The organism is Parabacteroides sp. PH5-46, assembly GCF_029892785.1.
Classification (GTDB): Bacteria; Bacteroidota; Bacteroidia; order Bacteroidales; family Tannerellaceae; genus DFXE01.
Genome location: NZ_JARXXA010000001.1, coordinates 173014 through 230684, shown reverse-complemented (window position 1 = coordinate 230684; position 57671 = coordinate 173014). Strand labels below are relative to the sequence as shown.

48 protein-coding genes, 2 tRNA genes and 1 pseudogene (2 of these 51 only partly in view) are annotated in these 57671 nt (G+C 41.2%); 23 read left to right on the top strand and 28 right to left on the bottom strand.

Features of this window, described 5'->3' with window-relative positions:
• The 4 genes in view from fmt to M2470_RS00960 are tightly spaced (at most 13 nt apart) and all read right to left on the bottom strand, a layout consistent with a single transcriptional unit that may run on beyond the window.
• Window positions 1-542, bottom strand: the 5' portion of a protein-coding gene (gene fmt / locus M2470_RS00975; RefSeq protein WP_280743175.1) for a methionyl-tRNA formyltransferase. Its footprint begins 439 nt before the window's first position; 542 of the gene's 981 nt are visible here — the first part of the coding sequence; its start codon is at window positions 540-542; its stop codon lies off the left edge, out of view.
• 13 nt (window positions 543-555) lie between these two features.
• Window positions 556-2343: a chloride channel protein gene (locus M2470_RS00970; RefSeq protein WP_280743176.1), complete on the bottom strand. Its 1788-nt coding sequence runs from the start codon at window positions 2341-2343 to the stop codon at window positions 556-558.
• 1 nt (window position 2344) lies between these two features.
• A complete protein-coding gene (locus M2470_RS00965; RefSeq protein ID WP_280743177.1) occupies window positions 2345-3745 on the bottom strand; it encodes a sugar transferase in 1401 nt (466 codons plus the stop codon).
• A gap of 5 nt (window positions 3746-3750) precedes the next feature.
• The gene (locus M2470_RS00960) at window positions 3751-4311 is read right to left on the bottom strand and encodes an L-threonylcarbamoyladenylate synthase (protein WP_280743178.1); all 561 of its coding nucleotides are present in this window, start codon (window positions 4309-4311) and stop codon (window positions 3751-3753) included.
• Between the two features lie 212 nt (window positions 4312-4523).
• On the opposite strand from M2470_RS00960, the gene recJ reads away from it, so the two are divergent.
• Together recJ and M2470_RS00950 are read left to right on the top strand one after the other, a co-directional pair.
• On the top strand, window positions 4524-6245 hold the full coding sequence (gene recJ / locus M2470_RS00955; RefSeq protein ID WP_280743179.1) for a single-stranded-DNA-specific exonuclease RecJ: 1722 nt from the start codon (window positions 4524-4526) through the stop codon (window positions 6243-6245).
• Window positions 6246-6249: 4 nt separating this feature from the next.
• Window positions 6250-8205, top strand: coding sequence for an ATP-dependent DNA helicase RecQ (locus tag M2470_RS00950; protein WP_280743180.1), 1956 nt, complete (start codon window positions 6250-6252; stop codon window positions 8203-8205).
• On the opposite strand, the pseudogene M2470_RS00945 reads toward M2470_RS00950, so the two are convergent.
• From M2470_RS00945 to M2470_RS00905, 9 genes and pseudogenes are all read right to left on the bottom strand, one after another.
• Window positions 8162-8677 (bottom strand): annotated as a pseudogene (locus M2470_RS00945) (murein L,D-transpeptidase catalytic domain-containing protein); the annotation flags it as partial. The gene M2470_RS00950 and the pseudogene M2470_RS00945 overlap by 44 nt on opposite strands.
• A 132-nt stretch (window positions 8678-8809) precedes the next feature.
• Window positions 8810-8885 (bottom strand) — tRNA-His (locus M2470_RS00940).
• A gap of 126 nt (window positions 8886-9011) precedes the next feature.
• Window positions 9012-9893 (bottom strand): bifunctional methylenetetrahydrofolate dehydrogenase/methenyltetrahydrofolate cyclohydrolase FolD, encoded by an 882-nt coding sequence (folD, locus tag M2470_RS00935; protein WP_280743181.1) that lies wholly within the window; start codon window positions 9891-9893, stop codon window positions 9012-9014.
• A gap of 61 nt (window positions 9894-9954) precedes the next feature.
• Window positions 9955-11280 (bottom strand): signal recognition particle protein, encoded by a 1326-nt coding sequence (ffh, locus tag M2470_RS00930; RefSeq protein ID WP_280743182.1) that lies wholly within the window; start codon window positions 11278-11280, stop codon window positions 9955-9957.
• Window positions 11281-12219: 939 nt separating this feature from the next.
• Window positions 12220-12993, bottom strand: coding sequence for a prephenate dehydrogenase/arogenate dehydrogenase family protein (locus M2470_RS00925; protein ID WP_280743183.1), 774 nt, complete (start codon window positions 12991-12993; stop codon window positions 12220-12222).
• Window positions 12993-14060, bottom strand: coding sequence for a bifunctional 3-deoxy-7-phosphoheptulonate synthase/chorismate mutase type II (locus tag M2470_RS00920; protein ID WP_280743184.1), 1068 nt, complete (start codon window positions 14058-14060; stop codon window positions 12993-12995). The genes M2470_RS00925 and M2470_RS00920 overlap by 1 nt, the downstream gene beginning before the upstream one ends.
• A gap of 5 nt (window positions 14061-14065) precedes the next feature.
• Window positions 14066-15256 carry an aminotransferase class I/II-fold pyridoxal phosphate-dependent enzyme gene (locus M2470_RS00915; protein WP_280743185.1) on the bottom strand — a complete coding sequence of 397 codons (1191 nt, stop codon included), beginning with the start codon at window positions 15254-15256 and terminating at the stop codon, window positions 14066-14068.
• Complete coding sequence (locus M2470_RS00910) at window positions 15231-16076, bottom strand: prephenate dehydratase (protein ID WP_280743186.1); 846 nt, start codon at window positions 16074-16076, stop codon at window positions 15231-15233. Before M2470_RS00910 ends, M2470_RS00915 begins: the two co-directional genes overlap by 26 nt.
• A gap of 265 nt (window positions 16077-16341) precedes the next feature.
• Entirely contained in the window at window positions 16342-17268 is a 927-nt protein-coding gene (locus tag M2470_RS00905; protein WP_280743187.1) for a hydrogen peroxide-inducible genes activator, read from the bottom strand.
• A 130-nt stretch (window positions 17269-17398) separates the two neighbouring features.
• On the opposite strand from M2470_RS00905, the gene M2470_RS00900 reads away from it, so the two are divergent.
• From M2470_RS00900 to M2470_RS00875, 6 genes are all read left to right on the top strand, one after another.
• Window positions 17399-17473 (top strand) — tRNA-Pro (locus M2470_RS00900).
• 151 nt (window positions 17474-17624) lie between these two features.
• Window positions 17625-18206 (top strand): hypothetical protein, encoded by a 582-nt coding sequence (locus M2470_RS00895; protein WP_280743188.1) that lies wholly within the window; start codon window positions 17625-17627, stop codon window positions 18204-18206.
• A gap of 4 nt (window positions 18207-18210) precedes the next feature.
• Window positions 18211-19278: a DUF262 domain-containing protein gene (locus tag M2470_RS00890; RefSeq protein WP_280743189.1), complete on the top strand. Its 1068-nt coding sequence runs from the start codon at window positions 18211-18213 to the stop codon at window positions 19276-19278.
• Between the two features lie 193 nt (window positions 19279-19471).
• Entirely contained in the window at window positions 19472-20521 is a 1050-nt protein-coding gene (locus M2470_RS00885) for a DUF362 domain-containing protein (protein ID WP_280743190.1), read from the top strand.
• Window positions 20522-20627: 106 nt separating this feature from the next.
• Window positions 20628-20906, top strand: coding sequence for a hypothetical protein (locus tag M2470_RS00880; protein ID WP_280743191.1), 279 nt, complete (start codon window positions 20628-20630; stop codon window positions 20904-20906).
• 22 nt (window positions 20907-20928) lie between these two features.
• Window positions 20929-21297 (top strand): type II toxin-antitoxin system PemK/MazF family toxin, encoded by a 369-nt coding sequence (locus tag M2470_RS00875; protein ID WP_280743192.1) that lies wholly within the window; start codon window positions 20929-20931, stop codon window positions 21295-21297.
• Window positions 21298-21314: 17 nt separating this feature from the next.
• Here M2470_RS00875 and M2470_RS00870 read toward each other — a convergent pair whose 3' ends face one another.
• From M2470_RS00870 to M2470_RS00845, 6 genes are all read right to left on the bottom strand, one after another.
• The gene (locus tag M2470_RS00870) at window positions 21315-24218 is read right to left on the bottom strand and encodes a DEAD/DEAH box helicase (RefSeq protein ID WP_280743193.1); all 2904 of its coding nucleotides are present in this window, start codon (window positions 24216-24218) and stop codon (window positions 21315-21317) included.
• A gap of 67 nt (window positions 24219-24285) precedes the next feature.
• Entirely contained in the window at window positions 24286-25374 is a 1089-nt protein-coding gene (locus M2470_RS00865; RefSeq protein ID WP_280743194.1) for a porin, read from the bottom strand.
• 10 nt (window positions 25375-25384) lie between these two features.
• Complete coding sequence (locus M2470_RS00860; RefSeq protein ID WP_280743195.1) at window positions 25385-26452, bottom strand: type II asparaginase; 1068 nt, start codon at window positions 26450-26452, stop codon at window positions 25385-25387.
• Window positions 26453-26529: 77 nt separating this feature from the next.
• Window positions 26530-28176 (bottom strand): aspartate 4-decarboxylase, encoded by a 1647-nt coding sequence (gene aspD, locus M2470_RS00855; RefSeq protein ID WP_280743196.1) that lies wholly within the window; start codon window positions 28174-28176, stop codon window positions 26530-26532.
• 41 nt (window positions 28177-28217) lie between these two features.
• Window positions 28218-29918 (bottom strand): aspartate-alanine antiporter, encoded by a 1701-nt coding sequence (gene aspT / locus M2470_RS00850; protein ID WP_280743197.1) that lies wholly within the window; start codon window positions 29916-29918, stop codon window positions 28218-28220.
• Between the two features lie 348 nt (window positions 29919-30266).
• The gene (locus M2470_RS00845) at window positions 30267-31709 is read right to left on the bottom strand and encodes an alpha-amylase (protein WP_280743198.1); all 1443 of its coding nucleotides are present in this window, start codon (window positions 31707-31709) and stop codon (window positions 30267-30269) included.
• Between the two features lie 176 nt (window positions 31710-31885).
• On the opposite strand from M2470_RS00845, the gene M2470_RS00840 reads away from it, so the two are divergent.
• Together M2470_RS00840 and M2470_RS00835 are read left to right on the top strand one after the other, a co-directional pair.
• Entirely contained in the window at window positions 31886-32179 is a 294-nt protein-coding gene (locus M2470_RS00840) for a type II toxin-antitoxin system HigB family toxin (protein ID WP_280743199.1), read from the top strand.
• Between the two features lie 11 nt (window positions 32180-32190).
• Window positions 32191-32610: a helix-turn-helix domain-containing protein gene (locus tag M2470_RS00835; protein WP_280743200.1), complete on the top strand. Its 420-nt coding sequence runs from the start codon at window positions 32191-32193 to the stop codon at window positions 32608-32610.
• A 19-nt stretch (window positions 32611-32629) separates the two neighbouring features.
• Here the strand turns inward: M2470_RS00835 and M2470_RS00830 are convergent, their stop codons facing one another.
• Genes M2470_RS00830 through M2470_RS00810 form a run of 5 tightly spaced genes read right to left on the bottom strand, consistent with a single transcriptional unit; the run spans window position 32630 to window position 39279 of the window.
• The gene (locus M2470_RS00830) at window positions 32630-34024 is read right to left on the bottom strand and encodes an ABC transporter permease subunit (RefSeq protein WP_280743201.1); all 1395 of its coding nucleotides are present in this window, start codon (window positions 34022-34024) and stop codon (window positions 32630-32632) included.
• A gap of 21 nt (window positions 34025-34045) precedes the next feature.
• Window positions 34046-35596, bottom strand: coding sequence for an ABC transporter permease subunit (locus tag M2470_RS00825; protein WP_280743202.1), 1551 nt, complete (start codon window positions 35594-35596; stop codon window positions 34046-34048).
• Window positions 35593-36309 (bottom strand): ABC transporter ATP-binding protein, encoded by a 717-nt coding sequence (locus M2470_RS00820; protein ID WP_280743203.1) that lies wholly within the window; start codon window positions 36307-36309, stop codon window positions 35593-35595. The genes M2470_RS00825 and M2470_RS00820 overlap by 4 nt, the downstream gene beginning before the upstream one ends.
• Before the next feature lie 6 nt (window positions 36310-36315).
• On the bottom strand, window positions 36316-37734 hold the full coding sequence (locus M2470_RS00815; protein WP_280743204.1) for an NEW3 domain-containing protein: 1419 nt from the start codon (window positions 37732-37734) through the stop codon (window positions 36316-36318).
• Entirely contained in the window at window positions 37735-39279 is a 1545-nt protein-coding gene (locus M2470_RS00810) for a TolC family protein (protein ID WP_280743205.1), read from the bottom strand.
• A 193-nt stretch (window positions 39280-39472) separates the two neighbouring features.
• On the opposite strand from M2470_RS00810, the gene M2470_RS00805 reads away from it, so the two are divergent.
• The 13 genes from M2470_RS00805 to M2470_RS00745 all read left to right on the top strand — a co-directional run bounded on the left by M2470_RS00805 (window position 39473) and on the right by M2470_RS00745 (window position 54692).
• The gene (locus tag M2470_RS00805; protein ID WP_280743206.1) at window positions 39473-40708 is read left to right on the top strand and encodes a GAF domain-containing sensor histidine kinase; all 1236 of its coding nucleotides are present in this window, start codon (window positions 39473-39475) and stop codon (window positions 40706-40708) included.
• Entirely contained in the window at window positions 40705-42069 is a 1365-nt protein-coding gene (locus M2470_RS00800) for a sigma-54 dependent transcriptional regulator (protein WP_280743207.1), read from the top strand. The genes M2470_RS00805 and M2470_RS00800 overlap by 4 nt, the downstream gene beginning before the upstream one ends.
• Window positions 42070-42106: 37 nt before the next feature.
• Complete coding sequence (locus M2470_RS00795) at window positions 42107-42958, top strand: endonuclease/exonuclease/phosphatase family protein (RefSeq protein ID WP_280743208.1); 852 nt, start codon at window positions 42107-42109, stop codon at window positions 42956-42958.
• Entirely contained in the window at window positions 42955-43764 is an 810-nt protein-coding gene (locus M2470_RS00790; protein ID WP_280743209.1) for a peptidylprolyl isomerase, read from the top strand. The genes M2470_RS00795 and M2470_RS00790 overlap by 4 nt, the downstream gene beginning before the upstream one ends.
• 344 nt (window positions 43765-44108) lie before the next feature.
• Window positions 44109-45185 (top strand): hypothetical protein, encoded by a 1077-nt coding sequence (locus M2470_RS00785; protein ID WP_280743210.1) that lies wholly within the window; start codon window positions 44109-44111, stop codon window positions 45183-45185.
• A 29-nt stretch (window positions 45186-45214) separates the two neighbouring features.
• The gene (locus tag M2470_RS00780) at window positions 45215-46129 is read left to right on the top strand and encodes a hypothetical protein (protein ID WP_280743211.1); all 915 of its coding nucleotides are present in this window, start codon (window positions 45215-45217) and stop codon (window positions 46127-46129) included.
• A gap of 23 nt (window positions 46130-46152) precedes the next feature.
• Window positions 46153-47970: a hypothetical protein gene (locus tag M2470_RS00775; RefSeq protein WP_280743212.1), complete on the top strand. Its 1818-nt coding sequence runs from the start codon at window positions 46153-46155 to the stop codon at window positions 47968-47970.
• A 10-nt stretch (window positions 47971-47980) separates the two neighbouring features.
• Complete coding sequence (locus tag M2470_RS00770; RefSeq protein WP_280743213.1) at window positions 47981-48709, top strand: hypothetical protein; 729 nt, start codon at window positions 47981-47983, stop codon at window positions 48707-48709.
• Window positions 48710-48740: 31 nt separating this feature from the next.
• Window positions 48741-50384 carry a hypothetical protein gene (locus M2470_RS00765; RefSeq protein WP_280743214.1) on the top strand — a complete coding sequence of 548 codons (1644 nt, stop codon included), beginning with the start codon at window positions 48741-48743 and terminating at the stop codon, window positions 50382-50384.
• Window positions 50385-50389: 5 nt separating this feature from the next.
• Window positions 50390-52000 (top strand): hypothetical protein, encoded by a 1611-nt coding sequence (locus M2470_RS00760; protein WP_280743215.1) that lies wholly within the window; start codon window positions 50390-50392, stop codon window positions 51998-52000.
• A 20-nt stretch (window positions 52001-52020) separates the two neighbouring features.
• Window positions 52021-53130, top strand: coding sequence for a hypothetical protein (locus M2470_RS00755; protein ID WP_280743216.1), 1110 nt, complete (start codon window positions 52021-52023; stop codon window positions 53128-53130).
• A gap of 7 nt (window positions 53131-53137) precedes the next feature.
• Window positions 53138-54289, top strand: coding sequence for a hypothetical protein (locus M2470_RS00750; RefSeq protein WP_280743217.1), 1152 nt, complete (start codon window positions 53138-53140; stop codon window positions 54287-54289).
• Between the two features lie 10 nt (window positions 54290-54299).
• A complete protein-coding gene (locus tag M2470_RS00745) occupies window positions 54300-54692 on the top strand; it encodes a hypothetical protein (protein ID WP_280743218.1) in 393 nt (130 codons plus the stop codon).
• Between the two features lies 1 nt (window position 54693).
• Here M2470_RS00745 and M2470_RS00740 read toward each other — a convergent pair whose 3' ends face one another.
• The 4 genes in view from M2470_RS00740 to radA are tightly spaced (at most 50 nt apart) and all read right to left on the bottom strand, a layout consistent with a single transcriptional unit that may run on beyond the window.
• Window positions 54694-54900 (bottom strand): hypothetical protein, encoded by a 207-nt coding sequence (locus M2470_RS00740; RefSeq protein WP_280743219.1) that lies wholly within the window; start codon window positions 54898-54900, stop codon window positions 54694-54696.
• A gap of 50 nt (window positions 54901-54950) precedes the next feature.
• Window positions 54951-55598, bottom strand: a complete 648-nt coding sequence (locus M2470_RS00735; RefSeq protein ID WP_280743220.1) for a LysE family translocator — start codon at window positions 55596-55598, stop codon at window positions 54951-54953.
• Between the two features lie 49 nt (window positions 55599-55647).
• Entirely contained in the window at window positions 55648-57204 is a 1557-nt protein-coding gene (locus tag M2470_RS00730) for an FAD-dependent protein (RefSeq protein ID WP_280743221.1), read from the bottom strand.
• Between the two features lie 23 nt (window positions 57205-57227).
• Window positions 57228-57671: the 3' end of a DNA repair protein RadA gene (radA, locus tag M2470_RS00725; protein ID WP_280743222.1), read on the bottom strand. 927 nt of this gene lie beyond the right edge of the window; only the last 444 of its 1371 coding nucleotides appear in the window; its start codon lies beyond the right edge, outside the window; it ends in the stop codon at window positions 57228-57230.

Sequence of the window (57671 nt, the reverse complement as noted above, 5' to 3'; positions counted from 1 at the left end):
CCCCCTCCTATTGCCATCAGCTTATCATGCACCATGCCTGCGTCGTCGGTGTCGGCAATAGGGATATGTCGTTGGCGGATGATCTTTCCGGTATCTATTTCATGCGTGAGGAAGAAAGTCGTTACTCCCGTTTCCGTATCTCCATTGATAACCGCCCAGTTGATAGGCGCTGCCCCACGGTATTGAGGGAGCAGGGAGCCGTGTAGGTTGAAAGTACCCAGCCGAGGCATATCCCACACCACTTCGGGCAGCATACGGAAAGCTACGACGATCTGCAGATCAGCCTTCCAGGCTCTCAGTTGAGAAAGAAACTCTTCATCCTTCAGCTTTTCTGGCTGCAAGAGCGGGATATGCTTCGATTCAGCATACTGCTTCACCGGAGAGGCTTGTAACACACTTCCATGACGCCCAATGGGCTTATCCGGAACCGTAATCACTCCCACTACATTGTACCCATTCTCAACCAATTGACGAAGACTCTCCACCGCAAAATCCGGAGTCCCCATATATACAATTCGCAAATCTTCTTTCTTATTAATCATTAATCGTTTAGTATTAATCATTAGAAAAATGGTCTACCAACACTTCGCGATACGAGTTAAATATCTTGGATTTTGACATAAAACCTATATATTGGCCGTTTTCATCGATAACCGGCAGGTTCCAGGCTTTCGTATCGTCGAATATCTGCATCACCCTTTCCATAGAAGTATTCAGCACTATTTTAGCCGGTGGAGAGACCATGAATTTAGAGACCTTGAAGCGGTCATATAATTCCGGGCGGAACATGATATTACGGATATTATCGAGTAATACGATACCCATCAAAATACCATTCTTATCCACTACTGGGAAGGCGTTACGCCCGCTTTTGGCAATTACTTTCACCATATCCCCCAAGGTCATATCCGGCTGAACCGTCAGAAAGTCCTTCTCTATCACGGCATCTACATTCAATAAGGTTAATACCGCCTTATCTTTATGGTGGGTAAGCAGCTCACCCTTCTGTGCCAGACGCATGGAGTAGATACTATGCGGCTCAAACATGATTATCGTAAGGTAAGAACTGATAGAAACAATCATCAAAGGCAAGAAGAGATCGTAGCCCCCGGTCAGCTCGGCTATCAGGAATACACCCGTAAGTGGTGCATGCATAACACCAGACATCACTCCGGCCATCCCTAGCAGAGCAAAGTTCTTCTCTGACAAGTAACGGGTAAAGTCGAAATAATTGGACGTATGAGCAAACATAAAACCGGCAATACAGCCCAGAAACAAACTAGGAGCAAAAATCCCCCCGCAACCCCCTCCTCCATTCGTAGCCGACGAGGCAAACACCTTGGTAAGAAGGATTAAGAACAAAAAGATAAGGACTCCCCAATACGAATCATTCATCCCGTAGAACAAACTCTTATTCATAATATGGGAGAACTGACCATTCAGCAAGGAACCGATAGTATCGTAACCTTCACCATACAGCGGCGGAAACAAGAAGATAAGGATACTCAGCATAGAGCCTCCTACAAGAAACTTACGCCAGAATGTTCCCAACTTACGATATACACCCTCTACCCGGTTCATTACCCGGGTAAAATAAAGGGAAACCAAGCCGCAAAAAACACCCAGCAGCAGTACATAAGGGATTCGTCCGATCTCGAATACTTCAGTCTGCGAAAACTTGAACATCGCTTCCGTACCCGTAAAAATATAGGATACCGTAGCTGCCGTAACCGATGATATCAATAAAGGCATAACGGAAGTCATAGTGAGATCGAGCATCAATACCTCAATAACGAATACCAACCCGGCTATCGGCGCTTTAAAAATACCGGCAACCGCTCCGGCTGCTCCACAACCGACAAGCAGCATCAGCGTTTTCTGCTCCATCTTGAACGCCCGTCCGAGATTGGATCCGATAGCAGCTCCTGTCAGGACAATCGGTGCTTCCGCTCCTACCGAACCACCAAAACCAATGGTAACAGAACTGGCTGCCAGCGACGACCACATATTATGCGGCTTAATACGGCTTTTGCGCTGAGAAATTGCATACAGTATCTTGGTTACCCCATGGCTGATATCGTCGCGAACAACGTATTTCACAAACAAACCTGCCAGCAGAATACCTAGAACAGGATACAATAACAGCAAATAGTTGGCCTGGCTAACATCCATGTTCTGCGTAAGCAATCGTTGGATAACATGGATCAGATATTTCAGTAAGATAGCAGAGGCGGCAGTACATATCCCTACCACAAAACTAAGGGCCAAAACAAAGTTTTTTTCCTTAACGTTCTTTTCCCTCCATAACAGGAATTTATAAAACAAACTTTCTTTCTTTGCCATTTCAAATTCCTTTACCTGTAACAACAGTTTTCACTGTGTAAATTAAAATTGTTAAATCTAATACTAAAGACATATTTTCGTAATAAAGCATATCATATTCCAAACGTTCCACCATCTCGTCTACATTACCGGCATACCCGTATTTTACCATTCCCCAGGAAGTAATTCCCGGTCTTACATTGTGCAAAAGGTAATAATAAGGTGCTTTTTTCACGATTTGATCGATATAATACTTCCGTTCCGGGCGCGGACCAACCAAAGACATATCCCCTTTCAGTACATTCCAGAACTGCGGAATCTCATCCAGGCGGTATTTGCGCAACAGCCGCCCGAAAGGGGTAATCCGGCTGTCGTTCTCGGAAGCCAATAAAGGCCCCTCCTGCTCCGAATCCTGATACATCGTGCGGAACTTATACATCATAAAGGGTTTACCCATATAGCCAATACGTTCCTGGCTAAAGAACACCGGACCGGGAGAGCCTCTCTTAACCCGCCAGCCAAGGTACAAAAACAAAGGAGAAAGCAAGACCAACACAAGAAAAGAAAAAACTTTATCCAGTACAAACTTGATATTCTTTTCTACTTCCGAAAAGTTATTATCCGAAACATTTATCAAGGGGGCACCAAGAATCGTCTTGATCTTTACTTTGTTAAGCATTGTAGACTTGTCTGCCAGCACTTTAATTGGCAAAGCATATCGGTAAAGCGAATAAAGAATGTTTACCTGCTTCTCATTCTCCGGAGACTCAATCGCTACAACGATCTCGTGTATCTGTCTGGAAATGACTATTTCAGATAGTTCATTTAGTGTTCCGGCAATCCGGTTTTCATCTACACAGACCAGTTCTTCATCGTCTTCGGGTATAAAACCGGAGATAGTATAACCCAAATCGTACAAACTGTCAGCTATCCGCTGCGCTTTAGACCCCGCCCCGATTATAAGTACATTCTGCGACCATTCCCTGTTCCTGATCTTACTCAAACCGATCTGGGTAACAATAAGACGCGGGATATAAGTCAACAAGAATTGCAAAGCAAGCAATGAAAAATACAATTCGTAATAAATCTGAAACGAACGGGGCAAGTCGTTCAGTATCATAATGAAAAACAAGGAAGTAACCCCTATGAGAACCGTTATGAAAGTAGTAAAGAACTCCGCTATCCTGGATTTTCCGAAAGGCTTGTTATAATAACCGGATAAGCTGTGAAGAATCAGCCAAAAAAAAGGAACCAGTAATTGTCCCTCGAATACTACATCAGACAGCAAATAACTTTTAAGTGAACTATATCCCAGATATGAAGCTATCTCATGGTAGCGAAGTAGATTAAATAATATCCAGACAATAGATGCCGATATAAAATCCGAAATAACGTATTTGGCTATCTGAGCTTTTTTATTCATAGGTCTTATCTGATTACCTGAACAAGGCCTCCTTTACCCAGCTTGATAATACTCGACGGGGTTGCTTTGGTTCTATCATCCCGGCGGTATTGTACGATGTAGTCTACCCCCTCTTTTATTTCTTCGGATATTTCACTGAAATTAGCAGGCGATGGTTCTCCGCTTATATTGGCAGAAGTTGAAACCAATGGTTTGCGGAAGGCTTCACACAAGCGGCGGGAGAAGTCCTCACGGGTAACGCGTATACCGATACTGCCGTCTTCGGCCAGCAGATTCTTAGCCAGGTTTTTCCCCTGCGAATAAATAACCGTGAGTGGTTTATCTGCCACCTCAATAAGATCCCATGCGATATCGGGCATTTCTTCTACGTAGCGATCCAGTTTGGCTGCATCGTCTACCAATACCAGCATAGCCTTATTGTCTATTCTTTTTTTTAGTTCATACACACGTTGTACGGCCTCCTCGTTAGTCGCATCGCATCCTATACCCCAGATCGTATCTGTGGGATAAAGGATAATCCCTCCGCCACGCATCACTTCGCAGGCCATTTTCAAATCATTTATCATGCCAATTTTAAATTGTGACAAATGTACAAATCATTCGGATACTATAAAAAATATATAATGAAAAAACTATTTTAGAATACTTTGTTGCAAATATCAATATAAAATACCTAAATTTACGGATTGAAATAGTGTGTGGAATAATGCACACGGAATGATGCATTTTGTATCCAAAATGCATCCTGCGACATCTGGAAAGAAAAAAACAATATATAATGATTAACAAATGGAACTTACAAACCCTATCCATAGAAGAGTTACATGAAAAAGATGAGTTGGCTAAAGAGTTGGGACTTAATCCGATTACATGCCAGTTACTCATCCAGAGAGGTATTACTTCTGCAGATGAAGTTAAGAAGTTCTTTAAACCCAGCCTGAACAATCTGCATGATCCATTTCTGATGCCAGACATGGACAAAGCAGTGAAAAGACTAGATAAGGCACTGGGAAATAAAGAAAAAATCTTAGTTTATGGGGATTATGATGTAGACGGAACAACAGCTGTTTCGTTAGTTTATAAGTTTTTGCGCCAGTACTCATCCACGCTCGACTATTACATACCCGACCGGTATGACGAAGGCTATGGGATTTCCTATAAAGGTATTGACTATGCCGCTGAAAACGGCTTTAGCCTGATTATCGCCCTGGATTGCGGTATCAAGGCCATTGATAAGATCGAATATGCCAAGACAAAGGGTATCGATTTCATCATCTGCGATCATCACATGCCCGATGATACGCTGCCGGATGCAGTAGCTGTACTGGATGCCAAACGTGTTGATTCTATTTATCCGTATGAACACCTATCCGGTTGTGGCGTAGGGTTCAAGTTTATGCAAGCCTTTGCCAAAAGCAATGGCTTTCCTTTTTCCAAGCTGGAAAACCTGTTGGACCTTATTGCTGTTAGTATTGCCTCCGACATCGTTCCGATTACAGGAGAAAATCGCATACTGGCACATTACGGGCTCAAACAACTGAACAGTAACCCGGGCATGGGTCTGAAAGGGATTATCGACATTTGCGGATTAACCGGTAAGCCCATTACCATCAACGATATCGTATTTAAAATAGGCCCCCGCATCAATGCCTCCGGACGTATGATGAACGGGAAAGAGGCAGTAGATTTACTCTTGGCCAAAGATACGGAAAGCGCTCGCGAGAAAAGCGAAAACATCAATCAGTACAATGACGAACGCCGCGAGCTGGATAAAAAGATCACAGACGAGGCCAATGCCGTTATCGACACATTCAGTAACATGGAAGATCGCAAGGCTATTGTGGTATATGAACCCAGCTGGCACAAGGGAGTGATCGGTATTGTGGCTTCCAGACTTACGGAGAAATATTACCGTCCGGCAGTTGTTCTGACCAAATCATCGGAACTAATCACCGGATCGGCTCGCTCCATCACTGGTTTTGATATATACAAAGCGATTGAGAATTGCCGCGACTTGCTGGAGAATTTCGGAGGGCATACCTATGCTGCCGGCCTGTCTATGAGAGAAGAAAATCTGGAAGAATTCACCAAACGTTTTCTGGAACAGGCCAGTGGAGTGATAGATCCGGAACAGATGACTCCTCAGATTGATATTGATGCCGTGCTGGAAATGAAAGATATCACCAGCAAACTGAGCAAGGAACTAAACAAAATGAGCCCTTTCGGCCCCGAAAATCAGAAACCTGTTTTCTGCAGTCTGGCAGTAAGGGACTACGGAACAAGCAAGCTGGTAGGGAAAGACTCCGACCATATCAAGCTCGAGTTGATAGACGACAATTCCAAGATTCCGGTTCACGCGATAGCTTTCGGTATGAGCCAGCATTTTGATTATATCAAATCCATGAAACCTTTCAATATTTGTTATACGATTGAGGAGAACGCATACAATACAAAAGCACCTCAATTACTGATCAAAGACATTAAAACGGACGATTTGTGAATCAGTGGATGTTTACCACGAAATATTAGAGAAATACTGGGGTTATACCTCTTTTCGGCCGTTACAAGAAGAGATTATCCACTCGGTAGTTTCAGGTAAAGATACCTTAGGCTTGATGCCTACCGGAGGAGGTAAATCCATCACATTCCAGGTTCCTGCCTTAGCATCCGAAGGGATATGCCTGGTTGTCACACCACTTATTGCATTGATGAAAGACCAGGTGGACAACCTGCGCAAGGTGGGTATTAAAGCTACAGCCGTATACTCCGGTATGTCCCGCCAGGAAATCATTCAACAACTGGAAAACTGCATCTTCGGCAATTATAAATTCCTCTACGTCTCTCCCGAACGGCTTGGCACGGACTTATTCCAGGCAAAGCTGCAGGCGATGACTGTATCTCTGCTGGTTGTTGACGAAAGCCACTGTATCTCTCAATGGGGATATGACTTCCGCCCCTCCTACCTCGGCATTGCCAAAATCCGCGAGCTGTTGCCAACTGTACCGATACTGGCGCTTACAGCTACTGCAACGCCCGATGTGATTGATGATATACAAGACAAGCTCTTATTCAAGAAAAAGAATGTTTTTCGGAAGAGCTTTTACCGGAAAAACCTCTCCTATATAGTCCGGCAAACCGACGATAAATTCAAGACTTTAGTTCATATTCTGCAAAAGGTACAGGGTACGGCTATTGTGTATGTGCGCAACAGACAACGCACCAAAGAAATAGCTACTATCCTGAAACAGATGGATATCTCTGCCGACTTTTTCCACGCCGGGCTGAACCGGGAAGAAAAAAACCTCCGTCAGAACAGATGGAAAAACAATGAATGTCGCGTGATTGTCTCTACCAATGCTTTCGGTATGGGGATAGACAAACCGGATGTGCGGCTGGTAGTGCATATCGACATGCCGGGCTCACTGGAAGAGTATTATCAGGAGGCCGGACGAGCCGGGCGGGATGAAAAAAAAGCCTATGCCGTAGCTTTATGCGGGCATACAGACAATGCCAAGTTAAAGAAGCGCCTGTCTGACGAATTTCCCGATCTGGCATTCATACGCCGGGTATATGAGGCCTTGGGAAACTACTTCCAGATTGCCGTAGGCTATGGGCTGGACAGTGTGCATGACTTCTCGCTGACAGACTTTTGCTCCGTTTTCAGGTTCTCTATCCTGCAAACTCACCACGCATTGAAAATACTGGAACTATCTGGCTATATTGAATATACGGAAGAAATAGACAGTGCTTCACGCCTGATTTTTACAGTGACGCGTGACGACCTGTACAAGCATTTGAATCAGAACAAGCAAATCGACGATGTTATACAAGCTCTTTTGCGCTCCTATACCGGTCTCTTTGCCGATTATGCCTATATAGACGAAAGCCTGATAGCCAGCCGCTGCCAACTATCTCAGCAAGATGTCTACAATGTATTGGTGGGTCTATCCAAATACAGGATCGTTCATTATATCCCCCGGAAAAAGACACCTCTGATTATCTATACCAGGATTCGGGAAGAACAAAAATACCTTTCAATCCCCTATTCGGCCTACGAAGAGCGGAAAAAGAAGTTGGAAAACAGAATCGGGCATGTGTTGGAGTATATCAATGAAGACAGGGTATGCAGAAATATAATGCTTCTCCGCTATTTTGGCGAGAAAAAGGCGAAAGCATGCGGAACCTGCGATGTATGCCTCGCTAAGAACGAATCCGGACTTACCAATGCCGAATTTAATACCATAAAAGAGGCACTCATGGAGGTACTGACCAACGAGCCACAAAACATCCGCAATATAACTGATTTACTAGACTATCCCAAAGAAAAAAGCCTCACTGTCATCCGTTTCCTGGCCGACCACGACGAACAATTCATCCTGCAAGACGGCTACCTATCCTTAGCGGAAAACAAGGAAGCTAATAATAAATCCACAGAAGCGTCGGACGCTTCTCCTTCCTGAACATCTCATCCAGTTTCTTCATGCTCTGATTATCAATCACCGGACAGCCCTGGCTATATCCCAAAGGCAAGTGGTAGGGGTAAATCTCTTCCGGAGTGATAGGATGATGCGAGTGTAATACAATAATCCGGTTGTAGGCATTGCTATTGGTAGCTTCCAGTCCGTGCAACTTATAATGTACATTGATCCCCCACTTGCTATACGAACAAATGCCGATCTTATACTTCCCCAGCGACGTACAATAACTGCCTGAAACATTGCTAAACACAGGATCAGCCTCCGTACTGCTACCTCCATAACCATGAGCACAAAGGCTCGACAGCCTAATGCTATCCCCCTTAAAATCCCAGACAAAGAAGCGCTTTTTCCCGGAGTGCATCTTCATATCAACCAAAATGCAATACTCTGTATTCATCTTATTTTCTTGGCAAAAAACCAAAGCACTATCAGCCTTTTCTTTTAAGCGATCCTGTCCAAAACAAGACACAGGAAACAGTATACATAAAAAGAGGAATAATATAGAAGTATAGTTCGTCATAAAAGCAAAGATAACAAAAAACAAAAAAGGATACCCTTTACGAGTATCCTTTTTATCAATTATTTAGGGTGAAAGACGGGATTCGAACCCGCGACCCTCGGAACCACAATCCGATGCTCTAACCAACTGAGCTACAATCACCATGTTTTGCCTTAAAAAGCATATACCTTTAAAGACGGTGCAAAGATAGGCAATATTTTTTACGATGCAAACGAAACACCAAAAAAAGTTAGCCGGAATTAATCGTTAATCGTTAACCCATTAATCGTTATTTGTAGATTTCTTTCTTGCCGGCCAGTAGGGTGTTGCGCATCAGGGAGATGATGGTCATGGGGCCTACACCACCCGGAACGGGGGTGATATAGGAGCATTTCGGAGACACTTCGTCAAACCTTACATCACCGGTCAGTTTAAAGCCGCTTTTGGTTACACTGCTTGGCATGCGCGTAGTACCTACATCTATCACTACGGCTCCTTCTTTTACCATATCGGCCTTCAGAAACTCAGGAACACCTAATGCTACAATAATAATATCGGCATTGAGACACATTTCCTTCAGGTTTTCCGAACGACTGTGGCATACGGTTACCGTACAATCGCCGGGGTATGATTTTTGCATCATCAACATAGCCATCGGTTTACCTACAATATTGCTACGTCCCAGCACCACGCAATGTTTCCCTTTTGTTTCTATTTCGTATCGTTTCAGCAATTCCAGAATACCGGCAGGTGTAGCCGACAAAAAGCAGGGAAGCCCTATTGACATACGCCCTACATTAATCGGATGGAAACCATCTACATCCTTGCGGTAATCAATCGCTTCTATAATTTTCTGCTCTGAAATATGCTTGGGAAGAGGCAGCTGAACAATAAAGCCGTCTACATCCGGATCATTATTCAGGCGATCCACGCAAGCCAGCAATTCTTCTTCTGTTACATCTTCTTCATAGCGGATTAGCGACGATTTGAATCCAACTTCCTCGCATGTACGCACTTTACTGGCTACATACGTTTCGCTACCGCCATCGTGCCCCACCAAAACAGCGGCCAAATGAGGGATCTTGCCTCCCGCCTTTTTAATTTGGGCTACTTCTTCCGCGATTTCTTTTTTCATCTGGGCCGACACAGCCTTTCCGTCTATTAATTGCATATTATTAAGCTATTAAGTTTATTGAGTCTACTAAGTTTATAAGCCTATAAGCCTTTTAAACTTATCTCTTCATGGAAGGAAACTTTTTACTGCCCGGTTTTGCAGCTGTTACCATCTTCATCATTTTGCGCGTTTGGTCAAACTGTTTGAGCAGTTTATTTACCTCTTGCACAGACGTTCCACTACCAGTTGCGATGCGCTGCCGGCGCGAACCATTCAGGATAGAAGGGTTGCTACGCTCCGTTGGCGTCATAGATTGAATGATAGCTTCAATATATGTAAACGCATCGTCGTCTATATCAATATCTTTTATCGCTTTACCTACACCGGGAATCATGGAAGCCAGTTCCTTCAGGTTCCCCATCTTTTTAATTTGATGTATCTGAGCGATGAAATCATTAAAATCGAATTGATTTTTGGCAATTTTCTTTTGCAAGCGCTTGGCCTCTTCTTCGTCATACTGTTCCTGGGCGCGCTCTACAAGCGAAACGATATCCCCCATTCCCAGAATACGGTCGGCCATACGTTCGGGGTGGAATACATCCAGGGCATCCATCTTTTCACCGGTTCCAACGAACTTAATCGGCTTGTCTACCACCGAACGGATGGAAAGGGCTGCACCACCTCTTGTATCACCATCTAATTTGGTTAAAACTACTCCGTCAAAATCCAGGCGCTCATTGAACTCTTTTGCCGTATTCACCGCATCCTGCCCTGTCATGGCATCCACAACAAACAAGATTTCATCGGGAGTGATGGCTTTCTTGATAGCGGCGATTTCATCCATCATCTGCTGGTCGATAGCCAAGCGTCCGGCGGTATCCACAATCACCAGGTCGTAGCCCTTCTGTTTCGCATCTTTAATGGCATTTTGAGCAATTTCTACCGGATTTTTATTTTCCGGTTCGGAATATACAGGAATTCCGGTTTGCTCGCCCAAGATGTGCAACTGCTCGATAGCAGCAGGTCTGTAGACGTCTCCCGCCACCAAAAGAGGCTTCTTACCCTTCTTGGTTTTCAACATATTAGCCAGCTTTCCGGAGAAGGTAGTTTTACCGGAACCCTGAAGCCCCGACATCAATATAACAGCAGGAGATCCTTTCAGATTAACCTCCGTAGCCGTTCCCCCCATCAATTGTGCCAATTCATCGTGAACGATCTTCACCATCAGCTCACCGGGCTTCACAGCTGTTAATACATTCTGTCCCAGCGACTTTTCCTTAACTGTATCTGTAAATTGTTTTGCTACTTTGTAATTAACGTCGGCATCTAACAGTGCTTTACGAACATCTTTCAACGTTTCCGCCACATTAATTTCCGTGATCCGGCCTTCGCCTTTCAATAGTTTAAACGATCTGTCTAATCTTTCGCTTAAATTCTCAAACATAATATTATAATGTATTTATTCTTTACCTTATATAATAAGGATGCAAATATACCCTTTATTTTAACACAAAATCATGCCCGGACGGGGAAATTCACGCTATACCTACAAAAAAACTGATTTCATCAAATAATACTTCCAACAGCTGAATCCCTTTTTCACAGACCTTTTGAGCACTTTTTATTTAGAGGTACGTCTAAATTCATTTAGAGGTAGGTGTAAATTCATTTAGAGGTAGGTGTAAATAAATTTAGAGGTAGGTATAAATTGATTTAGACGTACCTCTAAATTATTTTTAAGGTAGCTCTTTCCATTTTTTCGCTTAAGAATTCAGAATAATCAGCTGACACACAGCATGAAATGATCCAAAACAATTCAGGATAATAGATTTGTATACAGAATACAGGAGTTGGACTGACATAATCCTCCTGACGGAGGAGTACCATCCTCTATCCGTTGGAATCGTGCATTTTTTTTCGATAGCTATCTAAAAACGCCATTCCTTCGGTGTTGAGAAGTTAAAATTTCATCAATTACAGTATTTTTTACAGGTCAGTTGTAAAATAATCCTAAAAGCGATTGATTGGTTGAAGATTTTTCCTCGTTTTCCTTTTTAGTATGAAATAAATTGAATAGGTTTGTGAAAATTCATGTCGGTCTGCAATTTTCTTTTTGGAAAATTTGGACGACGTATTATGAGATAAATTTTCCATTTAAGAAAACTTAAGAATTACAATAGGGTGTTTCTTCAATGGCAAAAGATTGGTTATCCATCCGAATTGTTACTTTTTCACCTGAAGAAGTGATAGTTTGGATTTGTTTTTTAATATATGCATTCTCGCAGCTTCTTGGACATAAAAAAATCAGTATTTTTCAACCGGAAGTTTTAAAATACTGATCCCAAATAAATTGTTTCAAGCGCTGATTTTTACAGCCAACCCTCTACTCTATCTTTTGTCGAATATCCGATAAATAGCTTTTCATACCCTCTGTATCCCGTTTTTCGATGATCTCCTGAAGCTTTGAAAGTTCCTCCTGTATGCGTCCAATCTGCCTTGGAGTGCGGGGATTGAACAAAATTTCCGTCAGTAAATAATCGTCTTCCGACATCAGTCCACGGGCTATTTTCATGTGCCTTTTGAAGGTAGTTCCAGGTGCATCCTGGTGCTTCATAGTGGCAGCAAACACCAAAGTCGATGCAAAAGGGATGCCTAACGAATAGGCAACAACGCGATCATGTTCTTCGAAAGAGTATTCAAAAATGTTCAACTTTAGGTGCGAATACAGGTCCTTAAAGAACACTTTTCCCAGATGGTCACTCTCGGAAATAATGATGGTATTCTCCTTCTCCAGGTTGCCAAGGTTGGCAAAAGTAGGGCCAAACATCGGGTGAGTAGAGACGTAAGGAAAGCCGCAACCCTTGTAGAATTCAAGCAAGTTGGTCTTTACAGAGGCTATATCAGAGATGATACAATAGGGTTGCAAATGAGGTAAAACAGCCTTAAAAGCATCAATCGTATGATTCAGCGTAACACAGTTTATCACCAATTCAGGCGCAAAAGCCGGTATTTCTTCCGGACTACTCATACGCAAAGCATTATAAATAAAACGCATACGCTTCGGATTACTCTCCAAAACAGCCACTTCATGATCAAAACTCAGCAAATCGGTGAAGAAAGATCCCATCTTCCCGGCACCTAATATCAATATTTTCATTATTTCGACATGATTATCATCTGTTGGCGGACAGATTCTTCGTGTATTTCTTTTAATATTTCTTTTACGAAATCGGAGCTTAGGTCTAATGATTCTCCTAAGTGCGAGCGGTTTACAAGGATTTCGTTGTAACGCGGTGACTGTAGGATGGGCATATTATGCTCCTTTTTATAGACACCTATTTCGCGTGAAATGCGCATTCTTTTAGCCAGTAGTTCAAGCAGTTGCTCGTCTATATGGTCGATCTGGCGACGTAATTCGCTCAGGTTTTCAGTGGTTTGAGTTTCGTTACGGATTACCAACAGGTTTAATACGTAGTCGAGTACATCCGGTGTAATTTGCTGCCCGGCATCGCTGAAGGCCTCGTCGGGATTGCAGTGAGACTCAATAATCAAGCCATCGAGACTCAAATCCATGGCTTGTTGAGAAAGCGGAGCTATCAGTTCCCTTTTGCCGCCGATATGGCTCGGGTCACAAAAGATAGGCAGCTGTGGTATGCGGCGGCGCAATTCAATTGGGATGTGCCAGAGCGGCAAATTCCGGTAGATTTTTTTGTCGTACGAACTGAAGCCCCTATGTATAGCAGCTATTCTCCGGATTCCTGCCCCATAAATACGTTCGATGGCGCCAATCCACAGTTCCAGGTCCGGATTAACCGGATTCTTGATTAATACCGGGATATCTACCCCTTGCAAGGCATCAGCAATCTCCTGAACAGCAAAGGGGTTAACTGTTGTACGAGCGCCAATCCACAGCATATCTATTCCGGCTTTCAAGGCCTCAAACACATGCTCCCGGGTGGCTACTTCCGTTGTTACATACATGCCAGTTTCTTCTTTCACACGTTTTAGCCACTTCAGACCGGTAGCCCCTACCCCTTCAAAACCACCCGGTTTGGTACGAGGCTTCCACACGCCTGCGCGGAATATTTTAATATCCTTGGCTGCCAGGCTGCGTGCCGTATTCATAACCTGTTCTTCTGTTTCGGCGCTACAGGGGCCTGCTATTACAATCGGGCGCTCGGGACTTACCCCCGGCAATACGACTGATTTTAATTCTAATTCCATCTTATTTAATTATTTTTGATTGTCTTTTTAATTCTATCTAATGCCTCTTGCAAGGCTACTTCGTTACAACACAAAGATATGCGGATATAGCGTTCGCCGTTACTTCCGAAGATAAATCCCGGCGTAATAAACACGTTTGCTCCATATAAAACACTGTCGGACAAGACTTCACTACTTTGATAGTCTACCGGAATTTTCCCCCACAAAAACATACCCACCTGTTTCTCGTCGAAGCTACAGCCCAGAGTACGCATGATTTCTCCGGCCAATCCCCGGCGGCTTCTGTACACCTGATTCATCTGGCTGTACCATTCGGCAGGAGCATTCAAGGCTTCTACCGTGGCATACTGTACAGGTTTGAACTGCCCGGAATCTACATTGCTCTTCACCCTCAAGATCCACTGAACAAACTGGGCATTAGAAGCCAACATCGCCATACGCCAGCCCGGCATATTGTGCGACTTACTCATCGAATTAAGCTCTATACATATATCTTTAGCTCCCGGAACGCTCAGGATACTCAAGGGCTCTTCATTCAGAATGAAACTGTAGGGGTTATCATTTACAATCACAATTCCGTGTTTATGCCCGAAAGCAACCAGTTTTTCAAAGAGTTCCCGGCTGGCATTAGCTCCGGTAGGCATATTGGGATAATTAACCCACATCAGCTTTACACCGGAAAGATCCATCTTTTCCAAGGCTTCAAAGTCGGGGAGCCATCCCTGTTCCTCTTTCAGATCATAGGTAACAAGATGTGCTCCTACCAAATTGCTGACCGACTGATAGGTAGGATAACCGGGATTGGGTACCAATACACCATCGCCGGGATTCAGAAAAGCCAACGATATGTGCAGAATGCCTTCCTTGGAGCCAATCAGCGGCTGTATCTCCGTACGAGGGTCTAGATCAACATCATACCATCTTTTGTACCAGCCGGAGAAAGCCTCGCGCAACTCCGGTATACCTATAAAAAGCTGATAGCCATGTTCGTCCGGACGCTTGGCATGCTCGCACAAGGTGTCGATAGTCTGCTGTGAAGGAGGCAAGTCGGGGCTTCCCACTCCCAGGTTAATCACCTTTTTCCCGGCAGCATTCATCTCTGCTATTTCTTTCAGTTTGCGGGAAAAATAATATTCACTTACGCTGTTTACACGTGCTGCGGGTATGATGTTACACGCTTTGCTTTCCTTCTGCATATTCTCCTAATATTACGAAATCCTTTGTTAATGGTATAACGGCATCCAATGCCTGTTTGTAACGCATATAATCGTGAAAAGTAAGATCGATATAAAACAAATACTGCCATTCGCGGCCTATGATGGGAAGAGATTGTATTTTCGTGAGGTTCATGTCGTAAAAAGAGAGGATAGATAAAACTTGTGAGAGGCTGCCTACAGCATGCGAAAGAGCAAATACAACTGAAGATTTCTTTTTTTCCGTTCCCCGGAGTATCTCATCGGCTGTCCACTTATCGGCTACTGCCAGAAAACGGGTGAAATTATGTTTGTTCGTTTCTATCCCCTCGGCCAATACATCCAGCCCATAGATCTGGGCAGCCTGTCTACTGCAGATAGCTGCATGTCCTTTCAGTTGGTTTTCGGCTATCCAGCGGGCACTTGCTGCCGTGTCGTCTTTCTCTACAATCTTTACATTGGGCAATGTATCCAGGAAATCCATGCATTGCATCAGGGCAATCGGATGCGAATCCACTTCCGTTATCTCATGGATAGAGGTTCCCGGAAGCGCTGCCAGCGAATGGGAAATACGTAGCTTATACTCTCCTATTGTCTGAAAACCACTCTGGCGGATCAACTCATGATTCTGCAACAAGCTACCGGCAATCGTATTTTCAATAGCCATCAGCCCAATCACAGAGGGGTCTTTCTTTATCACAGCAATCACGTCTCTGAACGTATCGCAAGGAAGTACCTCTATCTCTTCATCTTCAAAGTATTTATGAGCTGCTATTTCGTGATACGAACCGGCTATGCCCTGAATGGCTACTTTTTTCTTCATCTTTTTTCAGTTTTAATGGATACAAACAAAAAAAGTCCCGCCGGATTCGGCAGGACTTCTATATTTTCATTATTGATATTTCTATTCTATTCATCAATTTCTTTACATATATTTTCCTGCCTCCATCTTGCTAAGATAAAAGTAAAAATAATAATATGTAAAGCTAAATCGATTCATTGTCTCTTCTGATTTCGGAGCAAAAGTAACACTTTTCTTTAAAACGCAACTATAAAGTGATATTTTTTTTCAAATACACCAAAATAAATTACACTACCCGCTGATTCGGTTGCAACGTAAGCATACTTTCAGGTACAGATGCTTTGATAGATTTTACCAATATTTCAGAGACGGAGTAGCGAATAAAGTCCTTCCTTGTTACCAACACGATTTCGCGCGTAGGTTTAGGAATTGCAAACGGGCGCACAAGTTCCTTTTGCTTCTCGCAAAACTGATAAACGGACAATTCCGGAATAAAAGTAATGCCATTTCCACTTTCCACCATCCGCATAAATGTCTCCATACTTCCTAAACGATAAGTTCCCTGATGCAATTTTACTTTTTCCATCTGGCAAAATCTCATCAGCTGGTCGCGGAAACAATGTCCCTCGTCTAATAACCATAATCGTTCGCCGCTGATATCTGAAGAACGGATCAATTCATTCTTGAAGATAGGTTCGTTTTTTGCCACATAACCCAGAAACTGTTCATAGTACAATACATCCCCCTGAAGCTCCGGCTCTATAGGTTGCGAAGCAATAATAGCCGCATCAATCTCGCCCTTCATCAAGGCAGCAAGAGTAGGCGTTGTCTTCATTTCCAAGACGTTAATATCCAAGTCCTTGTGTTTTTCAGAGAGCTGATGAAAAAAGCGCGGAACCAGATAAGGAGCAATCGTAGGCAAGATAGCCAGCCGGAAGATCCCTTTTACGGAATTCTCCTCCTCGTTTACAATGTCTTTGATCAGAGAAGCTTGATAAACAACCTTACGCGCCTGTTCTATCACCTTGATCCCGGCAGGAGTTGGTTTGACAGGTTGCACATTCCTGTCGAAAAGCTTAATCCCCAGCTCATCCTCCAGTTTTTGGATCATCATACTTAATGTAGGTTGCGTTACCCTGCAATGTTCGGCTGCCTTGGCAAAATGGCGATAGGTATCTACGGCCAACACATATTCCAACTGTTGTATAGTCATAAATTATTCCATTTTCTAATATGTAAATTAACGAATTATATTCCATTCCCCGAAATTAAGACATAAAAAAGGCAAAAATATTTTGATATATAAAATAAAGCGCTACCTTTGCACCGCGAAATAACGCAGACGGGGTGTAGCGCAGTCCGGTTAGCGCACCTGCTTTGGGAGCAGGGGGTCCCAGGTTCGAATCCTGGTACCCCGACAAACGAAAGTCAGATGGTTAAATAACTTATCTGGCTTTTTTGTTTGGTGGAAAGTCTGCTATTTGAACAATAACTATATTTTTTACGATATTACTATGAGAGTTTATCAAAGATAATGACTAATTTCGTATTTTATCTAACATTATATGCATGAATCATATAGCTGCCATAGACAAGTCTATTAAGGAGAAACTTACTCATAGAGAAATTGTCAGAAAAGTATACTTAACGTATCCCACAAAAGCTTTCATAGAAAGAGAGGAACAACAGTACGAAATATTCAATGAGATTAGCTCTCATTTCTCTATCCCCATAAACCACATACAGGTATGTGGATCTTCGAAAATGGGTAGAAGTTTCCATAAGGACAGTCAATTCACTCCTAAGTCTTCTGATTTAGATATAGCCATCATTGACACTGCTCTATTTTTAAAATATTCTGAAATTATATTTAATGCAACAAATGGATTTAATGATTGTACTAAATTTACAGGTAAAAAAGGTGAGAATAATTTTTTAAATTATTCCAGCTATATAGCAAAAGGTATTTTTAGACCTGATTATATGGCAAGTTGCAAGGAAAGAGCCGAATGGTTTAACTTTTTCAACCAGTTATCTTTGAAGTATAAAGATTATTTCAAATCAATTAATGCAGGAATATATCTTTCTCAAGTCTATTTTGAGCATAAACAGTCTAGTAATATTAGGTATTATATAAAATCAAAAATTTAACAATATGGTCGATTACAGAGTTCGTTCAATTTCTTTATTAGACTTGGTTAATGATATTAGAAGCGGAAAACTTATTCCAAATGCTTATTTCCAGAGAAATTTGGTTTGGAGAGATGTTCATAATAAAGATTTTATTAAAACCATTTTATTAGGCTTCCCATTCCCTCAAATATTTATTTCAAAAGGAAAGGTTAATATTTCTACAATGACAACTGTTTCATGCATAGTAGACGGTCAACAAAGAACAAATGCAATAGCTAAATATATTGATAATCAATTTGAAGTTGATGGAAAATATTTTGAAGATTTAAATGAAATAGAAAAAACCAATTTTCTTAAATATGAAATCGCGGTTATAGAATTAGATTTAAATAATGATGACCCTAAGGTACAAGATATTTTTCAAAGAATAAATAGAACATCTAATTCCCTGTCGTCTATAGAAAAAATGGCTTCCGAATACTCCACATCTGAGTATATGTTAGTAGCTAAGCTACTATGCGATCAAATAAATATAAACGTACAAGAAGCTAATGAAAATTTCAAAGAAGATCCTAATATACCTAGAGAATTTTACGAATGGGCCAATACAGTAAAAATCAAAAAATGTCAATCTTTATTTACAGGGAAAAATGTGTTTACTGCTAGAGAAATATCCCGAAAAGTCCACTTACAACACACCTTAAATATTATGTCAACAATTCTTTCTGGTTTTTTTAATCGAAACGATAAAACCTCAGATCTTTTAAATGACTACTTTTATGATTTTGACAAAAAAAATGAAATAATTCGTCTGTTTGAACAAGTATCTTCCATTTTTTTAGATTTTAAATTTAATCCAAAGTCATTTTGGCACTCAAAATCTAATTTTTTCTCATTATTCATTGTCATATGTAATAATATGAGCTATATAAAAGACAATTTTGAAGAAGTGAGATCTAATCTTATCAATTTTGAGAGTAATGCTCCAGAAGAGTATCGGTTAGCTGCTGCTGAAGCGGTAAACAACAAAAAAGAACGACAACTTAGGAATGATATGATTTTAGGAGCAATTGGCCTAAATTTATTTTAATCAAATATTCGATAATTTTAGATTATAAATGTGTGACTTCTATGCAGTTATTTTAAATAAAAACGAAAATATTTCTGCTCATTACAAAGCAAGTGCCAAATGAGCCGGACAGCAAAAGAAATTGAGCTGTGTAGCAAATTGGTTATTTGATTTATTCGTTATATTTGCTTTTAGATATTAAAGTAAATCACCAATGAAAGAAAAAAAGAGTAAGACGACTGTTAATCAGTTGGTAAACCACAAGGTATCTGGGAATAGTATTTTGAAGATAGACCGAAGGAGGGCTTTGAAGTATATGGCTTTCCTTCCGGCTTTTGCGTATGGTTGTACGTCGGGTAGTAAGAGCGGTACTAATAAGGGCGAAGAGAAAGAGCTTGCCGATGGGGCTTCTGCTTCCGGAAATTCGATCGTTTATATGACGAAGGCTATTACGCCTGCCGGACTTATGGCTGTTTATGAGAAATTAGGCAGACCAGCTAGCGGAAAAACGGCTATCAAACTGCATATGGGAGAGCCTGGCAATACAAACTTCTTGTCGCCGGACTTAGTGCGTGACCTTGTGTTGGCCGTAAATGGAACGCTTGTAGACTCTAATACCTATTATGGCGGACGTCGCACAACAAATGAAGACCATTTGGAATCGGCTCGCGAACACGGATTTACATTTGCTCCGATAGATATCCTCGATGCCGAGGGCGAAGTACGTGTACCCGTTCATGGTGGCAACCGTCTGAAAGAAGCCATTATCGGCTCACATTACAGAAATTATGACTTTATCATTTCCGTAGCTCATTTCAAAGGGCATGAAATGGCTGGATTCGGCGGTTCTTTCAAGAATATGGCTGTCGGCATGGCCTCTGTAAAAGGAAAAGAGGCTATACATGGCGAACCGGGTAACCCCTGGGGATCAACAACAGAGGCCTTTCTTGAAAAAGTAGCCGAGTATAACAAAGCCATGATTGACGAAATGGGAGACAAAATAATCTATATCAATATTCTGAATAAGCTATCTGTTGATTGCGATTGCAACGCCAATGCCGAACCTCCACAAATGGACGATATAGGTATCCTTGCTTCTCTCGACCCGGTAGCTCTTGACAGAGCAAGTGTTGATATGGTCTATGCCGCCCCTAAGAATGAGCATCTGGTAGAACGTATCGAGTCAAGAAACGGTACCCACCTGATCAATTATGCCGAAAAAATCGGCCTTGGTTCGCAGCAATATAAACTGATAGAGGTATAACCTTATTTTTTCAGAAATATTAGTATAACATTATAATGATTAGTTGAAAAATATACTTATATTTGTGGAGACAAGAATATCGTAAATCTTTTAATACCGAAGAGTTATGAGAAAGTTGAAAATAGATCTCCCCAACCGTTCTTTTGATGGTAAAATCATCAAAGTAGGGACTTCTCTGGGGATTATTATCCCGAATCATGCAACCAAAGCTTTACACCTTAGTAACGGAACAGCTGTAGATATATCTATTGGCGACAATAACATCCTGACCATCAAAAAAACCGAAGGTGTTAGAGACGGATGGGATAAGCTGTTTTCGCAATATGCCAACGAAGGAAAGGAAGGACTGATCCTGCCGGATTTCCTCGACACGGAAATAGCATAAGGTTTATCAATCTCTGCTATCTATGGAAACACACACCGGAAACTCTACCTTTATATGTAAGCAGTATGAGATTGTGATGATCAATCTTGATCCACTGGAAGCGGAAGGTGAGATCAGAAACAAACAAATATGCCTGTTACTCTCTCCGGATGAGATGAATAAGCATCTGGATTACGTAGAAGTCGTACCCCTTACTCCCGAACATAAACACATTCCTACACGCGTAAAACTATCCCCTACCAAGAAGTCTTCTATTACTCAGCCCATGTATGTAGTATTGGATCAGAAAAAAACAATCCTGTCTAAAAGGGTGATATGCAAAATCGGAGATATTACGGAAAAAGAAAAAGAAGCTATCTTCAATACACTTGTTGAGATGTACAGGTATTAATATCCCCTCTTCTCTCTTTATTTTAGCAACTCTTCCATGTCGTTTCGATTGAGCAGGGAGAGCGGATTGTTGGAATTGATGAATGTTTCCGACAAGGCGGCTTTAGATTCTTGTAGGCGGATGATTTTCTCTTCTATGGTTTCACTGGAAACGAAGCGGTAAGCTATCACGGGTTTGTCTTGTCCGATACGATGGGCTCTGCTCAGGGCTTGCATTTCGGCAGCGGGATTCCACCAAGGGTCGATGATAAAGACATAGTCGGCAGCCGTCAGGTTCAGTCCGGTTGATCCGGCTTTCAGGGAAATAAAGAAGCAGTTAATGTCTTTGTTTTCAGTGAAACGTTTGATCTCTTCTTCTCTTTTGGTTGTTTCACCGGTCAGCATGGCATAAGGCCAACCTTCTTCGTTGAATTTTTCAGCCAGGAGGTTCAGATGCCTCACATACGAAGAGAAGATTAATACCTTATGATGGCTTGCTTTCAGGTTCTCAAACGACATTATAACCTGTTCAAACTTACCCGAACTCTCTTCATAATCAGGGATAACCAGACGGGGATGGCAGGACAGCTGCCGGAGCTTGTTCAATCCCTCCAGGGCTACCAGGTTATTCTTTGGCAACTCTGGATGCTCCCAGGCTTCAAGTAGCATATTTCGTATCCGGTTTTTTTCATTCTCATATGCCTTTTGCTGAGCATCGGTCATATCACAGTAAACAACCTCTTGTAACAAAGGAGGCAGTTCAGGTGTTACCTCTTCTTTTGTACGCCTGAGCAGGAAAGGCTGTATGATCTTCTTAAGCCTGTCTTCCTGTCCCGTATTCTTCTCTTTCACTATCTTATGCACAAAGTCTTTTTTAAAGGAAGACAGGCTTCCTAAGAGGCCTTCGTTGATAAAGTTGAATTGTGCCCACAGGTCTTCCAGCGAATTTTCAATAGGTGTACCTGTCAATACCAGCTTATGCTCGGAAACGAGTTGCTTGACCGACTGATATACCAGCGAATCGGTATTCTTTATATACTGACTTTCGTCGAGAATGACCATCTGAAAAGCATAGTTACGCAAATACTCAATATCATTCCGCATAATACCATAAGAGGTAATGATTACCTGATAGTTGTCGAACATACCAGTTTGATCTTTGGTACGTTGCCGATCGTAACCGGCATATACCCATACATTCAGCTCAGGAGCAAAGCGTTTCAGTTCATTTTTCCAGTTATGTAATAAGGAGGTAGGAGCAACAATCAAGACGGGAGGAAGAACCGAAACGCTTGATTCAAACAGAGACAGTTGCCCATCACTTCTAACGGCTTGGCTTTGCTCTGATTTCCCGTATATATACTTCAGAAGAGTTATCGTTTGTAAGGTTTTTCCCAGTCCCATATCATCTGCCAGGCAACCTCCATAACCATGTTCATACAAATGTGCCAACCAATAAAAGCCATCCTTCTGGTAAGAGCGTAACTCTACGGCAGGCTGTTCGGGCAGTGGCGGATGAACAATAGGCACCTTCAGAAAACTGTTAATCTCATCCAGTTTGGCACGGCTTACCTGACCGGCTAAGGCATGTCCCAGTACAGGTGTATGGATCTTCTCTACCCGGAGTACGGCATTCTCTTCTTTTCCGAAACGGAACAATTCCTGGTAGCGTTCAAACCATTCATCGGGCAATATCGCTATTGTCTTATCCGGCAGCAGAAACTCCTTACTACCCTTTAATATTTGCTTCCTGAAACGGCTGAAAGGGATCTTATGCTCTCCTATTATCACCTCTATATTTACCTCAAACCAGTCTATTTTATTATCTACGTCCGACTGTATGTAAAGCTCGCCCGTGAAGAAGTTTTGTCCCAGGATTTGTCCCAAGATAAAGTTTTGATTTAAAACCTTTTCCTTTTTATTCAGCCATTCGATCAAACTATACTGATTTTGTGTATCTCCGGTATAATAATGGTTTATTCCCTTGGCTTGCAGACCTTCTTGTTTCAGTATATTTATCATCTGATTTTCCCAAGCCAAGTCTCTCTCATACCAACAGATAGCGGGGCTACTTCCCTCCCCTTCCAGCCAGATAATTTTCTTTTTCCGATTGTCGGGATAGATCTTTAAGCTTTCATACAGGAAGGACAAAACTAACACATATTCCTGATTCAGGTCTTCTTCCAGGGATAGATAAGCTTGCTTGGAGGGCTTGATTTCTTTTACCGGTATTCCTTGAATTTTCACTTTAAACTCTTGCATCGTTTTCAGTACAAAATTCTTCAGATACACCTCTTCCGAAGCAGGTGGCACCAGTACAAAGTCTTTCGTAAAAAAGGGAATTAGTTTTTTTGAATCGATATTCTCTACACAATAAATCTTGCTACCTATCAAGACTGTAGCCGGTTTGTGAGAGATAATAATGGCAGGTTTTGTTTGTAAAGATATCTCTTGCCCGTCGACCGTCAGGGAAATGAAATAGCGGAAACTATTCTCATCCTTCACAAAGTTGAACAAACATTCGGCCGGCATCGGAAGGATATGTATCCGATGCCAGTCGTATAAGATGTTACTTGATAATTTTTCGCGGAAAAAGACCGGCAAGTCGGTTTGCTTGGCCAGTTCTACTATCTTGCGGTTTCCAAGCTCTATTCTTGGGCGGATATATTTTTCATACATCTCTTCTGTAACTTCCTTCTCAAACTCCCGCAAGGATTTCTTTTTCGAGAAAGTCTTCATCAGTGCTTTATCCGACATCTCGTCGGCTCGCCTGATAATCTGAACGATTGCAGCAGGTGCTCCCCTCTCCTCTTCTTGCTTGGCAACGGGTGTACCTAATATCTGCACACTGCCGCTTTCATTCAACCGGGCTGAATGAATATTTAGTTTCCAACCAAAAATCCGATGCTCAGAAAGCACCAATATCAGCCGTTCGTCTTCCATTTACTACACGTTCATTTCCTTGCAAAAATAGTAAAAGTTGCACAATTAATGAACCATATACAGCCCCTTATTTTGCTTTAAAGAGCCAGCGGGTACCTACTAGAAAGGTATGCGTATCATTATCACTCAGGTTGCTAAACATACCTTTATAATCGGTATGGCTATACATATAGGCCAAGTGAAACCGTAAATCTTTCACATATTTGTTGGTAAAAGGATAATATTCAAGCACTGCCTGAATGCCGGTACTTTCATAGGCTGTTTTACTGAAATCCTTGTCGTAGCGCTGATCCCAGGTTCCTTTGACAAACGGTTTCCACTTACCAAAATCATACTTCAGATTGACAGACAGGGATTGGTCTTTTACATACCTCAGGCCAAGCGAATCATTGTCTACCATGTAGCCGTAATCCATGTTGCGATACCCGTAATAATAGTCGAACTCTGTAGTAAACTTATCTACGTTTATCTGAGTACCTAAGGTAATCCAGTTATAGAACTTACTTTTCGTATGTTGGAAAGCGCCATACCCCCAACGGGTCTTCAATATGTTGTCAAACAGACTTCCTTCCCACAGGGTAGCAAAAGCCAGGGCTTTTTTCTTATATTCATCACTTGCAAATTGCGTAGCATCTGAGTTTACAACCTGGAGATGCAAGGTCTGTCCGGCAAATTTATAGGCAACATCCACTCCGGTCTTATACGCATCCAAGTCATTGAATGTCATCGTCCCCAGGTAGATATCTGCGGGATTGTAGTCATATTCAAATGTACCGAACTGTACGGATTGTTTACCAATTGTAAACGTCCAGTGCTTCCCGGCATCCAAGGCAATCCAGGCTTGGTCTGTAGCTGCAGAATATCCTTCACGCAAGGGTGTTTGTGGTTTATTCAGGCGATGACGGACCCGGTAACGGATACCCGGAACAATCTCTCCCACCAACCAAACCTTGATGGTTTGTCCCTGAAAGGACAGATCATCCAGATCGCCACCATTCAGTGTGCCTTGAAAATCCACACGCGTATCAATCATGATATTCAGCATCTTATCATCCCAAAGCAAGCGCTCCAGAATGTTTTCACTCTCCCGGTGTTGAGCATACGATTGCAGGGTAGTTGCCACAAGGGCAACTACCAATAAACAAATCTTTTTCATATCTGCTTACTTAATATTCAGTGAACATCCGTTGGATTTCCTTATAGTCGTTGGTTTTTGTCAATGCCAGCATCAACAAAACACGTGAGCGATACGGATTAATGTACCAGGAGGCAACAAAGCTCAGCGCGTCATCATCTACTTCGTCCCATTGAGCGGTAGGCCCTGTCATAATGCGTGACGAACGTACTACGGCAACACCATTCTTACGGGCTTTTGCCAGCTCGTTCTGCATCACAGTTGTCAGGTTACCATTCCCTACCCCGGCTGTAACAATACCTTTAGCACCGGCTTTTACAGCGGCATCTACAAACAAAGCTGTTGCATTGGAATAGCTCAGAACAATCTCTACGCGAGGCAATTCGTTCAGGTTTGTAATATCAAATTCAGACTTGGTAGTGTGTCGTTTCACCGATTCACGCGTATAGATAGGCTTTCCATTATAAACGATGCCTAATGGGCCGTAATTCGGGTTCATAAAGGTCCCTACGCTCAGGGTATTGGTCTTGGCCAGGTCGTCGGCACCCAGTATCTTATCATCCATCACTACCATAACGCCCTTACCTATTGATTCTTTGGCTATTGCACAAGCCACTGCATTATAGATATTACGGGGTCCGTCGGCGCTTATGGCCGTAGAAGGACGCATCGAGCCTACCAGTACAACCGGTTTCTCACTCTTAACTACCAAGTTCAGGAAATAAGCAGTTTCCTCCTGAGTATCTGTTCCGTGGGTGATCACTATAGCATCCACATTTGGCTGACTCAGCAATTCGTTTACCCGTTTTCCCAGCTTTAGCCAGACCTCATTGTTCATGTCCTGGCTACCGATTTGTGCTACCTGTTCTCCTTTTACATTGGCTATATCCATGATTTGCGGCACAGCAGACAGCATCTGATCTACCGAGATCGCACCTGCCTTATATCCGGACGTTACTTCCGAGGCTCCCTGTCCGGCGATTGTTCCGCCAGTAGCCAAAATATAGATGTTCGGTTTAGTCTGTGCCTGAACAGTCAATGACAGGCTTACAGCCACAATCATCAGGCTTATTATTCGTTTTAAATTAATTGTTTTCATATTATCGTTTTATTAAATGTTATTATCCTATTATTTATCACTCATTATACAATGATTATCTATTGATTATTGAATGATTATTTTTTGTTAGCTTCGTCCCAGGCTTCAACATACTCTAACATCGTATCTATCAGCTCTTCGCCAATTCGTTTGTATGCTTCATCGTCCAGGTTTGCCAATGAAACTCTTACCGACCATTTCGGTCCGGCAAAGCCTCCTCCGTTCAACAATACGATGGATGATTTTTCAGCCAAACGGAACACGATATCTACCGGTTCAAAGTTCTTTTCCAGAAAATCAACAAAGGCTTTTCCATGCATTTTTAAAGCCCATTCGCGCACATCAAACTCCAGATAATAAGCTGCCCGTTCAGAATCCGGCAGTGTCTCTATTTTCATTCCTTCCCAAAAGAGGTCATACCGATGATGAAGCCTCTGGATGCTTAACTGTTTATACTTATTTTCTTTGTCTAAAAGGGCAAAGCTGGCAAACAAAAGCATCTGCATCTGCTGAGGCAATGAAAGGCCAGCAGTATGGTTCAGGGCTACCTGGCGGCTATCGGCTACCAAGCGGTCGATAAACTTCAGCTTTTCCGGATAGATCGTCAGGCTTTCATACAACTTTTTCAAACGTTCCTTTTCCTTTTCCGGTATGGCCGACAGCATATCGTCGTACACATTGTCTTCATACAGAGCAATAACTCCCAGTCTCCAGCCGGTAGCTCCAAAGTATTTAGAGAAAGAATAAACGCACAAGGTATTCCGTGGCAACTCATTCATCAATGAGTTAAAGCCTTCTACAAAAGTGCCATATACGTCATCTGTCAATATCATCAGGTTGGGATTCAGGTTCTTTACTACCTTTACGATATACTTGCGGGATTCATCGCTGATCTCCACTGAAGTAGGATTACTCGGATTGATAATAAAGAATGCCTTGATCGCTTTGTCGCCCAGTTTATCCAGCTCTACATCCGGATACTGGAAGGTCGAATTTCCATTTTCATCCTTAGCAGAACCTTGTATATACGTTACTTTAAACTGGTAGCGTTCCAACTGAGGGATCTCCAGGTAAGGCGTAAAGGCAGGAACACCCAAGGCGATACGGTCTCCCTTCTTCAATAAACGATTCTCTATCAGCGAGTCGAAGATATAACACATAGCAGCTGTACCTCCTTCTACGGCGAACAGGTCGAACCGTCCATTCCGAACCGGTTTATTTCCGCACATTTCCTGTATCAGGTAATCATGAACAATTACTTCCGTATGCTTCAGCATGCGTACCGGACTGGGGTATTGGTCACCAATAATACCTTCAGCCAGCTCCATCACCCATTCATCCGGAACAAAGTTATGTGTATTGATACCATATTCATACATATTTTTCAATAATTCAACACCCGGCATATTGGCTTTCCTTTGTAGGAAAGATTCAAAGCGCTTGGCGATACCATCCTTTTGAGGTATACCCGCCATACCGACTGCATTGTCATAGGATCGGCGACATTCTTCCAGCCCAAAATAGCCCAAGGTAAAGAAAGCCTCGCGAGGCGTTGTAGCTGTCCAGTTCGGATTACCTCTTCCGGCATTCAACATTGTGCCGGCCATTTGCTTTTGCTCATCCGACGCCAATTTAATCAGATTGTCTTTCAGTTCGAAAGGACTCAATTGTTGTAATAGTTGTTCCCTCTTACGTGAGGTTTTCAGTTTTGATAATGCATCCATACTATTTTGTTTTTATACTGTTTTACACTGTTTTATTCTAATCAACTCATTAATAATACGATTACAACACCCCATATGATGAGCAGAGTATTCCCTATGGCATAAGTGGTGGTATAAGAAAGAGACGGAACCTTACTGTCAATAGCCTCTGTAATAGCTCCTAAGGCAGCGGTAGTGGTACGTGCTCCGGCACAAGCTCCTAAAGTAATAGCCGATGGGAATTTAAAGACATACTTACCCAATAGAAGCCCGATAAACATTGGCACAAGACTGACAAAGATACCGGCAATAAACAGACTGACACCCGATGCCTTCAGACCGGCAATAAAATCCGGACCAGCCGTGATTCCCACTACTGCAATAAAGATATTCAGCCCCATATTATTCATCAGCCAGACAGCCGGTTCGGGAATTGCCCCGAAGGTAGGACGTAAAGAGCGTAGCCAACCGAAAATGATACCCAGAATCAGTACTCCCCCACTGGCGCTCAGGCTCAAAGGCACATTACCGATACGTAGCGTTAGTGTTCCCAACATACCACCAATAAAGATACCCAAGCCTACATACAGCAGGTCTGTTGCATTGGTCGGACGTTCGGCATATCCCAGGAATTTGGCAAAGCGGTCTACATCCGTCTTGCGGCCTTCTATCTCTACAACATCGCCACGCATCAACTTCACACTTTTCAGCAAAGGCACTTCTGCCCGCCCTCTGTGAATCTTACGGATAATAACCCCGTGGCGGTCTTTGCATTTCCGTAAACTGCCAAGGCTCAACCCTTCTACCGATTTGTTACTTACGATTACACGCAGCGCTTCGGCTCTGAAATCCAGCAACTCCAGATCGGCAACTTCCGTTCCTATAAAGTCCTCGTCTTGCAGTAAGGCATCCAGCGGTCCGTTCAATACAATCCGGTCGCCTTTATGGATCAGGTCTAGTAAGACTGGTTCCTGAATGATCGTATTGTCAGCCTTTCTGATGCGTTCCACATATACCGGCCAGCCCTTTTGGAGCAACATTTGCTCTAGTTCTTCAACCGATTTTGGCTTATCAAAGAAGCTGTTATTCACCTCTATTACCCGGAAGGTAGTACCATCATAGGCATATTCAAGTGTCGGATCATTATCTACGATAGAACCTCCCAGAGAAGCTTCATATTCTTTCGTTTGTTTTTTGATGTCTCCACCCAGTATTTTCGGGCCTAATGAAGCCAGAAACCAAGCTGTACCAGCCGTTCCGAAGATGTATGTTACTGCATAAGCAACCGGTATCTGGTTGATCAACGTCTGCTTTTGTTGTTCATCAATCGAAAGTTGGTTGATCGTATCAGTAGCGACTCCGATAACAGCCGAAATCGTATTCGCACCAGCCAGTAAACCGGCAGCATTACCTATATCAAAACCGGCTATCCAGGCAGCAATCCAAGCCACCACCAAACAGGCTACACATACGATGACGGAAAACAATATCTGAGGCAATCCGTCCTTTTTCAAACCATGTATAAACTGAGGCCCTACGCTATATCCTACTGCAAATAAGAAGATCAGGAAAAAGGTAGATTTGACTGTTGGCGAGATTACTATATCCAACTGACCAACTAATACGCCCATCAATAAAACTCCGGTAACAGAGCCCAGACTGAATCCTTTAATTTTGATCTGTCCTATTGCAAAACCTAAAGCAAGAGTCAGGAAAATGGCAAGTTCAGGGGTGTTTTGTAATGTTTGGGTTATCCATTCCATAAATTGCAACTAATTTTTTCGTTTTCTATTGTTTATCAATACTACTTAAACAACACAACATCTATAAAGTTCACGTATCTACAGATAAAAATGCATATAAAACTGTGGAAATAAAAACATTATTTTCTCCGCTTTTTTGTAGACACCCGGGTCTATTTTTATTTAGAGGTACGTCTAAATGGATTTAGAGGTAGGTGTAAATTATTTTAGAGGTACGTGTAAATTGATTTAGACGTACCTCTAAATTATTTTTGGCAAAAAGCCTCCAAACAACCCGATAAGGGATGCTTCGGTTTTTGTTTTGATTATTTAATTTTCAAACAGATATCAGCAGGAAAGACGTAGAGATTATTGCTTTACCCAGATAGCCAGATTAGCGGCTGAAACCAAGAAGGTACCGTTGCCTTCTTCGTCTATCGTTACTTTTTCTTTGCGGTTGCCGGTAAATTCATACCAGACTTCGCCTTTGCGATGTTCGCCTACATGCATCGTTTTGCTGCCTTCTTTCCCATCAGAAACCAGCAATGCCAGTCCGGAGCCGGGATGCTCATCATCCCCCATACGTACAAAGCCAACAGTAGCCGGATGATCAAAGTAGACCTCCACCTCTCCATACGCATACTTGCGGCGGGCATCCAGCAGGATATCCAAGATCAGGCGGTGAGGCGACTTCTCTCCCTTAACTCCATAGTAATCACCATAAAAGATGCAAGGATAACCGCTTTTCATTAAAAGGATCAAGGCATATGCAATAGGTTTGAACCAGTCTTTTACTTGCGATTCGAGCGAGCTTCCCCGCTGCGAGTCATGGTTGTCTACAAAGGTTACAGCTAATGTAGGACGATTGATAACCAAGGCATTATCGAATAAATGACGCATATCATACTTCTCGCCCTCAACCGATGCCTGGTACATATTATAATGTAAAGGTACATCAAAGAGATTCAGCTTATTACCTACACTATCCAGGTAAGCATCCAGGGTTTCCAGATCGCCGTTCCAATACTCACCAACGGCATAGAAGCTATCGCCCCTCTCCTTGCGGACAACTTCCAGAAACTGCTTGATAAAACCGCTCCGCATGTGTTTGATAGCATCCAGACGCATGCCGTCGAGCTTCAGCTCTTCTGAGACCCAAAGTCCCCATTTGTTCAGTTCGGCAATCACTTCGGGATGATCCAGATCCAGGTCATTCCCTAACAGGTAATCATAATTGCCTTTTTCATCGTCCACATCATCATTCCAGTATTTATTCTCTCCCACTACGCGGAATATCCCACTACGGCGCTTTGCATCATCCCATTCTACACCGGAGAAATGATACCAATGCCATTTGAAGTCAGAATATTTATCTTTACGCCCCGGGAAAGTATATCCGGTCCAGGCCTGTATTTCATAGGGTTCGGAAAGCATTTTGTGGCGATCTTCCGGATCCACATCCTGTGCCATGAACTTTTCCGTATAATCACCTGCTACCTTGTGGTTCATAACAGTATCCAAGTAAACGGATATCTGATACTTATGCAGTTCATCAATCATGGATTTAAGCTCTTCTTTTGTCCCGTATTTGGTTCGGACCGTCCCTTTCTGCTCAAACTCACCCAGATCGAACAAGTCATACGTAGCATAGCCTTCATCCTGCTGTTCATCAGCCTTATAAGCCGGAGGAATCCAAACAGCCGTTACCCCAATCTCATGCAAATGCTTTGCATCCTGTTTCAGCTTATTCCAAAGCTGCCCGTCGTTCGGCAGATTCCACTCGAAATACTGCATCATAACCCCATTTTCCATACTTCCTTTTTTAACGATGAACGTTTAACGATGAATGATGAATCACCTGATAAGTAACAAAGATAAACAAGCTTTGGTTTAAAGGGTAATCGGTTATAGGACGTTGGGAAATAATTAGGAAATACTTTGCAAAACGCAAAGTATTTCCTAATTTTGCATAATCATTTACCTGAACTATGAAGATATTAAGTAAAGATTTGATCGATGAATTCATCACAGATCATGCTGATGCTAAGAGTGCCTTGCAGCGCTGGGTCGATATTGTAGAAGATGCGGAATGGCATTCGCATGCAGACTTGAAAAGTTATTTTCCGTCTGCAGATTATGTTGGAAATGAGCGATATGTTTTCAACATTAAAGGAAATAAGTACAGAATGGTTGTTGTGGTAATCTTTGTAGCAGGTGTGATAATTATTCGTTTTTTAGGAACTCATGCAGCTTACGATAGAATAAAAAGTAAAACTATTTAAAGGGTAAAACAATGATGGGTAAACAATTTGAAAACATAACAGAAATAAAGAGCCGTGACTTGTATAATAAGGTCAAAGCATATGTAAATACCCTTATTGATGAAGCAACGGCTAATGGAGCATTAACTACTCAAGGAGCAGATAATGATTACACACACGAAATAGGTCACTTAGGCGCCTTGTGCGCCGATTATGAGAACCATTATATCACATATAAAAACATAAAAGTAAAATCTCCCCTGCTTATCTCCATAGAAAACGAAATGGAGAAAAGATCGATTAATCAACGACAAGCCGCTGAATTGCTGGATGTAAAAGAATCCACCTTCAGTCAAATCATGACCGGCCAACGCTCGGTTTCCATGAAAATGGCCAAAAAACTTTATAAAATATTCAATATAGACTCCAACCTTATTTTAGAATATTCATAATTTTCTTTTTTATAAATTATCATCTCATATCGTAGCGGACAAAGAAATAGAAGCAGGCAATGAATAGTACGGCGATTGTGATGAGCATGACGATCAGGTAGCCACTCATAAATAAGAAGCGGTCGGCAAAGGGAGCTATTTGTTCCTGGTACTGAGGGATCTGCTCTACCGATACCGGTTTCCGGCTGGTTGAAAGAGACTCATAGGGATTGTACCAATGGGGACTTTCATCATCTTTGGCATCAATGTCCTTAAACCACTGAAGGAATTGCTCCTGAAACATGTGCAGATCACTCCAATTCTTTCGGAAGCGTAAATAACCACCTCCCAGAAAGGCTTCGTTTATATAATCAAATTGGGCGATAGGAGACAAAAGTGTGAAACTCCGTGTGTTTTCAAACTGGCGAAACATCTGCTGGTAATACGCATTCCGATGCCTCTTTTCCGCATTCATCAGATTGGTCTGGTTGTTGGCACGAAGCTCGTGTTTGGGGTAAAACGGATCATTCCACATAGAAGCCCAACTCCCTTCCGGAGCATTCTTATTGATATCTTCTTTTTCCTGGCTGATGGCTTGTTCTATACTCCTGCCTGTAGGTATAGGGAATAATTTCTTTGCCCAGAACACAGAGGTATTAGGTATTATTACAGCAGCAAACAGCCAGAAACAAAGCGAAATAAGCAAACTTACATTGGAGTAGCGCGTAACAACCGACGAAAAAAGCCCGAATACGGAAAAAACAGTGATAAATAAGAGACTAATTGCCAGAAAACCAATTATCTCCAACATGAAAGAAGTATCTATAACAACACTACCTGAAATAGCTATAATAAGCAAACTAAGGATAATTCCTATGATTGTCATTAAGCCTACAACAGTTATAATACTCAGCAATTTACTACCCAGAAAGGCTGCCCTGGAAACGGAATTGGAAAAGACCAATGCCAGTGTGCGGTCTTCCTTTTCGCCGGAAACAGCATCAAAGGCAAACAACAAGGTAATAAAGCTCAGAAACATAGAGACAATAAAGCCCCAACTGAGATTTTCCGAACGGGTCAGTAATGGATTTACGCTATCATGCCTTACATCGAAACTATGTACATTATAGGCATTATAGCTTATCCGGTTAGGCAGTAGGCTTTCTTTACAATCCGCCACTACTGTATTGTTACGGGGAGCAATGATATAGTTTCGCCTGCTTGTAGCCACATCAGAAATATTGGAGGCTTGTTTTGCGAGGGTTTCCTGCTCTAATTGTCTGTATTTGGCATAATTGGATTGCACATCTTTGGTTGATGATACAAAAGAGATCGTTCCAACTACAAAGACTAATAGCATAATAGCAAAAGAAACTTTAAAGCGAAGGCTATACAGATATTTCTGTATTTCATGTATATATAATGTCTTAATCATAATTCATTCTTTTAAATGGGTTTACCTTACATCATACCTCATAAAAGAGAGTATGGTTCCCAGCAACAACAAAATCCCCAATCCTATCATTACAGCCATCCGGCCCAAGGCATCGGCAAACATGGAGAAGATGGTTGCCTGGCGAGCTTCAAAGCGGGGTAGATTATCCAGATTCAAGGGCTCATACTGGTCGGCAGGTATCTTTCTTAAAACAGTAAAGAGATCTTCTATGCTGCCGGAGGATCTGTCAAATTCCTTTTGCGAAGGGAATTGATCCCATGTCTGGACAGTAAAATACCGGAGCGATTCATAGAGTTTGTTATCTGCAAAATACCGGATAACTGTTTCGCGGTAATTCCGGACAGATTCCATGTATTTCTGGAAATCGTCTACACTTGTATGACATAATATTTCGGTAGTTTGCCGGAATATTTCGGAGGGTGAAAAGAAAGCAATCGTTTGTTGCAGACGTTGCTGGCTTAGCATTTTATCCAGATAGTCACGTTGTAAAACCCACTTCTTATCGGCATAGTCCAATGCCGTCGGCCATTTCCAAACCTGCATTTGCCGGGCATGTTCAACCGCTTCCTTTAATGTTCCGGAAAATTCCAGGAAACCATCTCTTCCCATATTAGCATTCCAATATACCACCCAGACATCACCACCCATTTCATCATTAAGCTGTTTTTGCCTTTCTTCATCTTTTTCATAAAATTCTTTTTCATATTCCGATATGGCAACCTGTACATTATCGTACAAAGGTGTTTTAGCAATACTTTGGGAAAGGTAAGTTGATATATTCGGCATCAGGAACAGAAACCATATCCAGCAGAGCAAACTCAGAATAATGGAAGAAGAAGACCGCTTCACCAAACTTGAGATAAGCATTCCCAACAAGATGAATATGAGCATATAAAACATGGAAATAAGAAACATCAGAGCTATGCTTCCCCAATCGGTTGCAGAAAAAGAAATGGCCGGATTAAGGATAATAATCAGGCAGGCAAGCAAATAGCAGAACAGCAAGATAGGTAGGAGCGTAAGTATCAACCCCAGCAGCTTGCCAAAAAGGAAAGAAATACGGCTGACTTGCCCTGTAAGCGACAATTTCATAGTGCCGTCTTCCCGCTCGCGGGTAATGGTATCATAGGCAAATACAAGAGCTATCAGCGAAATAAGGATAGCCACAACCCTTGAGAAATCAATCGAGAAAAAAGCATTCAGCAAGGGATTATCCTGTGTTACTGTATGTCCGGTAGGAAATAACGGATAGGTATCAAACGCTATTTTAACCCTATTTCCTAAATTAGCGGATATACCACTACTGAAAATACTCAGGGGCTCCGGCTTCGTTACGACAGTAGGCCGGACAGCCGACCAAACCCTATGCCCGCTCAACTCATCTGCCGCCTGCTTACTCTCTATCTCATAGGAATTTTGCTTAGCCAGATAATCATCCACACTGACAATAATCGTAAAAGGGATGATCACCAAACAGAGTACAAACCCGATGATGAACCTGACGGATAGCAGGTTCAGCAGGAAATCTTTTTTAGCTATTAACCAGATCATAATACGGCCTCCTGCATATAGTCTAAGTAGATACGTTCCAGGTCGTCTTGCAGAAATTCTTCGCGTGTGCGGAGCATTACCAGGCGTCCTTCTTTCATGATACCTACCCGGTCGGCTGCCGCTTTGGCACGGAATAGGTCGTGCGTACACATCAGGATTGCCTTTCCGCTGTTGCGCAAGTGAATCAATATCTGCATTAGCTCGGCAGCGCTCTTCGGGTCAAGGCCGCTTGTAGGCTCGTCCATCACGATATTGTCGGCATCTTTGATGATGGCAATCGCCAGTCCTACTTTCTGACGCATCCCCTTGGAAAAGGTTTTCAGTTTGCGCTCAAAAGCCTCTTCCTGTAAGCCTACCCGCCGCATGACGTCATAATAGTCTTTTTTTGTCAGGTTTGTTTTTCCTCCCAGACGGGCGAAAAAATCCAGGTTCTGACAGGCTGTAAAGCTCCCGTAAAGCATTACATTTTCGGAAACAAAGGCTATATGCTTTTTGGTTTCCAGCGGTTGCTCCATCACATCAATCCCGTTTACCAAAGCCTTACCAAGCGTTGGCTCGATAAAGTTTAGTAAAAGGTTTATCGTCGTTGTCTTTCCGGCTCCGTTAGCGCCAAGCAGAAAGAATATCTCGCCGGGCTTAATCTCCAGGTTCAGAGCATCCAATGCCAGGTGCCCATCCTCATAACGCTTTGTCAAATCAATTGCTTGTAACATCTTTTTTTATTTTTTACTTAATTTCATTCCAAACCATACGATGCCGCCGATAAAGGCGATTAATAAGAGGATCAGGGCTAAAGTGCCGATGATGGAAGTAGCGGCATTTACCTGGATACGGACGGTTTTATCTTCGGTATCCACTTTGCGGTTGTCTGCCATGGCCTCTGTCTTTATTTTTACTTCCTGAGCTCCTACGCCGCCTTCTTTGGGCGGAGTAATCGTTACCTTCAGCGTTGCTTCTTTTTCGGGCTCCAAACTCCGGATGATGTCCGGTACAATGCTAATCTCCCAGCCCAAAGGCTTCTCTGCTGATACCTTTATGTTATCCAAGCGGCGGCTTCCTCCGTTGCGCACCACAACATCCATTGTAACCTGCTTGCCTGTTGTGGTCTCATGATACAGGTTGTTGGCACGTACTTCAATCTTGCCTTTTCCGCGCGGGATAATCTCCAACTGTTCACTACCTGCCTTTACACCACCGGAAGCCGTAACGGCTTCTACCCTGAATTTGACGGGCTGGTCTATCACCACCTGTTCATCATCCCGGTCGGGCAAATAGACTTGTAAAGATAGTTTCTTTACGTTTACCCCCTGCGCAAATTTGATTTGTGTTACTTTGCTTCCGCCATCCGTGAAATCGTATGTAATTTGCCTGGGAAGATCGATTACTTCCAAGCGGTACACATCATCGGAGGTAGAAAAGCGTTCCAGCGTGATGTCATACGAGGCCTTGCTGCTCAGGTCGGCTTCTTGGCTAAACTGCATGGATGTAATGTCGATCTGATTCATGCTGGCATCCTTTTTCAGGTAAATGTTTTTCTCGTCTTTCCGGTTGTTATAGTTCAGGGATACCGTCAGGTCTTCGGCATCTTTCAATAGTTCAAAGTCAGCATCGGCCGATTTCCCCAGTTCAATGGCCGGCACCCTGAATTCATAAGGCGACCCGATAATGGTTTTCGACTCATTATCAACCAAGGAAACATAAATATTATAGATCTTGCCGGAGCGCATTTCAGGAGTAAACACATCAAAATGCTCCTGAAACTGGTTGAGATATTCTTCATTCCCTTCCAATGCGCTCGTCAAGGTAATCTTTACTTTGCGGTTGCCCCGTTCGTTCTGATACTTTACAGCCCGTTCTACCGTGATATAGCTTTGCTGCGAGATCAGTTTCAGTATCAACTTCTGGTAGTCTACTTCCTTGCTGAGCAATTCGTTTTTTGAACGGTTAAAGTCATTGACCGACAGCGCCTTTTCTTCATACAGCTTGCTGTCATTCTTATACTTCTGGCTGGCTACTTCATAGTCGGCCCTTGCTTTTTTCAGATCGAGTAGCAGAGCGGCCTCCGTATCTCCCTGAGCCTTTGCGAAAGAGGCTATCGCCCCCCACATACATAAAGTAAAAAGTATTCGTTTCATCATCTATTTCGGGTTTTCTAATAAAAAACTTCGTTTGTTTTCAAAGTCATACATTGTTTTTCTATTCAGGTTGGCTACTGACAAGCGATAGGTAACATAGCTCTCAATATAAGAGAGTTGTACCTGTGAAAGGCGATCCTGTTCGATGGAGAGTTCCTGGCTTGTCATGTCTCCGTTTTCAAAGCGTAATTGGCTGATACGGTAACTTTCAACGGCTACCTCCTGATTGCGGCGATTGATGCGGAAGCGTTTCTCCGCCTCGTATACGCTGCGTACGATCTCCCGGACTTCCCGTTCGATAATCCTTTTCGTATTCTCAAGGTTCAACTCCCTTTGTTTGAGGCGTACCTGCTCACGGCGAACCTGATTCTTCGCCCGCCCCCAATCGGCTATCGGGTAAGATACGGTAAACGCTACCCCACGGTTGGAAGGGCGGTCTACCATGTTACGGAAAGACGATCCGGTCAGTTCTCCCAGCGTACCGTCTTCGCGGGTACTCAGTCCCGTAAAGTCGTAATAAGCGGAGATGCTGCCTTTAAACTCCCGTTCCCGTTTGGCTCTTTTCACTTCAATAGACTGTAGCTGGATATCCAGGTTGTTTTCCTGTATTTCCATACGGTTGCGCAAAGCTTCGTCTATGGCTTGCTGCATATCGATCAGGAAAGCCTCAAATTCCATATCCGCCTGCAGGTCTATTTCCTCTTTCAGCTCGAGGCCAATCAGTAATTTAAAATCGTCCTTTGCTGCTTCCAGTCTGCCTTCGCTCTCCATCACACGGGCTTCGTCCTGCGCTACCGTTATTTCGGCGATCAGCATCTCTCCCTCCGGCAAATTGCCCATTTCCTGTTTTAGTTTGGTGATACGATAGGCTTCGCGAGAATTGACCAACCTGTCCTGATTTATTTTGTGTTCATACGCCAGTTTGTACACCTGGTAAAAGCTCTCGGTCACATCGTAAACGATATCCATCTGTACACGTGTGAAATAGCAAGTGCTTTTGCGATAGTCCAATTCGGCTACTTTCATGTTCTCCTTTAGCTTATTAGCCGTAAAGATTGGCTGGCTGAATGACAAGGCGAAACGGGAATAGACCTGGTCTCGCTTCAGCTCTTCATTTTCCCTCTCCGACAAGGTTGTCCGGTAGTTCTCCCAATACATCCGGGAAGAAAAAGCAAAGTTCCCACCGGTAGGAAGCACATACGTGAAATTAAGGTTTCCGCCCGCCTGAAGAGAGCCTGTAGAGTTATAAACCGGCAGCCCATCAGCCTGTGAAATAGCTGTCAAGGCTTCATTCCAGGAAGGGGTAAAGAGGTTAAAATCTAATAAAGGCTTGAACTCCGATCGGGTGTACAGGTATGAGTAGCGGGTGGCATCTATCTCCTCTTTGTAATACTTTACGGTATAGCTCTCGCCCAGTGCAATGCGGATCGCTTCATCATACGTAATGGGCTTCATTCCGGAAGCCTGCATTCCCGCAAGGGAAAGAAGGCAGAGCAAAACCAACAATCGCCATCTGTAATCCATCCATTTGTGTAATATGTTACTCATTTCATTCTTCGAATTATAGTTATACAATGAGTACTATCCAATTTACGTACCAAACTTTTATCTTATTGGTTTATTGTAGATTATCGAAAGAACAAGAAGGATAACCCCTGAGTAATCCGAGCCACCCTTACTCATTTTGGGTAAATAATTACCCATTCTTCATAAATAATTAAAAATAGTATTACCTTTGGGTATGAAACGGAAAAAAATAATACAGCCCGATTTGGGGACATTGCTTTCGGAATTTAACCGTTCGCTGATGCTGATCGTTGATAAGTCTTTACTTATCAGCAACTTTATCTCGAAGATAAAACAGATTTTTCCTGTCGAATTGATTTATGTGTTCTTATTAGACGAAAGCACAGGGAAATATAAACTACAAAATCCGGAAAAAGACAAACAGGGGGTGATACTGACCGGCAAAAACAAACTTATCAACTGGCTGGCTGTTAATGAAAAACACCTGGTATTGTCACAACATCCGGATATCTTCAATTATTTCTCGGAAGAAGAACAAAGCATTCTGAAACAACTCCGGACAGAGCTTATCTATCCCCTAAAAGTAATGAATCACATCAGCGGAACCATCTTTTTGGAAAAGAAAACCGATGGATCCGAGTATACAGAACAAGATATCAGTCTGTTATCCCTATTATTTGACCAAGCGGCCTTTGCCCTTGAAAATGCTTCGTTATACGAGAAACAGACAGACCGCCTCCGGAAAATGTATCGAACAGACCGTCTGGCCACCTTAGGAGAATTGGCAGCCGGTGCGGCGCATGAAATACGAAACCCTCTGACAGCCATACGAAGTACGATTCAATACCTGAGTAAAGATTTCGGCCACGACCCGGCCAAATCAGAGATGATAAACGAGCTGATCATTGAGGTAGAACGCATCAACAAGATCGTACAGGGATTGCTCTCTTTTGCCAGACCATCGGAGCTTAATATGTCGGAGGTAGACGTTGAACAGCTTATAAATCAGACATTACTACTGATACAAACAACACTCAGCAAACAACAGATAGAAGTAGAATTTGAGTATTTCGCCAAGGAAACGATCATCCGGGCAGATATGGAACAGCTTAAGCAAGTATTCCTGAACATCATGCTCAATGCCATTGAAGCTATGGGTAATAATAGCCCAGAACGCCCACGAACTCTAATTATCAGCCTGGAAAAAGGGACAGATATCGATACGCAAAACCGTTTTCTGATTATTACATTTGAAGACAGCGGAAAAGGTATTGAAGATAAAGACCTGGAAAATATATTCAACCCCTTCTTCACCACCAAAGAAGAAGGTACCGGACTGGGGCTGGCCATCAGTTATGGGGTGATCAACCGCCACGAGGGAGAAATTGAAGTAAAAAGTCAGTCAGGAAAAGGGACATCTATCATCATTAAACTACCACAACGCAAATGAAAGGAAAAGTATTAATTGCAGACGATGAAGCAAGTATCCGTAAGGTAATGACTCTGTTGCTGAAAGAGGAAGGATACGAAGTAAAAACAGTGGAAAACGGAAGGGAAGCTGTTGATACACTGCTCTCTTTCAACCCTGATGTGGTATTATTAGACCAGCAGATGCCGCTACTGACAGGGACAGAAGCCTTTGAAGAAATAAGAAAACTTCGTCCGAACCAGGTGGTTATCTTTATTACGGCTTTCGGCTCCATTGCTTTAGCCGTTGATGCTGTTAAAAAGGGCGCGTATGACTTTATAGAAAAGCCTTTCGATAATGATAACCTGCTACTTAAAGTAAAGCGGGCGATGGAGCATTGCCGGATGAAGGGGGAAATAAATACCTTGAAGACGAGGCTTCAGGCAAATACACACCAATACATCATCGGCGAAAATAGCGGGCTGAAACAGGTAGTCATACAAGTGAAACGAGTAGCTGATACCAATGCTACAGTCTTGATACACGGCGAAAGCGGAACCGGAAAAGAACTCATAGCCAATGCCGTACATAAGAATAGCAATCGGGCAAACGAGCCATTCATTGCCATAAACTGCGGAGCCATCCCGCTTTCGCTAATGGAAAGCGAACTGTTCGGTCATGAGAAAGGAGCTTTTACGGATGCAAAAGAGGCAAAAGCCGGAACCTTTGAACAGGCAAACGGAGGAACGCTCTTTCTGGATGAGATAGGTGAACTGCCCATGGATGCTCAGGTAAAGCTCCTGCGCGTACTGGAAGAGCGGAAAATAACCCGTATCGGTGGGAAAAAGGCCATTCCCGTAGATGTACGCATCGTAGCAGCCAGTAACCGCATGTTGGAAGAGGAGGTACGAAAGGGAAACTTCCGGCTGGATCTGCTCTATCGCCTGAATATATTTACGATTACGCTTCCGCCCCTGAGGGAGAGAAAAGAAGATATTCCGTTATTGGTGGATTATTTCATTGTCAAACATAATAAGGTATTGAATCTTGCGGTAAAAAGCATCTCACAGGCCGCCATGGATATCATCACTAAGTACGACTGGCCGGGGAATGTACGCGACCTGGAAAATGCCATCCAAAGCGCCATGATCCTAGCTCCCGATGGTATCATCACAACAGAGCACCTCCCCTTGCGGGTAAAAGGGTATGAGACGATTGAAACACTAAGCGCTTCAGAGGCCGAAGGAAACAGCATAAAAGAAATAAACGCCCAGGTTGAAAAAGAACTAATCCTGGAAATGCTCAAAAAGCACAACTTCAATCGTACGCTGACAGCCGAAGCACTCAATATCAGCCGCAAAACTTTATTCAATAAAATGAAGCGATATGGGATAGATAGTTGAAAAAATCCATATTTTTACAGTTTTAAATAATAACTAAATGAAACAGATACTATTTTTATTGGTTTGCGTAGGCTTGTTTGCCTGTAACTGCAAGGAGAATAAAGAAACAAGTTTGCGGGTTGCATCGTACAATCTGCGTATGGATACGCCTTATGACAGTTTGAATGCCTGGTCGTATCGTAAGGATGCTGTAAAGGCATTGATACAGTATCACGATTTTGACATCGTAGGTACGCAGGAGGGATTCGTGCACCAGTTAAAAGGTATCTGTGAATTGCCGGAATATGCCTATTCCGGCTCTGGACGGGAAGACGGGAAAGAAGCGGGAGAGCATTCGGCTATTATCTATAAGAAAGAGAAGTTTACAATCCTTGAATCGGGGGATTTCTGGCTTCGGGAAACGCCGGACGAACCGGGCTTGGGATGGGATGCTACCTGCTGTAACCGGATCTGTTCATGGGTTAAGTTCAAAGAGAATCAAAGTGGAGATGAGTTCTACTTCTTTAATGTACACTTCGACCATGAAGGCGTGGTGGCACGACAGGAGTCTGGCAAGCTGATGGTTCAGAAAATCAAAGAAATAGCACAAGATGTTCCGGTAATCTGCACCGGAGATTTCAACTCTACGCCCGATACCGAGCAAATCAAAACACTTTCTTCCTTCTTGCAAGACTCACGAAAGATATCCAAGTTGCCCCCCTACGGTCCGGAAGGTACTTTCAACTCTAGGTTTACCCATCCGATCTCGAATAAATACCGGATCGATTACATTTTCGTAAGTAGCTCAATTGAAGTAAACAAATATGGTGTATTGACCGACCAAAGGAATAATACTCCCTACTACCCCTCTGATCATCAACCGGTAGTAGCCGACATTGTTTTTAAATGAAGAATATGTATCGTTTTGCTATTATATTGCTGGGGTGTATGCTTTGCTTATCTGCTAAAGCACAGGATAAAATCGTTGTGATCACGACCAATGTGGGGACGATGAAAGCCCGCCTGTATCCGGATGTGCCGAACCATACGAAAACCTTCATCAATAGGGCAACCAAAGGTGAATTTAACGGGACACTCTTCACCCGGGTGATCAAAAACTTCATGATACAGGGAGGAGCTCCCGATTCGCGAAATGCACCGGAAGGGGCTCGTGTAGGATCGGGAGACAGAAGCGCCGAAATCATGCCCGAATTCCGTGAACAGTATTTCCATAAGAAAGGGACACTAGCCGCTCCTCGTCAGGGAGATGACATCAACCCACAGAAGAAATCAGATATGTCTCAGTTCTACATCGTACAAGGCAAGGTGTATCGCCCCGGAGAGTTAGATACCTTGCAACTGGCCGCCAACCTCCCCATCAAGCGGAAAGCCATGGCCCAATACTACACGCCTGTTAAAGAACTGATGGACTCCCTCAAAACAGCCGCCCCGGCCGAATACAACAAATACGTAGTAGACATCAACGCAAAGGTAGACTCCGTGATCCGCAACACCCCCGGACACCTCCTCTTCACCGATGAGCAACGCGAAGCCTACACCACCATCGGAGGCACCCACCACTTAGACGCCCAATACACCATCTTCGGCGAACTAACCGAAGGCTTCGACATATTAGACAAGATCGCCTCCCAACCCAAAGACACCTACGATCGCCCGAAAAAAGATATCCGTATTATTAGTGTAACTGTAGAATAAAAAAACTAGTTTTATTCTACATAATACTATAAATTAAACCATAATCATAATAGAGATCAATAAACTTCACAAAATCTTTTTATTGTTTATACAAATAGGAAAACATCATTGATTTTTCACACAAATAACGTAAAATGTAAATTTTATTTTTATTTTATATTAAGATTTTCATATTACAAATACTTTTGTATATTTGCGAATTAGTAATTTTAACATTACAGTATCTCGAAGCAATAGAAACTGAACTGATGTGTAATAAATCGAGATTTTGATAAGTATATAGAAAATTACATTGACCCTTTCATAAGAGTGGGAGTAAAACAAATATTAAACCTAAATACTTTATGGAACAGAACAAATTTCTAAAAATCTTTGCATTTTCTGCATTTGTAATATTAATGGGTGTGAGTTGCTGGGCTACAGTTGAATCTTTACATTTGTTATTACCCTCATGGCCTGTTGTTTTCTTTTGGGCTGTAACTGTTATATTCTTTGTAGTTTCATCAATCGGTACAAAATTGATTGTGGATAGTTTTAATCAACGAATAAGGGTTGACAATCGCGGTTGGCGATTAATTGGTGGGATTATTCTCTTGCTTATATTTTGGTTATGTTTTAGTTTACCAACCAATACGCATACGTTTTTTTATCGTTCGGCAATAAAAGACGTTTTGGTACAAGATTTAACTGACACGAAAGACAAATTGCAAAGCCTTTCGAATGGAGGAATAGCTAAAAGCATTATAGAACAAGAAAAAGCAGATTTTAAGAATAAAATTAATGGGCTTTTTGCAAATTTCGCCGGAGAAATTAATAATCCCGGATTAGAAGGTTGGGCGGATCGTGCTGAAGCACGTATTATTGACATTGAAAGAGAATTAGGGCCGCTGCAACGCCTGCAGTTGCGTAACAATACACACAGCGGTCGGCAAGAGCTTATTAAAGCAATGAGAAGTATAGTAGATGACAAGCAACTTTCCCACTCGATAACTGTTTATGATACAAGATTAGAAAATATAAACAAAGGATTAAATCAAGATGATATTAGAAAATTAATAACTGAAATTCAAAGAGTTCAGAATAAAATGCATGCAGACCCAAACAATAACGAAGAACCAACTGCTAGAACAAGTATTATATTATCGCAAGCATATAAAATTATCAATAATTACAGTGATATTTTGATAAAGGAATTTGAAAAATCCCACCCTGACAAAATTAAATTATCACAAGAAGATAAAAAACATTTTTCTGGAATTTCTGAAACAGAACGTATGCGCAGTGTTGTTGATGTTTGGAAAGATTTTTTTTCTGGAAAATATGCAGGCAGAGGATTTATCTTTTGGGTAATGCTTGGCGCACTTGTTGATATTGCAGGATTTATATTCTTTGATATTGCATTTGCAAAAAGGGAACAGTAATTAATTCTATTTATAAATTAAAATTTATCATGGCTAAAAAAACATTTGATTTAACAGATAACACTAACGAGGATTTAGATATAGCTACTTTGCCGTCTGCTGTTTCCTCTTTTCAAAATACGGGCTTAACCGTAGAAGAAGAACGAGATCCTAATAAAATAAATGTAGTAATTTCTGATCCTGCACCTGTAATAATTCTATTTGGGGCGGGTTCATCAGGTAAAACAATGACTTTGATACGCCTTACTCGCTGGTTAAGAAAAAATGGTTATAAAGTTGAACCGGATAGGAGTTTTCGCCCGAGTAATTCGGGGCATTATAAAGAGATGTGTGATACGTTTGACGAGGCTGTTAATAGTGATTATTCTGCAGGTGCTACAAGCATATTAAATTTTATGCTTATAAAAGTAATGAATAAATACGGGGAACCGATTTGTCAAATTTTAGAAGCACCCGGTGAGCATTATTTTAGTCGTCAATTTCCCAATGAGCCTTTTCCGCGTTATATCAATACTATTTGCACAATTGATAATCCCAAAACTTGGATGTTTATTGTAGAAAGTAATTGGGAGGATTTGCAAGATAGATTGAACTATGCTAATAAAATTATCAAGATGCAAAGTCAGATAGAACCCAAAGATAGGGTTATCTTTACCTGTCATAAGGCTGATATGCACCCTGCATTGTTTGATGCTGGTCGCCCCAATAAAGAACAGTTCTTCAAAAACATAAAAAATCAATACCAAGGGATTTTTTCAAAATATATGAATCAAAATCCGATAACAAAATTATGGCGTAAATACAATTTTGATTTTGTTATTTTCTCTGCCGGATTGTTCAACGATACTGCCGATGGTAGTGGACAGTCATATACGCCAAGCAATGATAGGTACCCTGCCGAATTATGGAAGGCTATTATAAAGACGGTAAAAGGTGGGTGGTGATTGATAAAAATTAAATGTGAAAAATGAATTTCGTATTTAAAATTTTCGGGACACCTTATATATTTGACTTATATCAAGGTAGTGAACATGACATAAATTACTTCCAATCATTTTACAACGGAAGTAAGGAAAATACAAAGTTTACTATTCATCGTATGGCGAGTGGGAAAGTTTCATATTCTTATCTTCGATATAACTTTAAAACGAGTGGTGGGCGGGATAATTCTTTCTTTGGAATGTCCATCATATTCGATAAAGAGTATTGCAATGATGTAGAAAGTTTATACCACCTTTTTGAATCGGCATACGTAACCATTCTGCAAAACAAAATTTTGCTTGAAGAAGTTAACGACAATCTCAATATACAGGCAAAATATCTTATTCAAAAGTTTGCGGATGCTGAAAGTGAAGTAAAGCGTATAGAAAATGTTATATGCAAAAATCTATTATCTCAATTTGTTGACGATATTCACACAATAGACAGTTCTTTCAAACAGGGGAATCCCAATCTGCTTCTTAGATTGAATAATAAACAGGGGAATCCTGCTTTTTTGAAGGCATTACGTGAATATTCATGGATTTCCATTTCACCTGAGTATAAAGAGAATGATACTGAAAGTCTCTCACAGGAAGCAATAACAGAATTAAATGAAACAATAGCAGCGGCAGGAAAAAAAATTGACACTTTGTTTGCTGATGCAGTTGGAGGCAGTGATATTAAAAGAGATGTTGAAGGTGTCTCTAATCAAATAAAAAATGGTATAGATAGCATAAAACCTTATTTGCAACTTCAACTTGAATTGCATGAGCAAAACGATGCTTTATTTGCACTCAAAGAACGAGTAGATACATTGATTAAAGCTGTTTATAAGTCAGAAAGAGAGAACTCAACTAGTGCCACACCACCAATAGAAGATTTGGATACGAATAATAGTGGAGAGAAAGAAATAGGTGATGAGGAAATTACTGAAACTAGAAACGAAACTATACCATTCCCATGCTGGAAAGACATATATGGCAAACATAAAAAAAAGATTTGGAGTGTTGCAGGCATTATGTTTTTAGCGGGCTTGCTGTGGTGGCTTTATCCTCATTCAAACGCACAATATGAAGGATTGTTAAAAGCAGGTGATGATTTATTGCAATCTGTACCATTTAATTTGAAAAATATTGATAATGCAATAGTTAAGTATGATAGTGCCGTTGCGCTAAATATAAACAATAGTAAAGCCAATAGTAGAATAAAGCACGCAAAGCAGACGGCTATTGATACATTAAAAACAGTAGCAGAAAGGGAGTTCTGTAAAGGCGGCATTGGGAGTACCCCCAAAATAGATGGTTATAATGAGGCTGTAAAGCAATTGCAGATTATCTCAAAAAAGGGTTATAGTGACACAGATGACTATAGCAATATTATTGAGGAATACAAACAGGGAACCATCGACTATTATTTTGAAGAAGTAGACAAAGATATACCTATTGAAAATAAAAAGAAATATTTGGAATATATCTTAGAATTAGATTCAACTAATGAAAAAGCAAAGAATAAGTTGAACAATTTAAACTCCTCTCTTTCTTCGCACACTACCAACAATCGTTCTAAGACGACAAATGAATGCTATGTTAAAATATTGGGATATAGTGCAAAAAAAACAGTAGATGAATTTTTGAAAACGATTGAGGATGATTTAACTACTAAAAGAAATGTTACTTCAAAAGAACTTGAAACATTACGTTCGTATTGTCAAATGATTATAGACAATAGGGTTGGCTGTACGGTTTCTGAAAATCAAAAAACAACAGCAACGAATTTAAAAGCAAAAATACCAACTACTCGATAAATTCCAAAAAATGAATATAAATAACTCAAAAAAAAACATCTTATGTTTGTTGGCTCTCTTTGTTTCAATTGTTGGAGCCAAGGGTCAACTTCCACCCATTAATACGGTTGATACTTCTTTGGTGGCTGTTTTTAGAAAAATCGAATCGTTAGAACAATCTATTATACAACGTAGAAATGCGCTAGAGGAAAATACAAGGTTCAAAGATAAACAACGAGTTGATTCTTTAGAGTTGTCAATAGCAGAGCAGGATAATATCATTTTTCATCTAAAAGAGGAATTGTTATCTAAGTATACAGATAATGAAACTTTAAAAAAACGTCTTGCTTCACTCGAAATTTATGAATTTTTAGGCAGACGTGATGTTTTTATTTTCATTGAAGATTTTAAAATATTTGAAATAGGGAAAACATCCTTATGTCACCAAAACCACTATTTTTTAATCAAAAATATTCAGTCTGTCAACAATATTTTATCACAAATAGAAATTAAAATTTCAAAAGAAAATATATCTAATATTGTACAAAATTCTTCAACTAAAACGGAGGAAACAAAGGATTTTTTAATTCAATCAGCAAAAAAAGATTTACTTAATGCAGATAAAATAATGATTGAAATTGACGAAATGGATAAATCCATTTTGTCACCTGAACAACAACAATTCTACGAACAAACCCTAACAAATAAGTATAGGACTATTTATAATCAAATTTATCCTAATGAAATAAGCGACGAGTAAACGAATAAGCATTGAAAAACAACAATGAATAATGAATTTTGTGTTTAAAATTTTTGGTATCCCTCATGTGTTTGATTTACATCAGGGGAATGAAGATGAAAAAAAACATTTTCTAACATTCGACAACGGAAGTAGGGAAAATACGAAATTGGTTATTCATCGTATGGAGAATGGTTGGGTTTCGTATTCGTATCTGCGATATAATTTTATAACATCTGATGGACACGATAACTCTTGGTTTGGAATGTCTGTTATGTTCGAAAATGCATATTGTCGAGATATAGAAAACCTTTTTGAACTTTTCGATACGGTTTATAAAGATGTCATCTTGAAAAACGGAAAATTGCTTACAACAATTAGTGATGATCCGAAAGCACAGGCAAAATACCTTGTACGTACTTTTGCAGAAGCAAATGGTGAAGTAAAACTTATCGAAAGTAACATAATTAACAATCTGAAAAAATATTTTGCGGATGATATTTTGCCATTGAATTCTTCTTTTACACCGAGCTATGCCAGTATAAAACTGAATAGCAAAGTAGGAAACACTGCGTTTTTAGAGGCACTGCGTGAATATTCGCATGTTTCTATTTCTCCCGAATATAAAAACAGTGAAGAAATTATTTTCTCTCCTGAAGCAATAGCTGAATTGGATAATCTAATAGAAAAAAATAAAAAGCTGAATAATATTCAAACGCAGTTAAGTAAACTGAATGATGCTCTTTGGGATATTCGAAAAGAATTAAATGCTTCAAAAAGCGTTACAGTTTCCCCACCTACTGTAAATCCTCCGCCTATATCTATCCTTCTTTGGCATAAGCATAAATTAAAAATCATTGGATTGGCAACAGTATTGGTACTACTTATGAGCGGATTTTTTATTTTTCAGCCTTGGCAAGACAAAAATCACAAACAATACACTACTTTATTAAAACGTAGCGATTCGTTGCTATCAGCTAATCCACTAGGATTAAACAATATTGATGAAGCAATAAAGCTATACGAAATAGCCACAACATTAGACGTAGCTGCTAATAATGCTCAAGATAAAATCCGGCATGCGAAACAAACAGCCATTGATATGCTGAAAACAAAAGCCGGAACAGAGTTTAACAAAGGCGGTATTGGAAATACCCCCAAAATAGCCGGCTATGATGAGGCTGTCAAGCAATTACTCCTTATTTCAGAAAAGGGATATGGTAATGCGGATGACTATAGCAATATTATTGAGGAATACAAACAGGGAACCATCGACTATTATTTTGAAGAAGTAGACAAAGATATACCTATTGAAAATAAAAAGAAATATTTGGAATATATCTTAGAATTAGACCCGAGTAATAAAATGGCACTATATAAAATGGTATTAGATGAAAAAAAACATGAATTTAATAAAAAAAATGATAGTACTTCTAAAAGGGAAATAACACAAAGATGCTATGTTAATATACCGGGGTATGGTGCAAAAAGAACAGTAGATGAGTTGTTGCAAACGCTTGAATATGATTTAACTACCAAAAGAAGAATTAGTTTAAATGAACTTCAGACATTGCGCGTGTTTTGTGATATGATTATAAACAATAAGGTTGGCTGTCCGGTTTCTTATAGTCAAAAACACAAAGCAAAGGAATTAAAAGAAAAAGAGCCTAGAAATATAGAGCCAAGTATTCGATAAATCTCATGAAAAAAATCCTGTATATAATCACTATTGCATTAGCTTGCTTTTCTTTGACTGGCTGTAACAGTTGCTCATCAAAACAGGCAGATATTTCGTGGGCTGACTATGTAGATGCGGGGTATATGGAGAAAGAAGAATACGAAAATATCTTTTTCGAAGAAAATTATCCAACTGTAAGAAACATCATCTATACCGAAAACTACGAGAGCTATGATATTGAAGCTGTAGAAGGACATGTGTTGATGTATTTTAAAGACGGCACTTCAACTAGCGAAGCAACTTATATAATAGAAGAACACGGCGGTAGGATTATCGAGCAAATGCCAAAATTTGACTATTATTTGATAGAAGTTGAAGTCGGAAGTGAAAATAGTTTTATCAAAAAAATGAGAACTAATTCAATGGTTGAATATGTATTTTTAAATACTCGAAACTATGAGGCTTCGGTTTATATAATAGACGGATTCTACGAACAGAAATGTTTCAAAGGAAATCATGGAGAAGAGGTTAGAAAGACCTTTGAAAAGTTTTCGTCATCACAATATACGCAATCTATATATAATATTGACGGTGGACCATCTTGGGGAGAGTTATTTACAAATATTTTATGTAAAAGAATTCAACAGGTTATGGAAAGTGTAGATAACGATGAGTTAGTGCTCATAAATAGGTCGATAAGTATGGCTAGTTTAGGACGTGATAAATATTGTGAGACTATTCAGTATGTGAATGTCGGAAATCGAAAACAAAAATCGTATGCAAAAGAATATTTTAAGAATTTAACATCTCTTGCTACTTGCATTAAAAAAATAGAAAATAGTGGGAAATATAACTTCATTCTTACTCAGGCATCCGGCAATGAAGGTGTTCATAATTTAGATGAACTTATTTTGAATAAATTAGATAATCAGAGTATGAAAGTATTGAAACGACATTTAGTTTTGGTAAATGCTCTTGATCTCAATACCTCCATAAGATATAGCAATAATACAATAAGAAAAAATACCATTTCCACTACCATAGACATCTCTGATTGTGATCATCCCGGAACCTCTTTTGCTGCCCCTAAACTCCTCGGTTGGATTGATAAACTCACAACTGAATATGATTGTTTAAACGCTCAAGATATATTACAAATAATCAGAAACACTACACCTGTTAATTCTTTTCAACCAGTAATTCAGTCATTAGATTATTTTGACATGATACGTGAAGCACAGAGACTATGCCTACGAAAAGAAGAAGAAAAATCCATACAGACAAATGAGTTGGTTGGTACAAAATGGAAAATTGAGAATGCAAATGCTTGTGATATCTGTGTTGCAAAAACAATATGGGAATTTCAAATTGATAATCAAGTAAAGATTGTCAATTATTTTGGAATGGGAAGCAGTGAAATCAATTATATGTATAAGTATTTTTATGATACACAAGTAAATAATTGGAAAATGTATTTAACAAATAGTGTAAATGACGTATTAAAAATGAGCGAAAGTGAAGAACGAGAACTTGCATATAAAATGGGGAATTATTATATTCTCACTATTGAAAACAACACACTTCTTGTGATGGATTTTCTTGGTAATAAAAAGGAATACCTTAAAATTAATTGAGTTTTATCTAATTGACCAATATGAACTTCAGCTTTTACATATACGGTACACCTAACGGCTACAATCAATACCCAGCCGACAGCAACAGTGTTGAATGGAAAGAGTTCGCACTAAATAACACAGCCGAATCGCAACTTTCCATTTGTCGTAAGGGGCAGTTGATTTTTTATGCCTATATGCGTAGATTGCAGGAAAAAACAAACTATTATCTTGGCTTTTGTTTAGTATTCAATGGTGTTTATTGTCAGAATCCTCAAAAGCTATTTTCACTCTTTGATAAAGCCTTTGACGATGTTTTAATGAAAGGTGAATTATTAAGGTTTGATAAAGGAAAGTGCTTATATACTATAAATAAATTTTCCGAAAAACAGGCTGAAATTGAGTATATCAAATTATTTTTCAAGAGCAATATTGATACTGAATTCAATCGTGATTTTATAGCTATCTCCCCCTCATTTAAAATTGGTAATGGTATAAAAACTATTTCGGTAAAAGAAACAGGTAGCGATATTCTTGCAGCAATGGCTGAATATGATATTGTGCATATTTCTAATAATGAAAAAACATTGTCTGAATTAGAACGTACGCACAAATTACTTACTGAGTTGTACGCAGAAAAACAAGAGTTACAGAAAAAATACCGTAAACTTGTAGCCCAAAAGAAACAATATAAAGTTGTCTTGTTTTTATGCCTTGTTGTGTTTGGTTGTACTATTGGTTTGTTCGCCTTTAACAAACGGGTCACTTTACAGAAAGAAATTCTGACACATACCAACCTAGTAAGAGATTCGATTGCTCTGGAAAATATATATTGGAATCACCCTATATCGGATTATCATTTATTCCATAATTGCAACAGATTGAGTGATAATAATAGTAACGTTCATGAAGGAAGTGTTGAGCGGGCATTTAAGAACAACAAAAAGCATCTTTGTCAAGAATGTGTAAATAAAGTAGTAGAGTATAAAACATATCGAAAGAACACACAAGATTTTTATAACGCAGCCATAAACCTGCAAAACAAGGAATATTTCAATGAAGCTTTGGGCTATTGCAATAAAGCATTAGCAATGCGTCCGGATGATCAGAACATGTTAAAAAGAAAACAAGATATAGAATTGAAAAAATAGATTTCTTATGAAAAGAATATTTTTAATATTTGCAGTTTTTTTATCAATAGAAAACTATGCTTTTTCACAGGTTTGCGAACGCCTGCTTGAGGATGGAAAGAAAGCTTATAATACAGGTAATTATTCAAAAGCAAGAGATTTTTTTATTGAAGGAACTAAAAACTGTAATGATATTGATTTTCAATCATGGGTAAACGCATGTGATAAACGCATAAAGGAAACTAAAGTAGTAATACCCAATCCACCAACTGTATCATCTCCTTGTACTATCTTAATGCAAAAGGGAGAGGAAAAATATAATTCAAGTAATTATGAAGAGGCTAAAGCATTTTTTAAAAGTGCCAGTGAGTCAGGTTGCACTGAAGCTGACGATTGGATAAAAAGAATAGAAAAAAAAGAAAATGAAATGCTATGTGAAAACGCAATGCATAAAGGAGGGTTTCACTACGACAGAGGAGAATATAGTATAGCATTAACCTATTTTGAATATGCAGCAAACAACGACTGTTCTGGTGCTGATGTCTGGATACAAAGATGCAAGAGACATATAACCTTCCCCTTAGACCTGACAGATGTGAGACGTTTAATAAACCGGAAAACAAATTTATATCCGACCCAATCTTTTGATAACGGAGATTATTTAGGAGAAGTACTTAGTACGCAACGTAATGGCATGGGTATTTACACTTGGGCAGACGGAAGTATTTATGTAGGAGAATTCCGAAATAACCATAGATCTGAAACTGGCATTTATATAGTGCCGGATGGATACTTCATTCCAAATTGTATAGATTGTAAATTTTATGTCGGTGGATGGAGTAATGACAGAAGAAAAGGTGCTGGTTTTTGTTATGATGAAACGGGAAAAGTGATTTATTATGGAAGTTTTGCGAATAGTATGCCTCTTGATGATTACCCTTCTACAAGTAATATTTCCTCTCACAAGTTTGAAATAATAAAATATGGCGATGATACGTATCTTGGCCAAACAAAAGATGGTAAAGCTCACGGCAAAGGTCTTTATTTCTGGAGTAAAGAAAATATGTGGTACGGGCAATGGGAAGATGGTAAAAGAGCCGGACATGGAATGGAGATAAAATCAGACGGAAGTATAATAACGGGTTATTGGATTGGAGATAGTTATAGTAAGAGGAAATAACACCCAATATATGCTAAAAAGAGACTTTATATTAGTGCAGATAGAGGAGCTGGCGAAGGTAATTACTCAGATTATCAGTCAGCGGAATACGGATGCGGCGCGTAAGATTCCGCAATTGGTGCAAGGGGTGTATAACTCGCTGAAGATTGACCGGGAGTTTATTATGGAGGCTTCTCTAAAGGATATTCGCCAGGCTTTGGACGAGGAAGATAGTGGAGGATTGCAGCGTATGGAGATTACTGCTAAGCTTCTGGTAGAAGAAGCTTACCTTTACCCTGATAAGCAAAGGGATATACGGACGAAAGCGAAAGAGATGTTGGAGTATATCCAGTTGCACGACATCACATTCTCCCTCGAACGCATTCAGATGCTGGAAGAACTAAAGCTGCAACTGGAAGGCTAAACTATTTATCTTTCCTTCTGTAGTTTTTAAAGAATATAATATAACACAGATAAGCCAGAATAAAGGTTCCGAATACGATCAGAATAGTCATGCCCGATTTCCAGACAATCGTCCAGGAGATCGGTTGGATTCCCCATAAAGCTAATACCGTTAGGATAGCTCCTGTCAACACAATAGCAGTCACCAAAACGCCCAGGAAAAATCTCATAATGAATGTATTTAATTGTTCTTCGCCGTAAAGATAGAAAAAAGCGGATACTACACAAACAGAATGCTAATTCCTATTATAAAATAGATAATAGCAGTAATGATATTCACCCAAAAGGCTGACTTAGGGTTCTTCATCAATAGATTAGTCAGCCGCGAAGCCAGAACAGCCACAAGCGAGAATATAACAAATGCCTGGATAATAAACAGCAATCCCAGAAAACACATCTGCAAAGCCGGATACCCCGCCTCAACCTTTACAAAACTCGGGAAGAAAGACAGAAAAAAGAGGATCACTTTCGGATTCAGTATATTCATCAGAACACCTTTACGGAACAAATTGCCTTCTTCCTTCTTGCCTTCTTCTATGACAAAGGACGATTCGTTCCGGCTAAGGAAGACCTTTATCCCCAGATAGAAAAGGTAAGTTGCCCCCGCTACCTTCAACACAAGAAAGGCCGTTGGCGAACTCTTGATCAGAGCAGACACCCCTAAGGTAATAGCTGCAATATGAAAGATCAAACCCGCACACAAGCCCAAAGCAAAAACAATCCCCGCCTTCTTGCCCTGACGGATACTTTGCGTAATAACAAATAAGATATCAGGCCCCGGCATAAGCGTCAGAGCAATCGCCAGCATCAAGAAGCTGGCGATTAATTGAAAATTGAAAATTGAAAATTGAAAACTAATCTCTTCCATCTACTTCACCTATTATTCAGTTGTTCAGTCATTGAGTCTATTAAGTCCATTAAGCCATTAAACTTGCTACCGCCTCTGCACATCGCTCTCCGTCTATAGCTGCGGAGACAATGCCTCCGGCGTATCCGGCTCCTTCGCCGCAAGGGAAGAGGCCTTTTAGTGTAATATGCTGATAGGTTTCGCGGTCGCGTAGTATGCGGACGGGGGAAGAGGTGCGTGTTTCTACACCTATCAGGACGGCCTCACGCGTCAGGAAGCCTCGGGAGGTCTTTCCGAAGTGTCGAAAGCCTTCTTTCAGGCGGCTACTGATAAACTCCGGTAAGCAGAAGTGCAGAGGAGCAGCCAATAGCCCCGGCGTATAAGAAGATTCCGGCAGGTCGAAAGAGTTTTTCCGGTTTACAAAATCGTCCATCCGCTGTGCCGGAGCAGTTTGCTTCATACCGCCATTCAGCCAGGCTTGTTCTTCCATCTGCTCCTGAAACTTCATCAGTGCTAATTCTTTATGCGGAGCAAACTCAGGAAAATCTTCGGGATGCACCTCAACTACCATACCTGAGTTGGCCCAGCGCGAATTTCGGTTGGCAGGCGACATACCATTCACCACCACTTGTTTAGGAGCGCTTGCAGCCGGAACAACAAAGCCTCCCGGACACATACAAAAGGAGTAAACCCCTCTCCCATTCACCTGTGTAGCAAAACTATACTCGGCAGCGGGAAGGAATTCCCCTCTCCCTTCTTTAGAATGATACTGAATTTGGTCTATCAACTCCTGCGGATGCTCCAAACGAACGCCCACTGCTATACCCTTTGCCTCAATGGGTATCTGTTGTTGATGCAGGTAGTAGTAAACGTCTCGTGCCGAATGTCCGGTAGCCAGGATAACCGGTCCGTGAAAGGACTTTCCTATGTTGGTTTCAACCCCTTTTATCTCATCTCCCTTCAGGATGAAAGTATCCATCCGGGTTTCAAAATGAACCTCGCCGCCGCATTGGATAATACGGTTGCGCATATTCTCAATCACGGCCGGCAACTTGTCTGTCCCGATATGCGGATGTGCGTCTGAAAGGATCATAGGGCTGGCTCCATGTTGACAAAATACATTCAGTATCTTCTCAACAGAGCCCCGCTTTTTGCTTCGTGTATAGAGCTTTCCGTCCGAATATGCTCCGGCTCCTCCTTCGCCAAAACTATAGTTTGATTCGCTGTTTACCATGTGTTCCCGGCTGATAAGGGCAATATCTTTCTTTCGCTCGCGCACGTTTTTGCCCCGTTCGATCACGATAGGGCGAAAGCCCAGCTCAATCAGGCGTAGCGCGGCAAAAAGCCCTCCCGGACCGGCTCCTACGATAATTACCGCTTTTCCACCGGATACATCCTTGTAGTCAACCGTTTGATACTCCTGCTCATCCGGCTCTTCGTTGATAAAGACGCGGACTTTCAGATTGACAAATACCGTCCGTTGGCGCGCGTCTATAGAGCGTTTTAATACCCGGATGGCTTTAATCTCCGAAAGAGATGTCCCGGTTTCCCGTTGAATCACTTCTTTCAGTGACTGTTCATTGGCTGCCTGCTCGGGCAGAATCCGTAATTGTAGTTCTTTTATCATTTATTGTAAGATCACTCTTTTTTCTAACCAAATAACTGTCGGAAAGCCTCTTCTACTTTTCTTACTTGAATAATCTGTATACTACACTTGGAAGTGTCGAATCCTTTCAGGTTACTATAAGGGATTAGGATGCGGCTGAAGCCTAACTTCTCGGCCTCCAGTATGCGTTGTTCGATACGGTTTACCGGACGTATTTCTCCCGACAGCCCAACTTCGCCTGCCAGACAAGTACCACTCTCTATCGTGATATCCAGGCTGGAAGACAATACGGCACTGATAACAGCCAGGTCTATCGCCGGGTCGTTCACCTTTAATCCTCCGGCAATATTGAGGAATACATCTTTCTGAATGAGCTTGAAACCGGCTCTTTTCTCCAAAACGGCCAGAAGCATGTTCATTCGCCGGATATCAAAGCCCGTAGCACTCCGTTGTGGCGTCCCGTAGACAGCCGAACTAACCAACGCCTG

Coding starts and splice junctions, on each gene's coding strand:
- M2470_RS00735 (WP_280743220.1), bottom strand. CDS start 55,598: ATGGAAGAGATTAGTTTTCAATTTTCAATTTTCAATTTTCAATTAATC.
- M2470_RS00910 (WP_280743186.1), bottom strand. CDS start 16,076: ATGAAGAAAAAAGTAGCCATTCAGGGCATAGCCGGTTCGTATCACGAA.
- M2470_RS00870 (WP_280743193.1), bottom strand. CDS start 24,218: ATGGAAGACGAACGGCTGATATTGGTGCTTTCTGAGCATCGGATTTTT.
- M2470_RS00840 (WP_280743199.1), top strand. CDS start 31,886: ATGAAGATATTAAGTAAAGATTTGATCGATGAATTCATCACAGATCAT.
- recJ (WP_280743179.1), top strand. CDS start 4,524: ATGATTAACAAATGGAACTTACAAACCCTATCCATAGAAGAGTTACAT.
- M2470_RS00780 (WP_280743211.1), top strand. CDS start 45,215: ATGGCTAAAAAAACATTTGATTTAACAGATAACACTAACGAGGATTTA.
- M2470_RS00865 (WP_280743194.1), bottom strand. CDS start 25,374: ATGAAAAAGATTTGTTTATTGGTAGTTGCCCTTGTGGCAACTACCCTG.
- M2470_RS00830 (WP_280743201.1), bottom strand. CDS start 34,024: ATGATTAAGACATTATATATACATGAAATACAGAAATATCTGTATAGC.
- M2470_RS00810 (WP_280743205.1), bottom strand. CDS start 39,279: ATGAGTAACATATTACACAAATGGATGGATTACAGATGGCGATTGTTG.
- folD (WP_280743181.1), bottom strand. CDS start 9,893: ATGCAATTAATAGACGGAAAGGCTGTGTCGGCCCAGATGAAAAAAGAA.
- M2470_RS00960 (WP_280743178.1), bottom strand. CDS start 4,311: ATGATAAATGATTTGAAAATGGCCTGCGAAGTGATGCGTGGCGGAGGG.
- M2470_RS00825 (WP_280743202.1), bottom strand. CDS start 35,596: ATGATCTGGTTAATAGCTAAAAAAGATTTCCTGCTGAACCTGCTATCC.
- M2470_RS00800 (WP_280743207.1), top strand. CDS start 40,705: ATGAAAGGAAAAGTATTAATTGCAGACGATGAAGCAAGTATCCGTAAG.
- M2470_RS00895 (WP_280743188.1), top strand. CDS start 17,625: ATGAATCATATAGCTGCCATAGACAAGTCTATTAAGGAGAAACTTACT.
- aspT (WP_280743197.1), bottom strand. CDS start 29,918: ATGGAATGGATAACCCAAACATTACAAAACACCCCTGAACTTGCCATT.
- ffh (WP_280743182.1), bottom strand. CDS start 11,280: ATGTTTGAGAATTTAAGCGAAAGATTAGACAGATCGTTTAAACTATTG.
- M2470_RS00730 (WP_280743221.1), bottom strand. CDS start 57,204: ATGATAAAAGAACTACAATTACGGATTCTGCCCGAGCAGGCAGCCAAT.
- aspD (WP_280743196.1), bottom strand. CDS start 28,176: ATGGATGCATTATCAAAACTGAAAACCTCACGTAAGAGGGAACAACTA.
- M2470_RS00890 (WP_280743189.1), top strand. CDS start 18,211: ATGGTCGATTACAGAGTTCGTTCAATTTCTTTATTAGACTTGGTTAAT.
- M2470_RS00755 (WP_280743216.1), top strand. CDS start 52,021: ATGAACTTCAGCTTTTACATATACGGTACACCTAACGGCTACAATCAA.
- M2470_RS00860 (WP_280743195.1), bottom strand. CDS start 26,452: ATGAAAACAATTAATTTAAAACGAATAATAAGCCTGATGATTGTGGCT.
- M2470_RS00875 (WP_280743192.1), top strand. CDS start 20,929: ATGGAAACACACACCGGAAACTCTACCTTTATATGTAAGCAGTATGAG.
- M2470_RS00790 (WP_280743209.1), top strand. CDS start 42,955: ATGAAGAATATGTATCGTTTTGCTATTATATTGCTGGGGTGTATGCTT.
- M2470_RS00770 (WP_280743213.1), top strand. CDS start 47,981: ATGAATATAAATAACTCAAAAAAAAACATCTTATGTTTGTTGGCTCTC.
- M2470_RS00745 (WP_280743218.1), top strand. CDS start 54,300: ATGCTAAAAAGAGACTTTATATTAGTGCAGATAGAGGAGCTGGCGAAG.
- M2470_RS00970 (WP_280743176.1), bottom strand. CDS start 2,343: ATGGCAAAGAAAGAAAGTTTGTTTTATAAATTCCTGTTATGGAGGGAA.
- M2470_RS00785 (WP_280743210.1), top strand. CDS start 44,109: ATGGAACAGAACAAATTTCTAAAAATCTTTGCATTTTCTGCATTTGTA.
- M2470_RS00925 (WP_280743183.1), bottom strand. CDS start 12,993: ATGAAAATATTGATATTAGGTGCCGGGAAGATGGGATCTTTCTTCACC.
- M2470_RS00795 (WP_280743208.1), top strand. CDS start 42,107: ATGAAACAGATACTATTTTTATTGGTTTGCGTAGGCTTGTTTGCCTGT.
- M2470_RS00915 (WP_280743185.1), bottom strand. CDS start 15,256: ATGCAGAAGGAAAGCAAAGCGTGTAACATCATACCCGCAGCACGTGTA.
- M2470_RS00765 (WP_280743214.1), top strand. CDS start 48,741: ATGAATTTTGTGTTTAAAATTTTTGGTATCCCTCATGTGTTTGATTTA.
- M2470_RS00750 (WP_280743217.1), top strand. CDS start 53,138: ATGAAAAGAATATTTTTAATATTTGCAGTTTTTTTATCAATAGAAAAC.
- M2470_RS00905 (WP_280743187.1), bottom strand. CDS start 17,268: ATGACTATACAACAGTTGGAATATGTGTTGGCCGTAGATACCTATCGC.
- M2470_RS00845 (WP_280743198.1), bottom strand. CDS start 31,709: ATGGAAAATGGGGTTATGATGCAGTATTTCGAGTGGAATCTGCCGAAC.
- M2470_RS00920 (WP_280743184.1), bottom strand. CDS start 14,060: ATGGAATTAGAATTAAAATCAGTCGTATTGCCGGGGGTAAGTCCCGAG.
- M2470_RS00775 (WP_280743212.1), top strand. CDS start 46,153: ATGAATTTCGTATTTAAAATTTTCGGGACACCTTATATATTTGACTTA.
- M2470_RS00885 (WP_280743190.1), top strand. CDS start 19,472: ATGAAAGAAAAAAAGAGTAAGACGACTGTTAATCAGTTGGTAAACCAC.
- M2470_RS00815 (WP_280743204.1), bottom strand. CDS start 37,734: ATGATGAAACGAATACTTTTTACTTTATGTATGTGGGGGGCGATAGCC.
- M2470_RS00760 (WP_280743215.1), top strand. CDS start 50,390: ATGAAAAAAATCCTGTATATAATCACTATTGCATTAGCTTGCTTTTCT.
- M2470_RS00805 (WP_280743206.1), top strand. CDS start 39,473: ATGAAACGGAAAAAAATAATACAGCCCGATTTGGGGACATTGCTTTCG.
- M2470_RS00740 (WP_280743219.1), bottom strand. CDS start 54,900: ATGAGATTTTTCCTGGGCGTTTTGGTGACTGCTATTGTGTTGACAGGA.
- M2470_RS00965 (WP_280743177.1), bottom strand. CDS start 3,745: ATGAATAAAAAAGCTCAGATAGCCAAATACGTTATTTCGGATTTTATA.
- M2470_RS00880 (WP_280743191.1), top strand. CDS start 20,628: ATGAGAAAGTTGAAAATAGATCTCCCCAACCGTTCTTTTGATGGTAAA.
- M2470_RS00820 (WP_280743203.1), bottom strand. CDS start 36,309: ATGTTACAAGCAATTGATTTGACAAAGCGTTATGAGGATGGGCACCTG.
- M2470_RS00835 (WP_280743200.1), top strand. CDS start 32,191: ATGATGGGTAAACAATTTGAAAACATAACAGAAATAAAGAGCCGTGAC.